Origin of the sequence: Hymenobacter sp. PAMC 26628, from assembly GCF_001562275.1 — a bacterium.
Taxonomy (GTDB): domain Bacteria; phylum Bacteroidota; class Bacteroidia; order Cytophagales; family Hymenobacteraceae; genus Hymenobacter.
This window is the reverse complement of sequence record NZ_CP014304.1, coordinates 3582580-3640250: the sequence shown is the minus strand read 5'-3', so window position 1 is coordinate 3640250 and position 57671 is coordinate 3582580. Positions and strand designations below refer to the sequence as shown.

45 protein-coding genes (2 of these 45 only partly in view) are annotated in these 57671 nt (G+C 63.8%); 10 read left to right on the top strand and 35 right to left on the bottom strand.

Translation table 11 applies throughout. The features are described 5' to 3' along the window. From AXW84_RS15845 to AXW84_RS15825, 5 genes are all read left to right on the top strand, one after another. On the top strand, nucleotides 1-337 hold the 3' end of the coding sequence (locus AXW84_RS15845; protein ID WP_157887070.1) for a sensor histidine kinase. 3488 nt of this gene lie to the left of the window's left edge; only the last 337 of its 3825 coding nucleotides appear in the window; its start codon lies beyond the left edge, outside the window; the stop codon is at nucleotides 335-337. A gap of 120 nt (nucleotides 338-457) precedes the next feature. Next, nucleotides 458-841 (top strand): hypothetical protein, encoded by a 384-nt coding sequence (locus AXW84_RS15840; protein ID WP_068235297.1) that lies wholly within the window; start codon nucleotides 458-460, stop codon nucleotides 839-841. Nucleotides 842-1363: 522 nt separating this feature from the next. Continuing rightward, entirely contained in the window at nucleotides 1364-5248 is a 3885-nt protein-coding gene (locus AXW84_RS15835; RefSeq protein ID WP_068235294.1) for a hypothetical protein, read from the top strand. A 216-nt stretch (nucleotides 5249-5464) separates the two neighbouring features. Beyond that, entirely contained in the window at nucleotides 5465-7141 is a 1677-nt protein-coding gene (locus AXW84_RS15830) for a sodium/sugar symporter (RefSeq protein ID WP_068239535.1), read from the top strand. A 94-nt stretch (nucleotides 7142-7235) separates the two neighbouring features. Then, complete coding sequence (locus AXW84_RS15825; RefSeq protein ID WP_068235292.1) at nucleotides 7236-7742, top strand: phosphoheptose isomerase; 507 nt, start codon at nucleotides 7236-7238, stop codon at nucleotides 7740-7742. A gap of 79 nt (nucleotides 7743-7821) precedes the next feature. On the opposite strand, the gene AXW84_RS15820 is transcribed toward AXW84_RS15825, so the two are convergent. From AXW84_RS15820 to AXW84_RS15805, 4 genes are read right to left on the bottom strand one after another with little or no spacing between them, the layout of a single operon-like run. After that, the gene (locus AXW84_RS15820; RefSeq protein WP_068235289.1) at nucleotides 7822-8280 is read right to left on the bottom strand and encodes a VOC family protein; all 459 of its coding nucleotides are present in this window, start codon (nucleotides 8278-8280) and stop codon (nucleotides 7822-7824) included. Nucleotides 8281-8325: 45 nt separating this feature from the next. Next, entirely contained in the window at nucleotides 8326-9390 is a 1065-nt protein-coding gene (locus tag AXW84_RS15815; protein WP_068235284.1) for a PmoA family protein, read from the bottom strand. A gap of 15 nt (nucleotides 9391-9405) precedes the next feature. Continuing rightward, nucleotides 9406-10773: a Gfo/Idh/MocA family protein gene (locus AXW84_RS15810; protein ID WP_068235280.1), complete on the bottom strand. Its 1368-nt coding sequence runs from the start codon at nucleotides 10771-10773 to the stop codon at nucleotides 9406-9408. Between the two features lie 32 nt (nucleotides 10774-10805). Continuing rightward, complete coding sequence (locus AXW84_RS15805) at nucleotides 10806-12185, bottom strand: 3-keto-disaccharide hydrolase (RefSeq protein ID WP_068235277.1); 1380 nt, start codon at nucleotides 12183-12185, stop codon at nucleotides 10806-10808. 242 nt (nucleotides 12186-12427) lie between these two features. Here AXW84_RS15805 and AXW84_RS15800 point away from each other — a divergent pair, with 242 nt between their 5' ends. The 3 genes from AXW84_RS15800 to AXW84_RS15790 all read left to right on the top strand — a co-directional run bounded on the left by AXW84_RS15800 (nucleotide 12428) and on the right by AXW84_RS15790 (nucleotide 15899). After that, complete coding sequence (locus AXW84_RS15800; protein ID WP_071891425.1) at nucleotides 12428-13492, top strand: IS701 family transposase; 1065 nt, start codon at nucleotides 12428-12430, stop codon at nucleotides 13490-13492. A 182-nt stretch (nucleotides 13493-13674) separates the two neighbouring features. After that, entirely contained in the window at nucleotides 13675-14679 is a 1005-nt protein-coding gene (locus AXW84_RS15795) for an FAD:protein FMN transferase (protein WP_068235274.1), read from the top strand. Further along, nucleotides 14676-15899, top strand: a complete 1224-nt coding sequence (locus AXW84_RS15790; RefSeq protein ID WP_236943145.1) for a Gfo/Idh/MocA family protein — start codon at nucleotides 14676-14678, stop codon at nucleotides 15897-15899. Before AXW84_RS15795 ends, AXW84_RS15790 begins: the two co-directional genes overlap by 4 nt. A 100-nt stretch (nucleotides 15900-15999) precedes the next feature. On the opposite strand, the gene AXW84_RS15785 is transcribed toward AXW84_RS15790, so the two are convergent. The 8 genes from AXW84_RS15785 to AXW84_RS15755 form a co-directional block, all read right to left on the bottom strand. Beyond that, complete coding sequence (locus AXW84_RS15785) at nucleotides 16000-18015, bottom strand: beta-N-acetylhexosaminidase (RefSeq protein WP_068235265.1); 2016 nt, start codon at nucleotides 18013-18015, stop codon at nucleotides 16000-16002. A gap of 119 nt (nucleotides 18016-18134) precedes the next feature. After that, nucleotides 18135-19484, bottom strand: coding sequence for a DUF58 domain-containing protein (locus AXW84_RS15780; RefSeq protein ID WP_068235261.1), 1350 nt, complete (start codon nucleotides 19482-19484; stop codon nucleotides 18135-18137). A gap of 37 nt (nucleotides 19485-19521) precedes the next feature. Further along, complete coding sequence (locus AXW84_RS23460; protein WP_071891422.1) at nucleotides 19522-19911, bottom strand: four helix bundle protein; 390 nt, start codon at nucleotides 19909-19911, stop codon at nucleotides 19522-19524. Between the two features lie 22 nt (nucleotides 19912-19933). Then, nucleotides 19934-20848 carry an AAA family ATPase gene (locus AXW84_RS15775; protein ID WP_068239532.1) on the bottom strand — a complete coding sequence of 305 codons (915 nt, stop codon included), beginning with the start codon at nucleotides 20846-20848 and terminating at the stop codon, nucleotides 19934-19936. A 284-nt stretch (nucleotides 20849-21132) separates the two neighbouring features. Next, a complete protein-coding gene (locus AXW84_RS15770) occupies nucleotides 21133-22455 on the bottom strand; it encodes a DUF4350 domain-containing protein (protein ID WP_068235258.1) in 1323 nt (440 codons plus the stop codon). Between the two features lie 17 nt (nucleotides 22456-22472). Beyond that, nucleotides 22473-23288, bottom strand: a complete 816-nt coding sequence (locus AXW84_RS15765; protein WP_068235255.1) for a DUF4129 domain-containing protein — start codon at nucleotides 23286-23288, stop codon at nucleotides 22473-22475. A 45-nt stretch (nucleotides 23289-23333) separates the two neighbouring features. After that, nucleotides 23334-24275, bottom strand: a complete 942-nt coding sequence (locus tag AXW84_RS15760; RefSeq protein WP_068235250.1) for a hypothetical protein — start codon at nucleotides 24273-24275, stop codon at nucleotides 23334-23336. Between the two features lie 60 nt (nucleotides 24276-24335). Then, nucleotides 24336-25298, bottom strand: a complete 963-nt coding sequence (locus AXW84_RS15755) for a stage II sporulation protein M (RefSeq protein WP_068235247.1) — start codon at nucleotides 25296-25298, stop codon at nucleotides 24336-24338. Nucleotides 25299-25427: 129 nt separating this feature from the next. Between AXW84_RS15755 and AXW84_RS15750 the strand changes: the two genes are divergently transcribed. Next, the gene (locus AXW84_RS15750) at nucleotides 25428-26141 is read left to right on the top strand and encodes an RDD family protein (protein WP_068235245.1); all 714 of its coding nucleotides are present in this window, start codon (nucleotides 25428-25430) and stop codon (nucleotides 26139-26141) included. A gap of 100 nt (nucleotides 26142-26241) precedes the next feature. Here AXW84_RS15750 and AXW84_RS15745 read toward each other — a convergent pair whose 3' ends face one another. The 23 genes from AXW84_RS15745 to AXW84_RS15635 all read right to left on the bottom strand — a co-directional run bounded on the left by AXW84_RS15745 (nucleotide 26242) and on the right by AXW84_RS15635 (nucleotide 57103). Continuing rightward, nucleotides 26242-27768 carry a RagB/SusD family nutrient uptake outer membrane protein gene (locus tag AXW84_RS15745; RefSeq protein ID WP_068235242.1) on the bottom strand — a complete coding sequence of 509 codons (1527 nt, stop codon included), beginning with the start codon at nucleotides 27766-27768 and terminating at the stop codon, nucleotides 26242-26244. A gap of 12 nt (nucleotides 27769-27780) precedes the next feature. Next, a complete protein-coding gene (locus AXW84_RS25985) occupies nucleotides 27781-29697 on the bottom strand; it encodes a TonB-dependent receptor domain-containing protein (RefSeq protein WP_236943351.1) in 1917 nt (638 codons plus the stop codon). After that, nucleotides 29660-30961: a SusC/RagA family TonB-linked outer membrane protein gene (locus AXW84_RS25980; protein ID WP_236943144.1), complete on the bottom strand. Its 1302-nt coding sequence runs from the start codon at nucleotides 30959-30961 to the stop codon at nucleotides 29660-29662. Before AXW84_RS25980 ends, AXW84_RS25985 begins: the two co-directional genes overlap by 38 nt. 521 nt (nucleotides 30962-31482) lie before the next feature. Continuing rightward, the gene (locus AXW84_RS15730; RefSeq protein WP_068235232.1) at nucleotides 31483-32190 is read right to left on the bottom strand and encodes an SDR family oxidoreductase; all 708 of its coding nucleotides are present in this window, start codon (nucleotides 32188-32190) and stop codon (nucleotides 31483-31485) included. A 130-nt stretch (nucleotides 32191-32320) separates the two neighbouring features. Next, nucleotides 32321-33664, bottom strand: a complete 1344-nt coding sequence (locus AXW84_RS15725) for a gluconate:H+ symporter (protein ID WP_068235227.1) — start codon at nucleotides 33662-33664, stop codon at nucleotides 32321-32323. A gap of 281 nt (nucleotides 33665-33945) precedes the next feature. Further along, on the bottom strand, nucleotides 33946-35487 hold the full coding sequence (locus tag AXW84_RS15720) for a GNAT family N-acetyltransferase (RefSeq protein WP_442905613.1): 1542 nt from the start codon (nucleotides 35485-35487) through the stop codon (nucleotides 33946-33948). A gap of 346 nt (nucleotides 35488-35833) precedes the next feature. Continuing rightward, nucleotides 35834-36775: a phosphatase PAP2 family protein gene (locus AXW84_RS15715; RefSeq protein WP_068235224.1), complete on the bottom strand. Its 942-nt coding sequence runs from the start codon at nucleotides 36773-36775 to the stop codon at nucleotides 35834-35836. A gap of 81 nt (nucleotides 36776-36856) precedes the next feature. After that, a complete protein-coding gene (locus AXW84_RS15710) occupies nucleotides 36857-38149 on the bottom strand; it encodes a DUF4833 domain-containing protein (protein WP_068235222.1) in 1293 nt (430 codons plus the stop codon). Between the two features lie 12 nt (nucleotides 38150-38161). Further along, on the bottom strand, nucleotides 38162-40726 hold the full coding sequence (locus AXW84_RS15705; RefSeq protein WP_068235220.1) for a DUF5686 and carboxypeptidase-like regulatory domain-containing protein: 2565 nt from the start codon (nucleotides 40724-40726) through the stop codon (nucleotides 38162-38164). After that, complete coding sequence (locus AXW84_RS15700) at nucleotides 40723-41106, bottom strand: GtrA family protein (RefSeq protein ID WP_071891419.1); 384 nt, start codon at nucleotides 41104-41106, stop codon at nucleotides 40723-40725. Before AXW84_RS15700 ends, AXW84_RS15705 begins: the two co-directional genes overlap by 4 nt. A 5-nt stretch (nucleotides 41107-41111) precedes the next feature. After that, nucleotides 41112-41561 carry a phosphatidylglycerophosphatase A family protein gene (locus tag AXW84_RS15695; RefSeq protein WP_068235212.1) on the bottom strand — a complete coding sequence of 150 codons (450 nt, stop codon included), beginning with the start codon at nucleotides 41559-41561 and terminating at the stop codon, nucleotides 41112-41114. Nucleotides 41562-41761: 200 nt separating this feature from the next. Then, nucleotides 41762-43081 carry an inositol-3-phosphate synthase gene (locus tag AXW84_RS15690; RefSeq protein ID WP_068235208.1) on the bottom strand — a complete coding sequence of 440 codons (1320 nt, stop codon included), beginning with the start codon at nucleotides 43079-43081 and terminating at the stop codon, nucleotides 41762-41764. 90 nt (nucleotides 43082-43171) lie between these two features. Continuing rightward, entirely contained in the window at nucleotides 43172-43681 is a 510-nt protein-coding gene (locus AXW84_RS15685; protein WP_068235205.1) for a hypothetical protein, read from the bottom strand. Nucleotides 43682-43997: 316 nt separating this feature from the next. After that, the gene (locus AXW84_RS15680; protein WP_068235203.1) at nucleotides 43998-44666 is read right to left on the bottom strand and encodes a CoA transferase subunit B; all 669 of its coding nucleotides are present in this window, start codon (nucleotides 44664-44666) and stop codon (nucleotides 43998-44000) included. 128 nt (nucleotides 44667-44794) lie between these two features. Then, nucleotides 44795-46090 (bottom strand): serine hydrolase domain-containing protein, encoded by a 1296-nt coding sequence (locus tag AXW84_RS15675; protein WP_068235201.1) that lies wholly within the window; start codon nucleotides 46088-46090, stop codon nucleotides 44795-44797. Between the two features lie 192 nt (nucleotides 46091-46282). Next, complete coding sequence (locus AXW84_RS15670) at nucleotides 46283-46984, bottom strand: CoA transferase subunit A (RefSeq protein ID WP_068235199.1); 702 nt, start codon at nucleotides 46982-46984, stop codon at nucleotides 46283-46285. Further along, on the bottom strand, nucleotides 46981-48285 hold the full coding sequence (locus tag AXW84_RS15665; protein WP_068235198.1) for a carboxypeptidase-like regulatory domain-containing protein: 1305 nt from the start codon (nucleotides 48283-48285) through the stop codon (nucleotides 46981-46983). The genes AXW84_RS15670 and AXW84_RS15665 overlap by 4 nt, the downstream gene beginning before the upstream one ends. Nucleotides 48286-48322: 37 nt before the next feature. Next, nucleotides 48323-49270, bottom strand: coding sequence for a bifunctional riboflavin kinase/FAD synthetase (locus tag AXW84_RS15660; protein WP_068235196.1), 948 nt, complete (start codon nucleotides 49268-49270; stop codon nucleotides 48323-48325). A 77-nt stretch (nucleotides 49271-49347) separates the two neighbouring features. Next, entirely contained in the window at nucleotides 49348-50154 is an 807-nt protein-coding gene (truB, locus tag AXW84_RS15655) for a tRNA pseudouridine(55) synthase TruB (protein ID WP_071891416.1), read from the bottom strand. Then, a complete protein-coding gene (locus tag AXW84_RS15650; protein WP_068235195.1) occupies nucleotides 50151-50981 on the bottom strand; it encodes an undecaprenyl-diphosphate phosphatase in 831 nt (276 codons plus the stop codon). Before AXW84_RS15650 ends, truB begins: the two co-directional genes overlap by 4 nt. Before the next feature lie 102 nt (nucleotides 50982-51083). Beyond that, on the bottom strand, nucleotides 51084-51419 hold the full coding sequence (locus AXW84_RS23450; protein WP_082773929.1) for a DUF3098 domain-containing protein: 336 nt from the start codon (nucleotides 51417-51419) through the stop codon (nucleotides 51084-51086). 9 nt (nucleotides 51420-51428) lie between these two features. Continuing rightward, on the bottom strand, nucleotides 51429-52313 hold the full coding sequence (locus AXW84_RS15640) for a cell division protein FtsX (protein WP_068235193.1): 885 nt from the start codon (nucleotides 52311-52313) through the stop codon (nucleotides 51429-51431). Nucleotides 52314-52510: 197 nt separating this feature from the next. Beyond that, entirely contained in the window at nucleotides 52511-57103 is a 4593-nt protein-coding gene (locus tag AXW84_RS15635) for a translocation/assembly module TamB domain-containing protein (RefSeq protein ID WP_157887069.1), read from the bottom strand. Between the two features lie 198 nt (nucleotides 57104-57301). On the opposite strand from AXW84_RS15635, the gene tsaD reads away from it, so the two are divergent. Beyond that, nucleotides 57302-57671, top strand: partial view of a tRNA (adenosine(37)-N6)-threonylcarbamoyltransferase complex transferase subunit TsaD gene (tsaD, locus tag AXW84_RS15630; protein WP_068235190.1) — the beginning only. 644 nt of this gene lie beyond the right edge of the window; 370 of the gene's 1014 nt are visible here — the first part of the coding sequence; it begins with the start codon at nucleotides 57302-57304; the stop codon falls past the right edge of the window.

Sequence of the window (57671 nt, the reverse complement as noted above, 5' to 3'; positions counted from 1 at the left end):
GTTTGCCGACGAGAGCCTGCTGGTGCGCACCTTCAATAACTTGCTGCTGAACGCCAAGCAGGCCGTGCCGCCCGGCCGGCCGCCCCGCCAAACCGTGGCCCTGCGCGCCGAGGGCCCCCACAAGGTGCTCATCACCATCGCCGACAACGGCACGGGCATCGCCGACGACGTGCGCGCCAAGGTGTTCGTGCCCAACTTCACCACCAAGGAAAGCGGCTCGGGCATCGGGCTGGCCGTGGCCAAGCGCGGCATCGAGAGCGCCGGGGGCCGCATCTGGTTCGAGACGGTGGTGGGGGAGGGCACGCAGTTTTTCATCGAGCTGCCGCTGGCGGGCTGAAGCCGCGGCGCGGATTAGGCGAAAAAAAGACATCTTTGGGGGCCCGGCCGGCTGGCCGGGCCGGGGGCCCGGCAGCCGGGGCCCCCGGCACGTTATTCCTTCCTTTATTTTTAGTATCCGATGTCCAACCGCGTTACCGCCGCCATCCCGCCCGCCGATTTGGCGCAGGCCCTCGACCTGCTCAAGCAGGCCCGGGCCCTGCTCGAACCCTACCTGCACCCACTCACGCCCGACGAGCGCAAGAACATGGTGAAAATGGGCGACAAGTCCGTGGGCTTCATGACGAAGCTGCTCGACTACGCCGCCAACTCGCCGGCTTTTGTGCCGGCCTTCGTCGATTTTGACGAGCTGAAGCAGGACGTGGGCACCGCCACCGACCTGGCCCCCGTGGAGCAGTTTGCCGCCCAGCTGGCCCTCGACCTGGGCAGCACCGTGATGCTGGCCGGCTCGGAAGGCATGACCCAGGCCTCGCCCGTGTACCAGAACATCCGCTTCCTGGCCTAGCAGAAGCAGCCCGGGGCCCAGCTCGCCTACGACGATTTGAGCCAGCGCTTCCCCGGCCGGCCGCCCAAAAAGGCCGTCCCCGCCGCCTAAGCCGTTTTTCTCTGCCAAAACGCAGCGCTGCCCTGCCTTTTACTGGCTCCGAACGGCTTATTGCCCGTTCGGAGCCATTTTTTGTGCCCGCCCGGGGCCCCGTAAGTCGTTCGGCAGGAGTTATTGCGCCTGCGGAACGAGCTTTTGCCCCCCCGGAACGACTTACGGGCCCCTCCGAAGGGGCAATAACTCCCTCCGAGCGACTTACGGGGGCCTCCGAAGGGGCAATAACTCCCTCCGAGCGACTTACGGGCCCCTCCGAAGGGGAAATAACTCCCTCCGAGCGACTTATTGCCCCTGCGGAAGGCGCCCTAACCCGTGCCGCAGGGGAAACCCCGCGGGGCGGGCCGGCGCGGGGCCCCTAACCCCGCGGCGCCGGATGACACGAAACGGGGCCCCGCGGCGTTACGGCCGCGTTCCGACCTTTACTGCATGGCCCACCTGTACCGCTTGCGCTTTCCCTGGCTGGGCCTGCTCGTGGCGGCGTGGGCGGTGCTGAGCGCCCTGGGGGCCCGGGCCCAGGAAAAACCGGCCGTGCCCGGGGCCCCGGTGGCGCCCGCGGCCGCGCCGGCCCTGGGCGCACCAGCCACCGCCGTGCCCGCCGTGGGGGCCCCGCGGCCGGCCACCACGGCGCTGCCGCCGCCCAACACCCGCCGCTGCCGCTACCTGCGCCTGGCCCCGGGCCGCGACACCACCGACTTTGCCCTGGCCGACACATTGACCGTGGTGCCCGCCTCGGTGACGGCCGCCGACGGCCGCGCCGTGCCCTACGACGCCCGCACTGGCCGCTACCGCTGGGTGCGCCCCGCCCCGCGCGACAGCGCCGGGGCCCCCCGGCCCGATTCGGTGCTGCTCTGCTACCGGGTGCTGCCGCTGCGGCTGGAGGCAGCCCGCTACCGCCGGCCCCTGCGGCTGATGGACAGCCTGGACTTCCGCCGGGCCCCCATTGGCTACGAGGACTTTTCGGTGAAGGAGCAGATCCTCAACACGCCGGGCATCAGCAAAACCGGCAACCTGGCGCGGGGCATCAGCTTCGGCAACACCCAGAACGTGTTCGTGAACTCGGCCCTGAACCTGCAATTGGAAGGCCAGCTCACGGATGGCATCCACCTCACGGCGGCCATTTCGGACCAGAACGTGCCGTTCCAGCCCGAGGGCAACACCCAGCAGCTCCAGCAGTTCGACAAGATTTACATCACCCTTACCAGCCAGCAGGGCAGCCTCACGGCCGGCGACGTGGTGCTGCGCAACAAGCCCGACTACTTCCTGCGCTACTACAAAAACATCCAGGGCGCAGCGCTGGAGGCCAATTTTGGGCCCCCGCTGCCGGGCCTCGTGAGCGGCCCCGCGGCCCAGGGCGTGGCCAACACGGTGTTCTTGAACGGCCAGGCCGGGCAGCTGCCGGTGGCCCCGGGGGGCGCGGTGCCCACCCTCAACCCCGCCGCCATCGCCCAGCCCCAGCTGGCCGACCCCAACCGCCAGGTGCCGCTGGCGGGGGCCACCGCCACGGCAAGCGGGCGCACGGCCAAGGGCCGGGCCTGGCAGTCGTCGACGGCCGTGGCGGGCGGGGTGGCCAAGGGCAAGTTTGCCAGCCTCACCGTGGCGCCGCTCGAAAACGTGCAGGGGCCCTACCGCCTCACGGGGCCCAACGGCGAGCAGTACATCATCGTGCTGGCCAACTCGGAGCGCGTGTACCTCGACGGCCGCTTGCAGGTGCGGGGCTACGACGCTGACTACACCATCGACTACAACCTGGCCGAGGTAACCTTCACACCGCGCCACCTCATCACCCGCAACTCGCGGATTAAGATTGACTTCGAGTACTCCGACCTCAACTATTCCCGCTCGCTCTACGCCCTGAGCCACTACCAGCAAGTGGGCCGGCTGAGCCTGCACGCCAACTACTACCAGGAGGCCGACAACCCCGACAACGCCGCCAACCTGGAGCTGAGCCCCACCGACCGCCTGCGCCTGCGCGCCGCCGGCAACGTGGCCGCCGTGGACGCGCCCGGCGCCGACTCCGCGGCCTTCAACCGCACCATCGTGCAGTACCACCGCGACGTGGTGCGGCCGCCCGGGGCCCTGGCGCCGGTGGCCGTGTTCACCTACGTGGGGGCCACCTCGCCGATTGATTCGGTGCGCGGCGTGTACACGGTGCGCTTCACCGACCTCGGCCCGGGCAACGGCGACTACGTGGCCAGCACCCGGTTTGTGGCCGCCAACGGGCGCGTGTACGAGTACGTGGCGCCCGTGGGCGGCGTGCGCCAGGGGCGCTACCAGCCCGTGCGCCGCCTGCCCACGCCCCAGCTCAAGCAGCTGGTGAGCGCCGGGGCCAGCTACGAGGTGGCGCGCGGGGCCACCGTGTTCGTGGACGCGGCCACCTCGCGGCTCGACCGCAACCGCTTCTCGCCCGAGAGCGACCGCGGCGGGGCCGTGCACGTGGGCTACGTGGTGCAGGACCGCCGCCTGAACCTGCCCGGCCTGCGCGACTACCGCGTGCGCTCGGCCCTCGACTACGAGTACACGGCCCCCCGCTTCGCGCCGATTGACCGCTACCGCGACATCGAGTTCGACCGCAACTGGAGCACGGCCAGCACCGTGCAGGGCAACGCCGTGGGCGGCGTGCCGCGCGAGGACAATATCCTGAACTTTAGCGTGGGGCTGGCCAAAAACGTGAACAACAATTTCAGCTACCGCCTCAGCAAGCGCTACCGGCCGGGCGAGGTGAATGGCATCCAGCACTGGCTGGATGGGGCCCAAAAGTTTGGGGGCCTGGAGCTGCGCGGCTCGCTGTTTTTGCTGAGCTCCGATGCCGGGCGCTTCCACTCCAGCTGGGCACGGGGCGAGGGCACGGCCCGCTACGTGGGCGGGGCCCTGGTGCCGGGCTACGCCTATCGCTTCGATAAAAACCGGGTGGCCCTGCCCGGCGGCGACAGCACCAGCACGGTCAATTACTTCGACGAACACAACGTGTTCCTGCAAAGCCGCGACTCGGCCCGCACCAAGTTCCGGCTCGACTACAGCTACCGCCGCGACCAGGGCCCCACCGCCGACCGCCGGGCCCTGGCCGAGCGCAGCGCCGCCCAAACCTGGCAGGGCAGCCTGGCCGCCCGCCCCGGCAAAACGCAAGACCTGCGCATTGTGGCCACCTACCGCAGCCTGGCCCAGCGCGACAGCGCCCTGAGCCGCACGGCGCTGGGCAAAATCGACTACAACGTGGGCCTGTTCCAGAACCAGGTGCGCTCGGAGCTGAGCTACAGCGTGGCCACCGGCCGCGAGCTGCGCCGCGACTACTCCTACCTGGCCGTGCCCGCCGGCCAGGGCACCCACTACTACGTGGACGTGAACAAGGACGGTATCCAGCAGAAAAACGAGTTCTTTGAGGCCCAAACGGCCGATGCTCAGTACCGCACCTACATCAAGGTGTACCTGCCCACCGCCGACTACCTCACCGCCTTCACCAACCGCCTCAGCTACCGCCTCACCACCGGGGCCCCGCGGGGCTGGCGCGAGGCCGGCGGCTGGCGGGCCGTGGCCTCGCGCTTCGCCACCCTCAGCAGCGTAACCGTGGACCGCCGCACCGCCAACCCCAACCTGGGCCAGCGCCTGAGCCCCTTCGGCTACGGGCCCCAGGACGACCAGCTGCTGGCTTTCAATCAGTTGCTGCGCAACACGGTGTACTTCAACCGCTCCAATCCCATTTTTGGGGCCGAGTTCACGGTGCAGCAAACGCAGCAGAAAACGCTGCTCACCCAGGGGTTTGACCTGCGCAACCTGGCCACCCAGAGCCTGCTGGTGCGCCGCACGCTGGCCCAGTTCATCACCGGGCGCCTCACCCTCACGCGCGACATCCGCGAGGCCCAGAGCGACTACCTCACCACGGCCACCACCAGCCGCAACTTCCGCCTGCTGAACTACGCCGTGCAGCCCGAAATCAGCTACCAGCCCTCGCCCGCCCTGCGCCTCACCGCCACCTACCTGCGCACCAGCCGCCGCAACGTGCGCGACGACATGTACTTCGGCACGGCCGGCGTATTCGACGAGCTGGGCCTCGAAACCCGCGTCAGCCAGGTCAGCAAGCGCACCCTCACGGCGGCCACCCGCTTCACCCGCGTGGCCTTCGACGGCGACCCCACCTCGGCCGTGGGCATCGAAATTCTCAACGCCCTGCGCGCCGGCGCCAACTTCACCTGGAACCTGAACGTGGAGCAGCGCCTGAGCAACGGCCTGAACCTGACGCTGGCCTACGACGGCCGCAAAGCCAACGGCCTCAACGCGGTGCACACCGGGCGCATGCAGGTGGCGGTGCTGTTTTAGGGCCCCGGGGGCCCTGAAGAATGAGCAAGCTATCAAAAACGTTTGCCGCGTAAAGTGCGAGAAAAATACCGGTTTTTGGGAGGATTCTTACAAAATTTGAGCACCTTCGCCTTTTAGATGGCGGGCGAAGTAGCCAAAACGGGCTGCACTTGCGCGTCTTTGGTTTTCGTTTCGTCCCACCCCACCGCCCGCGCGGGCCGCCCCACCCACTTTTATATGCAGCAACACCAACTCTCCACGGCGGATTACGTCGTCTTTCTCATCTACTTCGCCGTCGTTTCGGGCTACGGACTGTGGATTTACCAGCGCAAAAAGTCCGAATCCAGCGGTTCGAAAGACTACTTCCTGGCCGAAGGCTCGCTCACGTGGTGGGCCATTGGCTCGTCGCTGATTGCCAGCAACATTTCGGCCGAGCAGTTCGTGGCCATGTCGGGCTCGGGCTTCAAGATGGGCCTGGCCATCGCGGCCTACGAGTGGATGGCGGCCATCACGCTCGTGGTGGTGGCGGTGTTCTTTATTCCGGTGTACCTCAAAAACCGGATTTTCACCATGCCGCAGTTTCTGCACCAGCGCTACAACGGCACCGTGGCCATGATCATGGCCGTTTTCTGGCTGCTGCTCTACGTGATTGTCAACCTGACCTCCATCCTCTACCTCGGGGCCATTGCGGCCAGCACCATATCGGGCATCAACCTCAACGTGTGCATGTACGCCATGGCGTTTTTCGCCGTCATCATCACGCTGGGCGGCATGAAAGTGATTGGCTACACCGACGTTATCCAGGTGTTCTTCCTCATTCTGGGCGGTCTGGCCACCACCTACCTGGCCGTCAACCTAGTATCGAAGCACTACGGCACCACGGGCGTCTTCAACGGCCTGCACCTGATGTATACCCACGCCAACGACCACTTCCACATGATTCTGAAGCGCGACAACCCGAGCTACATTGACCTGCCGGGCATGACCGTGCTGCTCGGGGGCCTCTGGATCGTGAACCTCAACTACTGGGGCTGCAACCAGTACATCACGCAGCGGGCGCTGGGCGCCGACCTGCCCACGGCCCGCGGCGGCATCTTGTTCGCGGCCTTTCTCAAGCTCATGATGCCCATCATCGTGGTGCTGCCGGGCATCGCGGCCTACATCCTGTACAAGCAAAACGTGTTCGGCTCCGGCGAATTCATGCAGGGGGGCGAAATCAACCCCGACCGCGCGTACCCGGTGCTGCTCAACATCTTGCCGTCGGGCCTCAAGGGCCTCTCGTTTGCGGCCCTCACGGCGGCCGTGGTAGCCTCGCTGGCCGGCAAGGCCAACTCCATTGCCACCATCTTCACGCTCGATATCTACAAGAAAGCCATCAACCCCAATGCCTCGGAGAAGACGCTGGTGAATACCGGCAAAATCGCCGTTGTGGTGGCCATGATCCTGGGGGCCCTCATTGCCCCGCACCTGGGCATCGACAAGAAAGGCGGCTTTACCTACATCCAGGAGTACACGGGCTTTGTGTCGCCGGGCATTTTTGCCATGTTCATCCTGGGCTTCTTCTGGAAAAAGGCCACTTCCACGGCGGCCATGTTTGCCACCATCGGGGGCTTTTTGCTGTCGGTGATCTTTAAATTCCTGCCGGATTACGTCAACTTGTCGTTCCTGGCACCGTTTGGCTTCGCCGTGCCGGTGAACGGGGTGTACGAGATTCCCTTCCTCGACCGCATGGGGTTCGTGTTCATCTTCTGCATCGTGGGCATGGTCACCATCAGCCTGATTGAGAGCCGCCGCACCACCCGCACCGGCGGCCTGGAGGTTGATACGTCGATGTTCCGGCCCAACGCCACCTTCACGGCGGGGGCCCTGCTGGTGCTGGGCATCGTAGTAGCCCTGTACTCGGTGTTCTGGTAAGAATTCCTCCCATCTTTACGGGCCGCTTGCCCGCGCATGGCGCGGGCAAGCGGCCCGTTTTTTTGCGTCTTCTTTCACCCTTTTTCTTTCCTTCATGAGTACCCCCGACCCCCAAAAGCACCTCGTGTTCGAGGAAGTAGCCCAGCGCCTGCGCGGCGAAGGCTTCGGCATCGACAAACAGGACGAAACGCGCCCCTGGGGCGGCTTCTTCGTGATCGACGAAACCCAGGCCCAGCAGTTTGCCGACACGTACTTCGACGGCCTTTCCATCGAAGGCCTGAAGATTTCGGGCAAGCTCAGCCCCAAAATTCTCATCGTGGCGCCCTTGCAGCGCCTCTCGTGGCAGTACCACCACCGCCGCGCCGAAATATGGCGCGTGGTGCAGGGCCCCATCGCCGTGGCCACCAGCGAAACCGACGAGCAAAACGAGCCGAACCACTACGGCCCCGGCGAGCAAATCACCCTAAAACAGGGCGAGCGCCACCGCCTCATCGGCCTCGACGGCTGGGGCATCGTGGCCGAGATTTGGCAGCACACCGATGCCGATCAGCCCTCCGACGAGGACGACATCATCCGCGTGCAGGACGACTTTGGCCGCTAAGCCAGGGCCCCCGGGCACAAAAAAACCGGCCGCACACGCGGCCGGTTTTTTTGTGCCCGGGGGCCCTGGCAATGCTGCGCTACTTGGCGTCGTTAATTTCAATCCAATAGCCGTCAGGATCTTGCAGGTAAACCTGCCGCACGCCATCGATGCGCAAAGTGGGCTCCTTGCCGTCGCCCTTTAGGTTGGTGTACGCCGTACCCAGCGCGTCGAGGTGGCGCGTGAACGCCGCCAGCGACCCCACGCTGAAGCAGGTGTGCACATTCTTGTCGGACCCGGCGGTGCAGCCGCGCTGGATGACGTGCAGCTGCAACCCCGGCCCCACCCGGAACCAGGCGTGCACGCCGTCGTTGAACGGGTTGGGCAGCTCCTCCAGCCCCAGCACGTTGTGGTAAAATGCCACACTCTTGCCCAGGTCGCGCACGCACACGGCGGTGTGGTTGAAGGTGAGCCGGGCGTTGGCCGGCTGCTGCGCGCACGCCCCGCGTGGGGCCCCCAGCCCAACCAGAAGCCCAAATAAAATCGCGAGCTGTCGCACGTTTACTATTCTGAATAAGGATTGACTGCCCGTGGGGCCCCACGGTTATTTGCTGGCAACGCTGCGCTTGGCAAAGTCCGCCGCGGCGGCGTTCAGCTGCTTGGTCGACAGCGTTTGGGGGCCCTCGTCGATGAGGATGCGGTAGCGGAACGTGACGGACTCGCCCTTTTTGAGCGTCAGGTTTTTAGCGGCTTTACCTTCCGTGAATACCTTTTCACCCAGTGGGTTGGCGGCAAACAGGCCGTAGCCGCGGGCGTGCCAGAAGGTCGGGTAGTTCGGGTTTTTGGGGTGGTCGAGGATGGCGATGCTGACCGAGTCGGCGCCCATTTTGCCGTACACTTTGCACCACACGCCGCGCGTACTCCACGCGTCGTTGCCGCGCTTGCCGGCGCTGGTCAGGTAGTTGCCGTTGGCGGTGTGGTCGGTACCGGCCTTCACCACGGTCACGATGCCTTTGCTGTCGGTGAATTTTTCATCCTTATCCGACGGCATTTGCAACTCGTGGGCTAGGCGCAGGCCGAGAAGCCCATCCTTGGCGTCGGTAAAGGTCACGTCCATGTCCGATTTCAGCGTGGTGACCCGGTCAATGGTGCGCGCCCGGCCCGTGCCGCTGAACTCGAAGCGCGTGGTTTCTTCCAGCAGCACCTCGTTTTTCTGGTTGGTCCAGTTGGCGTGGTAGGCCAGCACGCCGGTGGGGCCGCTGGTGGTGGTCAGAATTCGGTCGGTCTTGATCCAGCCGTAGCTGCCCTTTTTCTCCTTCGGAATGGCGTAGGAGTTGTTCCAGAAATCCAGCCCGTTGACGTTCTCAAAGTTGAACCACGTGCCGATGTGGTGCGGGTGGTCGGTGGGGTCGCCGGGCCTCGGGTCGAGCGGAAAGCCCCGGGTGACGACCGTGCCGTTGGCGGCGCGCAGCGGGTACAGCACCGGCTTTTCCAGCGAGTCGGGGTACAGCAGGCTGGTGAACAGCTTGCCGCCCACGAACACGTCGACTTTCTTGGCCTTGGCGTCTTTGATGACGCGCACGGGCTCGGCCTTTTGGGCCCTGGCTTCGGCCAGGGCCCCCAGTACCAGCAGCGCGGCGCCTGCGCCGGATAACGTGAATCGGTTCATTGTATGCGCGGCGGGCTAGTATTTGAACACTTTGCCGCCCACCATCACTTCCTGCGTCTTTTCGTCAAACGTGGCTTTGAGCCCGGTGTGGGCGGCGGCCGTGGTCATGATGTTGGCGATGGAGTGGCTGTAGCCGGCCTCCACGGGGGCGTGGGGCTGCTGGCGGCTGCGCACGCACTCCATCCAGTTGCGCACGTGGTTGGAGGTCAGCACGTCGCCGCCGGTGTTGGCCGAGGCGACCGCCGCGGCGGTGTTGGCCAGGCTAAACTCAGTCAGCAGGTTGGGGGCCAAGTGCATAGCGTCGGCGTGCTGCTTGGTGAGGCCGCCCTTGGGCGAAACCTTGTTGGTAATCAGGTTTAGCTCCCCGCCGTTGGCGTAGTAAATTTCGGCCGGATTCTCGTCGCCGTTGTCCATCCGCGAGCCAAACGTGACCTGGAAGCCCTCGGCCGGGTTGTCCAGGGGCCCATAGTCGAACACCGCCGTCAGGGTGTCCCAGTTGCGGCGGCCGTCCTTCCACATGTAAATGCCGCCGTTGGCCACCACGCTGCGCGGGTGGGGCAGGCCCGTGAACCAGTGCACGGTGTCAATCTGGTGGCTCATCCACTGGCCCGGCAGGCCCGACGAATAGGGCCAGAATAGACGATATTCCAGGTACTTGCGCGGGTCGTAGGCCTCGGCGGGGCGGTTCATCAGGTAGCGCTTCCAGTCCACGTCGGCCTCGCGCAGCTGGGCCACCAGCTCGGGCCGCCGCCAGCGGCCGGGCTGGTTCACGTTCCAAGTCAGCTCTACCATTTTGATGGGGCCAAACTTGCCGGACTTGATGAACTGCTCGGCGGCGATGTAGTTGTCGCCGCTGCGGCGCTGCGAACCGATTTGCACAATCTGCTTCGCGCCCTTGATGGCTTTGAGGGCGGCCCGGTTGTCGGCCATCGTTTCGGCAAAGGGCTTCTCAACGTAGGCATCGCAGCCGGCCTGCACGGCCTCAATGGCGTGCAGCGCGTGCTGGAAATCGGCGGTGCCGATGAACACCGCGTCCACGCTCTTACTGGCGTATAGCTCGTCGTTGTTGCGGTAGGCGGCCACGTCGTGGCCCAGCTTTTCCTTCCACAGGGCCGCGCCTTCCAGGCGGCGCTTGCTCCAAATGTCGGACACGCCCACCACGTCGAAGTTGAGCTCCTTGTAGTGGTTGAGAAAGCTGGGCATGTGCGAGTTGCGGTGGCGGTCGGAAAAGCCCACCACGCCAACCCGCACCCGGTCGTTGGCGCCCATGATGCGTTTGTAGCTGCTGGCCGACCAGGCCAACTTGGGCGCTACCAGGGCCCCGGCGCTTACCAGGGCGGCTTGCTTGAGAAATAGCCGGCGGGGATTGGGTTCGTTCAGCATGTAGAAAGTGGGTGGGAAGGAGGAAGAAGGAATTATAACTGCTTGATTTTGATGCTCCGGAACGACACGAGGTTGCCGTGGTCTTGCAGCAAAATATGGCCCTGGGGCGCCATGCCGAAGTTGGGCCAGATGTGGTACTTGCTCTGCGCCACTAGGTCTAAGAACTCCTTCGAGCCGCGGGTGTATTCGAGTACTTTCAAGCCGTTCAGGTAGTGCTCCACCCGGTTGTCGGGGTACACCACCACGCGGCCCACGTTCCATTCGCCAATGGGGTGGATAAAGCGCGGGTTCTTGATGGACGTTTTCAGGTCGTAGAGCGAGGCAATCGTCCGGTCGCCGTCGCGCCCAAGCTTGGCGTCGGGGTGCAGCGCATCGTCCAGCACCTGGTATTCCAGGCCAATGGCCGAGCCCTCGGTTTTTTCGTCCAGCGTCACGAAGTACTTCACGCCGCTGTTGGCGCCGGGCGTGAGCTTGAATTCAAACGACAAGTCAAAGGCTTTGTACTGGGCATCCGTCACGATGTCGCCGCCGTTGGCCGCCTCCTTGCCCGCCGAGGGCTGCACGGTCATGGTGCCTTCGTTCACCTGCCAGCCCTTGGCCGGGAAAGTGGGCCCCTTGGCACCGCGCCAGCCCTGCGACGATTTGCCGTCGAACAGCAGCTTCCAGCCGTGCTGCTTTTCGTAGGCGTTCAGGTAGTTGGGCACGAAGTTGACCACGTAAACGTCCGCCGGGAACGCGCTGGGCTTCAGGTTGGTGGTCTTGATTTTGATGTTCTTGAAGTACACCTTCTTGCCTTCCTGCTCCTTGGTGGTGATGCCGTGCACCTGCAAGCCGATGAAGCCCTTGGGGTCCACGGGGTCCACCACGTAGGCGATGGGCACGTTATTGATCCACGTCTTCATCTCGTTGCCGATGCACTCCACCCGGATGTGGTTGTACTGGCCCACTTTAAAGGCCGTTTTGGCTTGTGGGTGCAAGTCGAGCGGGTACAGCCATTGGCGGCGGGCCTCGTCGTATACCCCGCCCGACCAGCTGCGCTCGGAAGGATCAATTTCCAGCTGCCGCCCGAACACCACGCCCTTGTGCTCCGGCGTGTCGAAGTGGCTGCGGGTCTGCACGCCCGAGTTGCTCACCGGGCTCTCAATCATCAGGTCCAACTCCAGCGCAAAGTCGCCGTATTCCTTCTCCGTCACCAAAAAGGTGTTGCCGGAGTTCATCACGGTGGTGCCCACAATGGCGCCGTTTTCTACTTTATAGTCGGCCGTGCCCGCCAGGCGTTTCCAGCCCGTCAGGGTTTTGCCGTCGAACAGGTTTTGCCACGAATCGGTGGTTTGGGCAAAGCCCGCCCGGGGCCCGGCAAGCGCCAGCGCGGTGGCCACTACACTGGCGGCAATTGTTTTGAATGGTTTCAAGGAAATGGGGGTAGGGTGGGGTGGTAGGGGCCCTAAAGTAAGGCACGGGGGCCAAAACGGCCCGGCGGCGCAGGTTAGTAGCCAAGGTTTTGCGGGAAAGAATTGACGTTGTCTGCCCCTGGTCTAACTCGTTTTCTTACCAGGCAGAACGACTAGCCAGCGGAGTAGGTGGTGGCTTTGGTTATGAACTAATTAACTGATGTTACGCAGTCATTGGGCGTGGTTGCCCGTTTAGGAGGCTTATGCAGAGTTGCACGCTGGACTTGTACACGGATTATTTGCTGAGCTCGACGGGTCCAACGACGGCTACGGGCTTGTCGCGCCTGCTGGGGGGGGCACTCAGCCACGACCACATCACGCGTTGGCTGAGCCACGCCACCCTGGGTTCGGCCGAGGTGTGGCGGCACGCCAAGCCGCTGATTCGCCAAGCTGAAGCCCGTCGGCCTGCCGAGGAATTTGCCGTCCTCATCGTGGACGATTCGGTGCTGGAAAAGGCGCATACGGATGCCAACGAGCTGATTTGCACCCACTGGGGCCACAGTCAGCAGCGTTATATCAAGGGCCTCAACTTCGTCACCCTGCTCTATCAGGCCGGGGCGCTGGCCCTGCCCCTCGCCGTCGAGTTGGTGCGGAAAACCGTGCCGGTCTTTCACCCCAAAACGCAGCAAACCAGCTACCAAAGCCCCTTCACCAAAAACGAATACGTGCAGCAAATGCTGCGCGTGGCCCAGCAGCAAGTGGCTTACCGCTACTTGCTGGCCGACAGTTGGTATGCCTCGGCCGAAAACATGCAGCTGGTGCGGGCGCTGGGCCACCACTTCATTTTTGCCCTCGAAAGCAGCCGCACGGTGGCCTTGAGTGAAGCGGCGCGCGCCCAGGGCCAGTTCCAGGCCGTGCAGACGCTGGCCTTTCCCGATACGCAGCCCCTGCGCGTCTATTTGCGGGCGGTCCAAGAGGCCGTACTCGTAACCAGACAAGTCTTTACAAACCAAGACGGTAGCCAGGGCATGCTGTATCTGGTCAGCAGTGACACCGACCTGGACCAAGCCCGTCTGACCACGATTTACCAAAGACGGTGGAAAGTGGAAGAATATCATAAGTCGCTTAAACAGAATGCCTCCATGGGCAAAGCGCCCACTAAAACCCTGGCCACGCAAGCCACCCACTTCCTGGCCGCTGTGCTGGCCTACACCAAGCTGGAAGTGCTCAAACTCAAATGCGGCCTCGGGCATTTTCGCCTCAAAGCCCAACTCTACACCGTCGGCCTGAAAGCCATGTATCAGCAACTCCGCCAACTCAGTGCGTAACATCAGTAATTAAATCGATTGCGCTAACTTTCTGGCGTTCGACGGCTACCGGGCAGCCGAGTAACCGCTGCGCTGGCCAGTGCAAGCGGGTGGGCCCCACAGGCTTGCAAACTTGCCAGCGGCCCGCAGCAGCGCTGTTGTCCCGGCCCGCGCTGCCACGCCAACCTTTTACCCTCAGTCGCTTGGTACACTGCATTCTGCTGGCTGTTGGGTTAGGGCTCGCGGCCTTATCGCCGGCTCCGCGGCGGGTCCACCGCTTCAGCGGCTACGCCCAGGGTACCACGTACGCGGTGACCTACTACGCGGCCGACAGCGCCGTGGCGGCGGTGGATGTGGCGCGCGCGCTGGCCGAAATTGATGCCTCGCTCTCGCTCTACGCGCCCGGCTCGCTCATCAACCGGTTCAACCAATCGGCCCGGGGCGTGGTGGCCGACCGGCACCTGCGGCTGGTGGTGCGCAAGGCGCTGGCGGTGTACCGCGACACGGGCGGCCGCTTCGACGCCACGGTGGAGCCGCTGGTGCAGGCCTGGGGCTTCGGGCCCCGGCCGGTGGCGGGGCCCCCGTCGGCGGCGGCCATTGCGGCGCTGCTGCCGCTGGTGGGCTCCGACAAGGTGCACCTGCGCGGCGATTCGTTGGTGAAAGACATGCCCGGCGTGCACCTCGACCTGAACGGCATCGCCCAGGGCTACACCGTGGACGTGCTGGCCGCGCTGCTGGAACGCCACCGCATCCGCGACTACCTGGTGGAAGTGGGCGGCGAAATCCGGGTGCGGGGCCACAAGTGGCCCGGCGGCGCGCGGATGCGGGTGGGCATCGAGCGGCCCGACACCAGCGCCGTGCCGCCGCCCGGCATGCAGCAGGTGGTGCAGCTGCGCGCGGGCGGCATCACCACGTCGGGCAACTACCGCAAGTTCAAGCGCTGGGGCCCCGTAAAAAGCGCCCACCTGATTGACCCCAAAACCGGCTACGCTTTCCGCAACGAACTGGTGAGTGCAACGGTGGTGGCGCGCGACGCACTAACCGCCGACGCCTACGACAACGCCTTGATGGGCATGGGCTTGGCCGACGCCCTGGTGTTTCTGCGCCACCACCGAAACCTCCAAGCTTACTTGCTGTACCAACGGCCCAACGGCACCGTGGCCGACACGGCCACGCGCGGCTTTCAAAAACTAATTGTACACCCATGATGGACCTTCCAAGACGCAATTTTATTAAACAAACGGGCCTGCTGACCGGCGGCCTGTGGCTGCCCGGGGCCCTGGCCGACGTCCTGGGGGCCCCCGCGCCGGCCCGCCGCATCAAAATCGGCGTCATCGGCTGCGGCGACCGCGGCACGGGGCTGCTCAAGATTTTGCAGGACCTGCCCGACCGGTTCGAGGTGGTGGCCTTGTGCGACGAGCTGCCGTTTCGGCTGCAAAACGCGCAAAAAACCGGCGCCGCCGGCCACGCCAAGTCCTACGCCGACTACCACGCCCTGCTGGACGCGCGGGCGGTGGAGGCCGTCATCATCGCCGTGCCCCTGAACCTGCACTTCCAGGTGGCCAAGGACGCGCTGGCCGCCGGCAAGCAGGTGTACCTCGAAAAAACCATGACCTACGACATTCCGCAAGCCCTGGAGCTGGTGCGGCTGGCGCAGCAGCGCCCCGCCCAAACGCTGCAAGTGGGCCACCAGTACCGCTACTCGCCGCTGTACTACCGGGTGAAGGAGATGATCAAGCAGGGCTACCTGGGCAAGGTGACGCAGATTGACTGCCGCTGGGACCGCAACGGCAGCTGGCGCCGCCCGGTGCCGGAGCCGGGCCTGGAGCGCAAAATCAACTGGCGCATGTACCGCGAGTACTCGGGCGGGCTGGCCGCCGAGTTGCTTTCGCACCAGATGGACTTCATCAACTGGGCCTTCGAAACGCACGCCGACGAGGTGTTCGGCACCGGCGGCATCGACTTCTACAAGGACGGCCGCGAAACCTACGACAACGTGCAGGTGATGGTGCGCTACGCCAAGGAAGGCATGGTGGGCAACTTCGGGGCCACCTGCGGCAACGCCCGCGACGGCTACCTGTTCAAGCTGAAGGGGACCAAGGGCACCATTTCGCTGCTCGTCGACCAGGGCATGTACTACCCGGAACAAGAAACAATAAAGCAATACGGCACCGTGGACGGCGTGACCGGGGCCACCAAAATCACCTGGAACAAGGACGGCGGCATCGCCATCACCACCGGCGCCGAGCCGCTAAAGGACGGCTCGTGGTACTCGCTGCGCGATTTCCACCAGGCCATTGTCGAGCGCAAAATGCCCGACTCGAACGTGGTAACCGGCGCGCGCGCGGCCTGCACCGTGCACATGGCCAACCAGGCCATCTACAACCACACCATCGAAAAGTGGCGCGCCGAGTACAACCTCGCGTAGGGCCCCGGGCTAGGGCCAGGGTATGATTATTAAGCAAAAAAGGCGGTCATGCTGAGCCTGTCGAAGCATGACCGCCTTTTTTGCTCATTGGCCTCCCGGCCTACAACCCTGCCAGCCGCCGGGCGGCCTTCACGAGGGCCAGCTCGGCCTGGCCGGCGGGCAGCTGGGCATCGTCGAGGATGGCGCGGGCCGTCATTTGCCACACCGGCATGGCGGGCTGGTTGGCTTCGAGTTGCGTAAGGCGCTCAAGCAGCACCGTGGCCAGGGCCCCCAGCCGCGTTGAGAGCGGGGCGTACTCGGCCAAGGCCGGCGTGGCCAGCAGCAGCGGTTGCAAGGCCGCGTCGTTGGCCTGCCAGCGCAGCAAGTGGGCGCGCAGCTGCACCAGCTGCCGGGCCAGGGCAGGTGGGCGCACGGGCGCGGCCAAGCCGGCCAGCACGCTGTCCACGGCCGCGCCAAACTGCCGGGCCACCTCCGATTCGGCCGGGGCAGCGTCCACGAGGCGGGTCAGGGGCGTTTGGGTGGTGTATTTGAAGCCCTGGAAATGTCGTTTGTACTCTTTCACCGGCTCTAGCACGTCGGCCAGCGTGGTGAGGGGCCCCAGGACCCCGGGCGGTGCCATTTGCCGCAGCAGCAGCGCCGGGGCCCGGCGGTGTTGCAGGCCCAGCCCTTCCAACTGAGTAGACACCAGGGCCAGGCGGCGGTACAGGTCGGGCACGTCCTGGGTGGTGGCTTGCGGCGACCACAGCCGCTCGGCCACCGCCGCGGCTCGGGGCCATACGCGTGAATCGTAGATGACCGAATCAGCGAATTCGCTCCACATGGTGGCCTCGCCGCCCAGCACCAGCTTTTGCTGGGTGGCGTCGAGGGGCGTGGCGGCGGGCAGCGGGTCGGCGACGTAGTGGGCGGCGGCGGAATAATTTAGGTCGATGTAGTAGCCGTTCGACAGCAGGGCGCGGTGGCCCAGGCGCACGGCTTCGTTCAGGCCTTTGGCCCCGCGCCAGCTCTGGATGACGACCTCCTGGGGCAGGTCGGGGCCCAAAATCTCGTCCCAGCCCACCATGGTTTTGCTGCGGGTCGTCAACAGGGCCAGCATTTTGCGGTTGAAGTAGGTTTGGAGCTGGTGCTTGTCCACGACGTCGGCCGTGCCGGCCTTCAGCATCTTGTTGTCGCGCATGAACGCTACAATGCGCGGGTTGTGCCGCCACTGCCGCCCGTCGTTTTCGTCGCCCCCGATGTGAAAATACGGGTCCGGGAACAGCCCGCTCATCTCCGTCAGCAGCGAGTCGAGGAAGGCGTAGGTGGTAGGCCGGGTGGGGTCGATGGCGATGTTGAGCACGCCCCAGCGCACGGGCACGGCCTTGATGGAGTCGTTCGAAGCCACCCGCGGGTAGGCCGCCGCCAGGGCCCCGGTGTGGCCCGGCAGGTCGAACTCGGGTACCACCCGGATGCCACGCGCCGCCGCGTAGGCCACCACCTCGCGCACCTGCGCCTGGGTGTAGTAGCCGTCGGCGCCGGCTACCTGCTGCAAGCGCGGCAGCAGCTTGCTCTCCACGCGGAAGCCTTGGTCATCAGATAAATGCCAGTGCATCACGTTCAGCTTCACGGCGGCCATGCCGTCGAGGTTGCGCTTGACGACGCCCACTGGTAGGAAGTGCCGGGCAGGGTCAACCAGCAGCCCGCGCCAGGCAAAGCGCGGCTGGTCCAGCACGTCGGCCTCGGGCAGGTAGCGGCCCGTTTTTTCGAAGCGCGGCAGCTGCTCCAGCGTGGCCAGGGCCCGCAGCACGCCCAGGCCGGTGGGCGCGTCAATGAGCACGCCGCCGGGCGTCACGCGCAGGCTGTAGCGCTCCTCGCCCGATTGAGCCAGCTGGCCCGCGCGCCCGTAGCGGATTTGCAGCACCGGGCCCAGGGTTTTGGCCGGGCGGGCGGGGGCCCCGCGGTGCAGGCGGGCCAGGGTGCGCAGCGCGGCGGGCCGCACGGCCGGATCGGGCGCGGTGGGCGCGGTGATTTGCAGCCGCAGCGCGGTTTTTAGGGCCAGGCGGCCGGCGCCCCAGTGCAGCTCGGTGGGCTGGGGCAGTAGGGGCGAGGGGGCCCCCGGCGCCTGGGCCCGGGCGGCCATACCGCCAAAAATTACCAGCAGCGAAGCAACGAAAACGTGCGCCCAGGGCCGAAAAATTTGCGGGGCGCCGCCTTGGTTCGCAGCGCTTGGTTTCTCGGTGCGTGGTGCCGTGGGTTGCTTCATAGTAGTCCGCGTGCCTTGAATTCCAGGTACTTGTTGATGGTATTGACGTTCAAATCCTTCGGGGCCGTCAGCAGTGCGTGGATGCCGTAGCGCTGCAATTCGAGCACAATTTGGCGCTTTTCCTGGGCAAATTTCTCGGCGATGGTCTGGTTGTACACGTCCTCGGTGGTTTCGGCCGGGGCCCCCAGGTAGGCGCGCAGCTCGGTGTTTTCGAAGAAGACGACCAGCAACAGGTGGTCCTGGGCGAGGCGGCGCAGGTAGGGCAGCTGGCGCTGCATGCCGTGCAGGGTTTCGAAGTTGGTGAACAGCACCAGCAGGCTGCGCTGCCGCACGCGGGCCCGCACCGTGGCGTAGAGCAGCGCAAAATCCGACTCCAAATACTGCGTTTTCTGGCGGTACAGCACCTCCAGAATCTTCAGTAGGTGGCCGGGCCGGCGGTCGGCCAGCAGGGCGGCCCCGGGCTTGTTGGAAAACGTGATGAGCCCCGCTTTGTCGTGCTTGAGCAGGGCGATGTTGCTGAGCACCAGCGTGGCGTTGATGGCGTAGTCGAGCAGGCTCAGGCCGTCGAAGGGCATGCGCATCACGCGGCCCTTGTCGATAAGGCAGTACACGGGCTGGGCGCGCTCGTCCTGGAAGTGGTTCACCACCAGGGCGTCGGCCGCGCCGGTGCCGGTGCGGCGGGCGGTGGCCTTCCAGTTGAGGGTGCGCGGGTCGTCGCCGGCCGCGTAGGGCCGGATTTGCTCGAACTCCTGGCTCTGGCCCACCCGCCGGATGCGCTTCACGCCCACTTCCGTGAGGCGGTTGTGGATGGCCAGCAGCTCGTACTGCCGCATCTGCAAAAACGACGGGTACACCGGTACCATCCGCTGGGCGTCGTAGCGAAACCGGCGGCGCACCAGCCCCAGCGGCGAGGCGGCGTAGATGTTCAGGGCCCCAAACTCGTACTCGCCGCGCTTGGTGGGCCGCAGCTGGTAGCGAATCACCTGCGTCTCGCCCGGCTTAATGGCGGCTTTAAATAGCACGTCGCGCCGCTGAAACTGGTGCGGAATCTCGTCAATCGTTTCCGTCTGAATAGGAAAGCGGTAGCGGTTTTCGATGAACAGCTGAATGTCGTTGTCCGAGCCGTTGGCCAGCTTGTCGCCCAGCACCCGCCGCCCAAACACCGGGGCCCCCGGGCCCTTGGCTGGCGCGTACAGCAGCGCCGCATCTAGCCCCACCAGGGCCCCCAGCAGCAGCCCCACCACGCGCACCGGCCCCAGCAGCCACGGCAGAAAAAACGCCACCGCGAAGCCCGTGATGAGGGCCACGAGGAGCAGGAAGAAGCGGCGCGTTAGGAAAAAAGTCAATTAAAAATTATGAATTAAAAATTAAAAATGATTCAAACTATTTTTCGCTTTTTAGCTCGCGTGATGAGATGATAATTGCGGCAAGAATTCGTTTTAGCTCATCGGCATCATTAATCAACGACTCCGCCAGTCTTGGTTCGAGGCATTCTGTGTCGCGCAATAAACGCAGCCAGTAATGAGATTCACGAGCTTCTTCGTAAGCAATGCCACATTTTGCCGTAAAATCTCGTCGTGAGAATCCGCCTATTGCTTCTTCCACATTCGCTCCAACTGAGGTGCCGCAGCGCAAAATTTGATCAGCTAAAGAACGAGGGTGTTTGTTTTTAATTAGCAATTTGTAAAGCAAAACAGTGCGCTTCGAAAACGCATAGCTCTTGATTAATATCGTATTTTCTCTTTCATAAATGTTAGATAATTCATAATTCATAATTCATAATTTTTAATTCCATTTACCGCGGTACTTCCACCGACTGCACAATCTGCTGCACTACTTCATCCGGCGTGCCGCCTTCCATTTCGCGCTCGGGCGTGAGCAGGATGCGGTGGCGCAGCACGCTGGGGGCCAGAAACTGCACGTCTTCGGGCGTCACGAAGTCGCGGCCGCGCAGGGCGGCCAGGGCCTTGGCGCCGTTGAGCAGGGCTAGCGAGGCGCGGGGCGAGGCTCCGAGGTACAGGGCTTTGTGGGCGCGCGTCTGGCCCACGAGCTTGGCGATGTACTCCAGAATGTTGGGCTCGGCGCGCTGCTGGCGCACTTGCGCGCGCAGGGCCCCCAGGTCGGCGGCCGACAGGATGGGCTGCACTGAATCGAGCGAGGTGCCGCCGAAACCGGCGTGGTGGCCCTGCAAAATCTGCACTTCTTCGGCCAGGGTGGGGTAGCCCACGCGCAGCTTGAACAGGAAGCGGTCGAGCTGGGCCTCGGGCAGGCGGTAGGTGCCTTCCTGCTCCACGGGGTTTTGGGTGGCCAGCACCAAAAAGGGCTCCTGCATGGCGTAGGTGGTGCCGTCCTGCGTCACGGTGCGCTCCTCCATCACCTCAAACAGGGCCGATTGCGTCTTGGCCGGGGCCCGGTTTATCTCGTCAATCAGCACCACGCTGGCGAAAATGGGGCCCCGGCGAAACTCAAACTCGCCGGTGTTTTGCCGGAAAATAGACGTACCGAGCACGTCGGCCGGCATCAGGTCGGGCGTGAACTGGATGCGGCTGAACGGCACGGCCAGCGTGCGGGCCAGCAGCTTGGCCATGAGGGTCTTGGCCACGCCCGGCACGCCTTCCAGCAGCACGTGGCCGTCGGCCAGCACGGCCGTGAGCAGCAACTCCAACAAATCGGTTTGGCCGACGATGATTTTGCCAATCTCGGCGCGCATGGCCTCGGCGCGGGCCGCGAGCTGGGCAAAGTCGGTGCGGGGCGCAAAGCCGGCGGCCGCTTCGGGGGCGGGCGCGGATTCGGCCGCCGGCGTATCATTGCCAGCGGCAACGTTCAGCGGGGCGGCGTCGGGGGCGAGGTCAGTGGGTTCCATGCGGTAAAAAAGAGGCCCCCGGGAGGCGAAACGAGCGGCAAAAAGCCCGTTTCCAAGCCGTTAGGGCATTATAGCGGAATAGTGCAATTAGGTAAAAACGGCGTTTCTAGGTTCAGTGCAAAAAGTCTAAATCACCCAGCTTCGCGCCGGAAATCAGTAATGGCCCGGCTGAGCTGGAGCAGCGCCCGGTCGTCGATTTGGGGCGCGGTGCGGGCGAAATTTACGAGCCGCAGCAGCTCGTCCACGCGGGCGCGGGGCAGGCCGGCCTTCTGGCTCAGCCGCTCGCGGAAGTCGTTGTCGCCCAGGTCGGGGCTGGTTTCGTGGAAGCGCACCCGCAGGTAATCCAGGAACAGGGCCACCCGCTTTTCGGCAATCAGGGCGTGGTTGCGGCCCTGGCGGTACAGCCCCGCCACGGTGCGGATAAAAAGCAGCGTGGTGTTGGGCAACGGCTTGAGGATGGGGATGATGCGCTGGCGGCGGCGCGCCTCCACCAGCACAAACAGCAGGGCCCCCAGCAGCGTGAGGTAGTAGGCCGCGCGCAGGGCCGGGTGGGCTAGCAGCACCCGCAGCAGCGACTGGTCGCCCAGGGGCCCCTGCTTCTGGTACTCGTCCCACCAGGCGGCGCGGGCGGGCAGGTAGGCCAGGGCCCCGGCGGCAAAGCCCGCGGTGCGGGGCCGCAGTAAGTAGTAGTTGGTAAAGGCTAGCGGCACCGAGCAGAGGAAGAAATGGCCCGCGCCGTGGTCGAGGCGGATGAACACGGCGCGGCCTTGGGCGTCGGTGGCCAGCGTGCGGCCGGCCCGTCCGGCCTTCACCACCAGGCGGGCCCGGGCCAGCAGGGCCGGCAGCCGGTAGCGCGCGCCGGCCAGCGCCGGGTTGGTGAAGCGCACCGCCACCGAGTCGGCGGCGAGCAGGCCGCGGGGCCCGGGGCGGGAAGTCACGGCCACGTCGTCGGTGTAAAAGCCCAGCGAATCGCCCAGCACGGGGCCCCGAAAGTCGTCAGCTGTGATGAACACGTCGTTGCCCAGGGCCACGAAGTGCAGCAAGGCGCGCGCGTCGGCCGCCGAAGCCCCAAAACCATCGTTGATGAACAAGTAATTGGCCCGGGCCGCCCGCACCACGGGCCCGGTGGCCGCGGCGCGCGGCGGTTCCGCCTCGGTAGAATCGTTGGCCTTGGCATTAGTCTGGCCGACGCTATCCACCTCCGCCTCCGCGGCGGCATCCGGCTCCGGGGCCCCGGTGAGTTGGGTGTAGGCCGAGCGGCGCACGGTGGCCACCGAATCGGTGCCGAGCAGGCGCGGCAGCTGGTCGAACAGCACGAAGGTGCCGTAGGGAATCTTGTCCTTGTTAATATAGGTCGGCGACCAGTCCAGGGGCTTGGGGCGGTAGTATTCCAGGGCCACGTAGGCCCCGAACAAGGCCAGCAACCCGAGCACATACCAGCGAAACGTCGTCATGGGCACAGCGAAAATAATTAGGCGGGGCGGTGGGCCGGGCCCCCCGCCAGCTGGCCGGCCAGGGCCCGGTGCCCGGTGCGCACGTGCGCGTACTGCCCGGCCGTCAGCCCCAGCTCGCCGTACCACACGTACTCGAATTGCCGGGTTATTTCGCGGAAATCGGCGCGCAGGGGGCCCTGGGCGGGCAGCTCGGCCAGGTAGGCGTGGTTGGTTTTGTTGGGCTGCCAGTCGATGAAGCCGCCGTCGGCCAGCTGCTTGAGCAGCTGCAAGTAGCCCAGGCGCACGCCCAGCCGGAAGTTGCCGGTGGCCTCGGCCTCGGCCAGGCGGGCGGTGAAGTCGACCGCGTGAATATCCTCGGCGGCCGCGTCGTAGGCCAGGGGGCCCCGGCGCGGCCCGCGGCCAAACACGCCGGTCAGGTCCACCTGCAACAGCTTCAGCACCACAAATACGCCCGCCGCCACGAACAGGGCGTAGAAAACCCAGCGCCAAAAGTGCGTGTAGCTCCGCTGCTGCAACCAGTTTTGCACCCGCTGCCACAGCCGCGCCCAAAACAAATCCCAGGCGCTGAGGTGCGGCACCGCCTCGGCGTAGTCAAAGTCGCGCTGGCCGCGCAGCTCGCGCAGCCGCGCCGCGTCGGGCCGGCGGGCGGGCAGCGGCGTGGCCTGGTCGGCGGGCAGCGGGCGGGTGGCCGTGTCGGCCGGCGCCAGGGCCCGCGCTGGCTCTTGCGCCGGTGGGGCCCCGGCGACGCCCGTAGTGGCAAGCAAGCCCACGGCCAGCACCGCAGGTCGCAGCCAGGAGAACGGAAGCAGGGCGAGCGGGCGAGGCGTTTTCAAAAGGAAAGAATGGGGCACGGGCAGGCGCGGCGACGGCGCAATGGCTTAGTATTCACCGTCGTCGTCGGGGCGGTAGGCGTGGGGCCCGGCGGCCACCGGCGCCTGGCCCAGCTGGTCTACCAGGGCGTGCAGGCTGCGGCTTTCCTTGCGCTCCACCAAGTTGAAGTATTGAAACGCCAGCACCAGCAAAATGGGCGGGTACACCAGCAGCGTGAACAGGGTGGTGATGGACGTGACGGTAACGGCGAACAGCGGCGATTTGACGGCGTGCACCATCGACGTGAGGCCGCCGGCCAGCAGCGCGGCCACGCTGCCCGCGGCCCCCAGCAGCACGTAAAGCAACAGCACCATGATGAAAAGCACGCCAAACGTGGACCACCACTTGCCCCGCGTCAGAAACAGGCAGCGGCTGATGGTGTCCCTAAAGCCTGTGCCTTCGACCAGCCGCACCACGAAGAACAAGCTCAGGGCCACCATCAGGTAAAAGCCCGGCAGCACAAACACGACGAAGCCCAGTACCAAAACGAAGCCCAGACCCCAAAGCGAAAGAAACGTGCTCAAAAATTCACGCTTCACCACCGCCCATACGTCGGCCACGCTGATGGTGCGGCCCGGGCCGGCGGCGCCCGCCAGGCAGTGCAGCAGGTAGCCATATACGCTCAGGACGATGAGGGTTGTGAAAACCTGGCTCGTTAACGTGTTGAGGTAATATGTGGGCGTGGTGAACATGGTGCCGTACAGGGCCTGCTGCTGCTGCCAGGCCCCGCCGCCAGCCGCGCCCGAGGCCGTTTGCAGGGTGGTCAGGAATCGGGTTTGCAGCAGGCCGGCCAGCACGGCCCGCACCAGGGCGGCGGGCAGGGCAATGTAGAGCAGCACCCGGCCCAGGGGCCGGAAATGCACGCCGATGAACTCGAACGTGGCGCTGATTTTTTGCCCAAAGTCGCGCTCTTGGCGGAAATCGGATTCTTGCGAGTAAGTGTTGGCCATAGCGTTGGGAAAGAGATAAATGGGTAAAGAATAAAGCAAGCGGGATAAAGTTAGCTGCCCTTACGCGGCCGCCGGTGGGGCCCCCAGCTGCCGCCGCAGCCGGATGGGGTACCACACGAAGTACCACCCCAGGAACGCCGCCGACCCGCCGATGATGGCCAGGCTGGCCGCCAGCGGCATCTCGGTGTGGCGTGTCACGAAGCTTTCCAGAAAGCCCGCCACGAAGAACAGCGGCACCAGGCTCAGGGCCAGCTTTAGGCCCTCGCGGGCCGAACGCCGGAACGCCTCGGCCCGGCTGTAGGTGCCCGGAAACAGCAAGCCCCGGGCCATGACGAAGCCCGCGCCGCCGGCCAGCACGATGGACGAGATTTCGAGCGTGCCGTGGATCCAGATGGTGAGCAGCGACTGCCGCAGCACGTGCTGCTGGTAAAAAAAGTACTGGAACGAGCCCAGCATCACCCCGTTTTTGAAGAGCATGTACGCCGTGCCCACGCCCCCGGTAACGCCCGCCGCGAAGGTGAGCAGCGCCACCCGCACGTTGTTGGCGGTGATTTGCAGGAACATCGAGGCCTGGCCATCGCTCTTGTAGATGGCCATCGGGTCGCCGCGGCGGATGTTTTCCAGGGTCTGGTCCACGTAGCCGTCGCCGAGCACGGCCCGCACAAACGTGTCGTCGTAGGCCGCCGACAGGGCCCCCAGCGCCGTGAAGAGCAGGAACAGGGCCAACGCCCAGGCTAGCGTGCGGTGGTGGCGGCCCACCACCAGCGGCACCTCCCGGGCCCAAAACCGCCCGAAGCGCCCGCCCGCCTCCCGCTTGTTGCGGTACAGGGCCTGGTGCTGCTGGGCGGCCAGGGCATTGAGGTAGGCCGTGGTGGGCGAGGCGGGGTAGAACGTTTGGGCAAAAGCCAGGTCGTCGGTCAGGGCCACGAAGCGGGCGGCCAGCTCGTTGGGGTCGGCGGCGGGGCCGGCCGCATACTGCTGCCAGCGGGCCTGGTTTTGGCGGAGAAAAAGGGCTTCGCGCATGACGGAATAGTGGGCCTTAAAGGTAGTAGCCAGCGCCGAAGCATGATTGTTTATTCATCAACCGCCCGCCGCGCAAACATCTTAGCGGCGGGCCGTATTTTCGGCGTGCCCTTTGCCCCATCCCCGCCCATGAGCACCCTCCGCATCCACACCACCCAAAACGTCAGCCTGGAGTATGAGGTCGCCAGCGTGGGCGAGCGCCTGCTGGCCACGCTCATTGACTACGCCCTGTACCTGGTGTGGTTTGCCCTGTGCGGCGTGCTGCTCTACAAGCTGGGCGCCAACCAAGACCGCGTGGCGCTGACGCTCATGCTGCTGCCCACCACGTTCTACTTCCTGGCTTGCGAAGTGTTTTTCAACGGCCAAACGCTGGGCAAAAAGGCGCGCCACCTGCGCGTGGTGCGCCTCGACGGCACGGCCCCCGGCCTCGGGGACTACTGCCTGCGCTGGCTGCTGCGCCCTTTCGAGGTGCTGCTCTTTTTTGGGGCCCCGGCGCTGCTCACCGTCCTCATCAACGGCAAGGGCCAGCGCCTGGGCGACCTGGCCGCCGGCACCGCCGTCATCAGCCTGCGCCCGGGCGCGGCGCGCGCCGAGGGCCTGGGCCTGCCCGCGGTGCCGGCCGACTACCAGCCCGTTTTTGCGCAAGCTGCCCACCTCGCCGACCACGACGTGGCCTTGCTCCGCCAGCTGGTGCACCAGGCCAACGCCCGCGGCAACTTCTTGCTACTGCACGAAACCGCCAACAAAGTGAAGGCCCTCACCGGCATTGCCACCGACCTACCCGACCTGCCCTTCCTGCAAACCGTGCTGCGCGACCACGCCCATTTGGCGGCCCAGGCGTAGGGCCCCAGGGCCCCGGAGCCCTACGCCTGGGCCGCCCAAACGAAAAAAGGCTTGCCCGGTGGGGCAAGCCTTTTTTGCGGTTAACCAATTTGCTGGGGCCCTAGTTGCGGGTCATCAGGGTGTTGGTGGCCAGCTCGGTGGACGGGATGGGCCACACGTAACGCACATCGGTGGGCACAATGGCCGGGGCAGAGCCCTTGGCCGGAATGGTAGCCCCGAGCCGCAGCAAGTCGGTGTTGCGCAGGCCCTCCCCCAAAAACTCGATGCGGCGCTCGAGCAGCAGCGCGTCGGTGGTGGCGGCCACCGTGCCCAGCCCAGCGGCGGTATAGGGCGTGGCGTTGGAGCGGCTGCGCACGGCGTTGAGCAGGGCCAGCGCCTGCGCGTTGATGGTGTTGGTCGAGCGAACCCGGGCCTCGGCTAGGTTGAGCAGTACTTCCGAGTAGCGAATGACAGGCGCTTTGTCAATGAAAACGGGGCCCGTGAGGTACTTCGTCAAAAAGTAGTTGGTGCCTACCTGGGCCACAAAGTTGGTGCGGCGGGCGTCGGTAGCCGCCCAGCCGGTGTTGGCGTAGATGCTGCCCGCAGCCGTATTCAGCACGTACTCGGCGCCGTTGCCATTGTAAATCGGCGCAGTAGCAAGCAGCTGCGACGGCAGGTAGTAAGAAGCCAGCGAGTTTTGGCCGCCGGGCGTGTTTGCCGCCGTGAAGGGGAATGACAGAATGCTTTCGGTCGTTTCCTGGGAGCCTGTAAAGACGGCGGCTATGGAGGAGTTCAAGGCATTGGGCACACCGCTGGAGGCCGTGAACGGGGCAGTGGTGGCGGTGGCGGGGATAATTTTTTCCGCCTCCCGAATCACGTCGGTGTAGAGGCCCATCGTCAGGTACACCCGCGTTTTCAGGGCAATGGCCGTGTTGCGGTGCGCCCGCGTCACGTTGTCGAAGGAAGTGCTGTAGGTGAGCGGCAGGTTTTGCTCGGCAAAGGTCAGGTCGGCCAATATCTGGGTGTACACTTCGCCCACCGTGCTGCGGGCCAGGTCGTTGCTGCCCAGGCCGGTATCACTCAATAACCGCAGCGGCAAGCCGGGGCGGGTGCCCCCGCCATCGGTATACGGCCGGGCGTAAAATTGCAGCAAGGTGTAGTAGCACAGCGCGCGCAGCAGCCGGGCCTCGCCCTGGTAGCTGAGGGAAGTAGTAGCAAAAGTGCTCGGAAACGTGGGGGCCACAAACGAGGCGGCGTTGGCATCCAGGCCCCCCAGAAACACGTTTATCTGGTTGATGGCGGCGTAAGCCGCGCCCCACATATTCACGACGTCGTTCGTCGAGGTTTCAGTTTCGGTGTGGTTCCACACCGTCAGGCCCGTTACGGCGTTGTTGGTGCGGTTCAAAAAGTCGTTGGCGCGAATGTCGCCGTACACCTGGGCGCGGCCGCCGAGCAGGTTGCCGGCCTTCACGTAGCTGTAGAGCCCCTGCACCTGCAAGCCGATCCGGGCGGGGTTGCTGAACACTACCTGGTCGGAAAGGGTAATCTGGGAGGTGGGGTTCAGCAGGTCGTTGTTGCAGGAGAAAGTGCCCAGGCCCAGCAGCACAGTGCACGCGGCGACGGTCGTCTTTTTTAAAATTGATTTCATAGGGTAGTACAATTAAAAACCAATGTTGAGGCCGGCCGTGTACGTCCGGGCTTGCCCTACCGAGTTGCGGTCGACGCCCGCCGCGCCATTGCTGGCCCCATTCGACGAGATTTCGGGGTCGATGCCGGTGTAACCGGTCACCAGCGCCGCGTTTTGCACCTGCACGTACACGCGGAGCGAGGCTACTTTGAGGGCGCTCAGCTGCGTCTGGCTGAGGGTGTAGCCCAACTGCACGTTGCGCAGGCGGGCAAAGTCGCCCTTCTCCACGTTGGACGACATAACGAGGGCCGAGCCGTTCGAAACGTTGTCGCCGTACACCACGCGCGGGTACTTGGCGTTCTGGCCCGGGGTGGTCCAGCGCTCCAAAATGTCTACGTCGTTGTTCCAGAAACGCTGGTCGTGCAAGCCGGCTTTCGTGCCGTTGTAGATGTAGTTGCCGCCCGAAAACTGGATAAATACGCCCAGGTCGAGGTTCTTAAAGCGGAACGTGTTGTCGAAGCCGCCGTACCAGGTGGGCAGCACGGGACCGTAGTACACGCCATCAACGAGTTGGTTGGGGGCCGTGGTGCTGGCGCCGTTCGTGCCATCGGCGTTCACGGTTGTCCAGCCCGCCGTCAGGTCGAACTGCGCCACGGTGCCGTCGGCTTTCTGAATCAAGCGCCGGCCATTGGCCGGGTTTACCCCCAGCGTCGGCACGGCCAGGATGCTGCCAATCGAGCGGCCGACCTCCGTGTAGTTGACCGTTTCCAGGCCCGAGGTAGCCGTGCCGATGCGCTGGCCTTGGGTGGCCAAGGCTTCCACGCGGTTTTTGAGGGTGGAGACGTTGCCGCTCACCGTCCAGCTAAAGTTTTTGCCCTGGATGGCATTGAACCGCAAGTCAAATTCGAGCCCGCTGTTCAGCATCGAGCCCACGTTGGCCTGCAGGATGTTGCCCAGCGTGCCTGGCCCGGGCGTGAGGCCCGCGGCAACGTTCGGAATGCCGCGGGAGGGCGCCGTGGGTACGTTCAAAATCAGCCCGTCCACCAAGTTGCGGTAATAGGCGAAGTTGCCCGACAAGCGGTCTTGCAGGAAGCCGAACGATAGGCCGATGTCCGTTTTCTTGCTGGTTTCCCACGTCAGGTTCTGGTTGCCGGCGTTGGTAAAAAAGAGCGTAGAGTTGGCCGCGTTCAGGCCCGAGGTATAAGTGGACTGCGAGACGAAGTCACCAATGCCTTGGTTGTTGCCCACTTTGCCGTAGCTGCCGGTCACCTTCAGAAAAGAAAAGACCTGGGCAAAAGCGGCGTCCTTCCAAAAGTTTTCCTCCGAAATGGCGTAGCCCAGCGAGGCCCCGTAAAAGTTGCCCCACTTCTTAGCAAAAGCCGAGCACCCGTCGCGGCGCGCGTTAAAAGTCAGCAGGTACTTGCGGTCGTAGTTGTAGTTGACCCGCCCAAAGAAGGACACCAAGTAGTTGTTGCCGTAGTCATTGCCCGTCGCAACAATGTTGGTGAAGTTGCCCTGGAAGGTGGTGAAGAACGGGTCGGCCACCAGCGAGCGGGTAGCGCCCCAGCGCAGCACATTGGTTTGCTGCTGCTCGGTGCCAACCAGCACCGACAGGTTGTGCTTTTCGCTAAACGTGCGGTCGTACTGGGCCGTGCTCTGCCAGTCCCACCGCTTGTTGGTGCGGAACACGTTGGTGGCCGAGCCGCCGGGGAAACCATCGCCGGCAAGGGGAGTGCTGAACGACTTGTCTTCGAAAGAGGTATTGTCGAGGCCGAGTTGCGTGCGCAGGTTCAGGCCTTTCAGAATTTCCCACCCCAAGTAGGCGCTGCCCTGAATCTGGTTGCTTTCGGACGTGTAGTAGTTGTTGTCGAGGTCTACCACGGGGTTGAAGTAGCCGGTCACCAAGCCGCCGCTAGCCCCGGTGGGGTTGAGGTTGGCCCCCGGGCCAATGTTGGCCCCGCTCGTGTTGTAGGTGCCGTCTGTAAGGGCTGATGTTGGGCGGCAGTACCAGCGGCACCCGGCCGAGGCCCGAAATGCCAAACGCCCCGTCTGCGCCGCCCACCGAGCCCGAGTTGGGGGAGGAGTTGAGGTTATTGGAATAATTGAAGCGCAGGCCTACTTTCACCTTGTTGAAGAGCGTGTGCTCCACATTCAGGCGGGCCGCGTAGCGCCGGAACTCGTTGTTTACCAGCATGCCCTTCTGCTTAGTGTAGTTCACCGACGTGTAATAAGTCGTTTTGTCGGTGCCGCCCGAGAAGTTCACGTTGTGGCTGTTCGAAAAGCCCGTGCGGTAGATGTAGTCGTACCAGCGCGTGTCAACCGTGCTGCCGTCGGGGTTAATAGTGGGCAGGAAAGGGCCCCGGGCATTCACCGGGCGGCCCTGGTTGATGTTGAGGTTGTTGACCGCCTCGTTTTTAATGGTCATGTAGTCCGTGGCGCCCAGGACATCGTAGAGGCGCACGGCTTGCGTGAGGCCGGCCCAGCCGTCGTACGACAGCCGGCCCTGGCCTTTCTTGCCCTGCTTGGTCGTGACCAGAATGACGCCGCCCGCCGCCCGCGAGCCGTAGATGGCCGTGGCCGAGGCGTCTTTGAGCACGTCCACGCTCTCAATGTCGGCCGGGTTGATGTTGCCCAGTGGGTTGTTGGGCACGGCGCCGATGGCCGAATTATTACCCGTGAAGGTTGGCACGCCGTCAATTACCACCAGGGGCTGCGTGCTGAGGGCAATTGAGTTCACCCCACGAATCCGGATAACGGGCGGGTTGTTCAGTACCCCGTTCGGGGTCGTGATGTTGACGCCCGCGGCCCGGCCCTGCAGGCCTTGGTCGAAGCTCTGCACCGGCAAGTTGGCAATTTCTTTGCCCGCTACGGTGGCTACGCTGCCTGTTAGGTCGCGGCGCGACTGCGTGCCGTAGCCTACCACCACCACTTCGTCCAGCCCGGTAGGATTGGCAACGAGCGTGATGTTAATGGCCCCTTGGCCGTCAATTTTGGCCTCCTTGCTGTCGTAGCCGACAAAGGAGTAGGTCAGCGCCGTGGCCGTGGGCGGTACGGCCAGCGAATACTTGCCGTCGGCATCGGTGGAAGTGCCTTGCGTTCCGCCCTTCACTACCACGGTCACGCCCGGAATGGCCGTGCCGTCAGATCCAATAACCCGGCCCGAAACAGTGCGCCCTTGGGCCCGAAGATCCTGCGCCGCGAAGACCAGGATCAAGGAAAAAAACAACAGTAGTATTCTTCTCATGAGTTTAATTATGTGGAAAATGGTGACTATGCTTGCGAATATAGTTGCGCAATCCAAATCACTACATGTATTCTTTACAATTAAATCATAAAATATTCATAATTATGATTTAAAATTCTGATAAACAGTAAACTGCATGAGAATATTTATCAAATATTACCGATGAATTATCCCAAATGGTGAGGGCCCTGCTCACCAGATTCCGTAGCTACCGGAATTTGGTGAGCAGGGCCCCTGCTTCGAATAATGCACAATGTTGTGGTTATACCCCTGTGACCAAGTAGGGCATTAGCTAAAAATTGAGGTTTTAGCAGTTACTGTGCCTTTTGCTAAAGGGTTAATCAAGAAGAAATCTTGATTTGCTTCATCATCTTTGAGGCGCAACAAACAGCGCAATATTTAGCCAGTACATCGGCACTAACGTCTTTTTGTTGCGTTAAGCCAGCCAAGGGGTTTCGCCCCGGGAAGCAGTGCTGCCCAGGTGCGACTGCCTACCACGGCACGGGCTGGTTTTGCCAGGTCACGAAGCCGCCGTTTTCTTCGGCGTGGAGCTGTTCGGCCAGGCGGATGATGCCGCGGGCCGAGTCGCCGGGCTCCTGGGTGGCGTGGTCGCCGCCCATGCCGGTGCGCATCCAGCCGGGGTCCACCACCACGGAAAGGATGCCCTGGTGGCCCACTTCGGCGGCCAGGCTGCGCATGTACATGTTCAGGGCCGCTTTGCTAGCGCTGTAGTGGTAGGGGTCGCCGGAGGCTTTCCAGGTGAGCGAGCCCAGGCCCGACGAGATGCTGACGATGCGCGCCTTGCCGCCGGCCCGCAGCAGCGGCAGCAGCGCCTGCGCCACCAGCAGGGGCCCCACGGCGTTGATGCGGAAGGTTTCGACGGCGGCCGCGGCCGAGAGTTGGCCCAGAGGCTGGCCCTTGCCGCCGGGCTGGTACACGCCGGCGTTGTTGATGAGCACGTCCAGGCCGTCCACGGCCTGGGCGGCGGCTTGCGCGGCGGCGGCGATGGAGGCGTCGTCGGTCACGTCGAGCGTGAGCAGCGTCAGGCGTTCGGCGTACTGCCGGCGCAGGGCTTGCAGCTCGCGGGCGGCGTCGGGCTGGCGGCTGGCGGCGAGCACGTGGGCGCCGCGCTCAAGGTACTGGCGGGTGAGCTCGAGGCCCAGGCCCCGGTTGGCCCCGGTGATGAAAATGCGTTGCATGGAAGGTAAGAAGGGTGAAACCGCCCGCCCGAAACCCCGGCCGGGGCCCTGGAACCGCCAGGACTTCGGAAAGTTGAGCAAGAAATGTCCTTCCCTCCAAAGGCCGCCGGGGCCCCCAGCTGGCCGCTGGCTAGTGGTGGGCCAGCCCGGGCGCCACCAGCGGCAGGGCCCAGTTCAGGAGCAGCACGCCGGCCAGGCCCACCACCGACACGATGGTTTCCATGGCCGTCCACGAGCGCAGCGTGTCTTTCACCGAGAGGTTGAAGTACTCCTTGAACAGCCAGAAACCGCCGTCGTTGAAGTGCGAGAGCAGCAGGCTGCCCGCCCCGATGGCCAGCACCATCAGGTTGGGGTCGGCGTGCGACTGGGCCATGGTGGGCAGCATCATGCCCGCGGCGGTGAGGCCGGCGATGGTGGCCGAGCCCAGGCTGACGCGGATGACGGCCGCAATGAGCCAGCCCAGCAGCAGCGGCGGCAGGCCGGTGCCCTGCAGGCCGGCGGCAATTTCGGTGCTCGCGCCACTCGCCACCAGCACTTGCTTCAGGGCCCCGGCCCCGCCGATGATGAGCAAAATCATGGCAATGTCCTTCACCGCGCTGCCGTAGGCGTCCATGATGGTGGGCATGGTTTTGCCCCGGGCCAGGCCCAGCGTGCACGTGGCCACGCACACCGACAGCAGCAAAATGATGGTGGGCTCGGAGAGGAAGGCCAGCGCGGGGCCCCACGCGCTGCCCACCGGCAGCACCAGCCGCAGCCCGGCCGCGCCCAGTAGCAGCAGCACCGGCAGCAGCGACGACACGAAGCTGTTGACGCGGCCCGGCAAAGCGCTTTCGGGCAGGCTCTCGGCCACGAAGCCCGCTAGTGGCCGCGACACGATGCCCCGGAGCGTGCGCGAATATAGGGGCCCCGCCAGGACGATGGCCGGCACCGCCACCAGCAGCCCGTACACGAAGGTGAGGCCCATGTTGGCGTGGAACTGCGCCACCAGCGCCGTGGGCGCGGGGTGCGGCGGCAGGAAGCCGTGCATCACCGAGAGCGAGGCCAGCATGGGCAGGCCCACGTACACGGCGGGCAGCTTGTACTTGTACACCACCGAAAAAATCAGCGGCACCATCAGCACGAACCCGACATTATAAAAGAGCGGGATGCCGATGATGAAGCCCGCCACCATCAGCGTCCACTGGACATTGTTGGTGCCAAAGGCCCGGATCATCACGGCCGCAATTTGCTGGGCGGCGCCGCTGTCGGCCACCAGTTTGCCCAGCATGGCTCCCAGCACAATGATGACCACCACCGAGCCCAGCGTTTCGCCCAGCCCCTGGTACATGGCGGCCAGCAGCCGGTCGGCCGGCAGGCCCAGGGCAAAGCCCACGGGCAGCGTCACGAGCAAAAACGCCAGGAATGCATTCACTTTGCCCCAGTTGATGAGGACCACCAGGCCCAGCACGGCCAGCAAAATCACGAGCAAGGTCATACGGGCAGAAGGGGCGAGAGCGGGAAAAACCGCTGGGGCCCCGGGGCCCCCAGCAGCGGCGGGGGGTGAAGGTAGGAGCCGGCGGGCTTGTTGCGCAGATTCTGCCCACTGCGCACATTGGGGCCCCATTGCATACCAAGGCCGTCATGCTGAGCGCAGCCGAAGCATCTCTCCCGCAGCAGTAAATGATTACTTACGCAGTAGAGATGCTTCGACAAGCTCAGCATGACGGCCTTAAATGGGGCTGCCTTTAACTTACCGTGGGCTGGGGCCCCGGGGGCCTAGCCCGCGGATACGGCCCGGCGGCGGCTGGTTTTGGGGGCCCGCTCCTCGCCCTGGGCCAGCAGCTCTTCGTCGCGCTCAGCCGTTTTTTTGGCCCAGCTCACCGAGAACAGGTCCTTGCGGCGGTCGCGCAGGTTGCGCACGGCGCCGCTGGTGTTCAGGTCCTTGAGCAGGTCCAGGTCGAGGTCGGCGATGAGGGTCATCTCCGTGTTCGGAGTAGCCTCGGCCACGATGGCGTCGTGCGGAAAGGCGAAGTCGGAGGGGCTGAACACGGCCGACTGCGAGTACTGGATGTCCATGTTCTCGACGCGCGGCAGGTTGCCCACCGAGCCAGTGATGGCCACGTAGCACTCGTTTTCGATGGCCCGGGCCTGGGCGCAGATGCGTACGCGCTGGTAGGCGTTCTTGGTGTCGGTCCAGAAGGGCACGAACAGGATTTTCATCCCTTCCTCGGCCAGCAGGCGGCTCAGCTCAGGGAACTCCACGTCGTAGCAGACAAGGATGCCGATTTTGCCAAAATCCGTGTCGAAGCACTTGAGCTTGTCGCCGCCGCGCATGCCCCAGTAGCTGGCCTCGTCGGGCGTCACGTGCAGCTTGTACTGCTCGTCCACGGTGCCGTCGCGGCGGCACAAGTAGCTCACGTTGTAGAGCTTGCCGTCTTCGTACACCGGCATCGAGCCGGCAATCACGTTGATGTTGTGGCTCACGGCCAGCTCCATCATCCGCACCTTGATGGGCTCGGTGAAGGCCGCCATGCCGCGGATGGCCGCCGCCGCCGATTCCTCGTTGGTCAGGGCCATCATCGGGGCGTTGAAAAACTCCGGAAACAGCACACAGTCGGCCTTGTAGCCGCTCACCGTGTCCACAAAAAACTCAATTTGCTGGTAAAAATCCTCCAAGCTCTTGGTGGCGCGCATCTGCCATTGCACGATGCCGATGCGCACGTTGGACTTCGTGTTGCCGATGAGCTTGTCGAAATCCTCGTCGTAGTACACGTTGATCCACTCCAGCAGCGTGGCGTAGGCCTTGCTTTCGGAGTCGTAGGGTAAGTAGCCTCGGATGATTTTGCGGACGTAGAAGTCGTTGCTCAGCTGGAAGGTGAGGATGGGGTCCTTGATTTCCATGTTGCGCACCATCTCCACGTACTTGGCGGGCGTCATCTCGTTGGCGTAGGCGGCGTAGCCGGGAATGCGGCCCCCTGCTACCATGGCGCGCAGGTTCAGGTTCTCGCACAGCTCCTTGCGGGCGTCGTAGAGGCGGCGGCCCAGGCGCAGGTTGCGGTACTCAGGGTCCACAAACACGTCTACGCCGTAGAGCGTGTCGCCCTCCTCGTCGTGGGTGTCGAACTTGCCGTTGCCGGTAATTTGGGCGTAGGTGTGCTTGTCGCCGAACTTGCTGTAGTCCACGATGATGGCCAGCGCGGCCGCAATCAGCGTGCCGTTGTCCTCGATGCCAATCTGGCCCTCCGGAAACTTGCGCAGCAGCGCGGCGAACTCATCCGCCGCCCAGGCGCCCTCCATGCCGGAATATACCTTGTCCATGATGACCTTGATGGCCTTGAAGTCGGAGCGGCGGAGCTGGCGGAGCACCAGCTTGTGGGCCGGGATGGCGGTAGGCGTCAGGCGCTCGTCGAGCACGGGCTTGCCAATTTTCTTGTGGTGGGTGCCGCCGGGCGTGGCTTTGCCGTTGGAAATAACAGCCATAAAAATCAACTAGAAAGGTGCGTGAGCGGGCCCCGAAAACCGGGTGGCCGGGGCCCTCAAAAAGATTCGTAAATAAAAGCCGGAACGAAGCCAGCCGCCTGCTTTAACGCAGACCGGCGCCGCAAGGTGCAATGCCTGGGGGGCATTTGCGGGCCACGCGCCGGCCGGTGGGGCCCCAGCGGCCCTACGCCGCCGGCGCCGTAGCCCGCATAAACGCGGCCAAAAAGCGGTTGAACACCGCACTTTTGGCCAGCAGCAGCCGCAGCAGGCCAATGCCCACCAGAGCCGTGGAAATACCGGCCAGCACGTCCAGCACGTAGTGGTGGCTGGTGTAAACCGCGGCAAACCAGATGCCCAGCATGATGGTGAGGAAAACCAGGTTGAAAGCGCCCGACCGGTTCTTTACCGCATAAAACAGCACGATGACCGGGTAGGCGGAGTGCAGCGAGGGCATGGCCGCGAAAACGTTGGCGTTCTTGGCGTAGATGGACTTGAAAATGCTCACCCCAAAAAAGCTGTCGAACCGGGCTAGGCCGGCCGTGCTGCCCATCGCCAGCGGCTGAAACGACAGGCCGTGCTGCTGCACGTACCAAGGCGGCGCGGCCGGGTGCAAGTAGTAGAGCACGAAGCCCAAGAGGTTGACCAGTAGGAAGGTCAGAGAAAATTCAAAGAACAGCCGGCGGTTGCGGAAGAACAGGTAGGCGGCAAAGCTCAGCGGAATGGGTACCCAACACAGGTAAAAAATGCCGCACAGCACATCCAAAAACGCGGTGTGGTGGAGCAGCCAGAACTCGTTGGGCGTGAGCAACTGGCCATGGTAGCCGATGCCGAAAAGCGCCTTTTCGGTGTGGTAGAGGTGCGCCACGTCCACGGCCCGGAAGGTGTAGTTGGGGAAGGCCCGCAGGTAATCGTAGAGCACCCAGAACACGACGAAGATGGAAAACCCGGTGATGAACCGGCGCGTGGTGGCCGAGAGGAAGTAGCAGGCGTTGCACAGCCCCACCAGCACCAGCTGCTCGGGCCGGAAGCCAATCAAAAAGTACGAAAGCAGCAGGTACGCCAGCGACAGCGCCGGCACGAGTAGGGCCCCCGGGCGGCGCGCCGGCCCTGGTGAAAATTGGAGCATAAAGGTAAAAAGTGCGAACTGCTGGGTGCCCCACAGGTCCCTCAGCGGGACGGGAGGCGGCGCTAATAACCCAAATGGCTTCTAAACGTCGACGCGGGCCACGGTGGCCTCGCGGGTGGCCGCGTTCCAACCCTTGAATTCGATGTATTTGACGTTGGGCACCCAGAAAGTGCCGCCCTCGATGTGCAGGTACACGCGCGTCAGGGCAATTTGCTTGTTGGCCACAACTGTAAACACGTGGTAGGCGTTGTCCACGCTGGACTTCATCAGGTAAAATGGCACTTTGTCGTAGGCGGCAAACTTCAGCTCGAACTTATTGGGCCCCATGCGCTTGGCGCTGAGGCCGTAGGCAAATCTGCGCTGGATGAAGTTCAGGTCTTTGCGCTTGCCGTCCTCGGTGTAGCGAATCCAAAAGACGTTAATGGGCTCGTCCTCGTCGAGCTGGCCCGCATTGTTCACATTGAGCTGGTAGATGACGGTGTTGGTGTTGGGCTCGCGCTGCAAGTAGAACAGCTGGTTGGCCACGCCGCTGGGCGTCGGAAACGCCATGCGCGGCTCCTGGGGCCCCGCCAGCGACGGGTTGCCAAGGAACAGCCCCACGACCAGTATTGCGGCCGCGGCTGGCGCGGCCACCTTTTTGGCGGGCGCGGCCTGGGGCCCAGCCGGGGCAGCCCGCAGCTCAAACGCTCTTTTGGCTTGCAGCAGCCGCGACACGGCGGTGATGTTGGACAGCACCGCCAGCACGGCAAGCGGGAAGGTGAGGATGGACATGGTTTCGAAGACGTGGAACGGCACACCGGGCACGAACAGCTTGTAGTCGCCGCCCAAGAACGCCGAGGCCAGGCCGCAGGCCAACGCGCTGACGCCCATAAGCACGACCCGCTCGGGCCGCTGCATCAGGCCGCCCTTGCACTCCACGCCCAGGCCCTCGGCCCGGGCCCGCGTGTAGCTCACCATCATGGAGCCGATGAGGGCGATGAAGGTGAAGAGCGACCCCAGCAGGTAGTGGTGCGCCACCAAATAGTAACAAATGCCGAGGAAGGTAAACAGCTCGCTGTAGCGGTCCAGCACCGAGTCGAACATGGCGCCGTACTCGCTTTTCATGTTGCCCAGCCGCGCCACTTGGCCATCAAGCATGTCGAACAGGCCGGCGAACAGAATCAGGGCCCCGCCCCAGCCCACGTAGCGCAGGTCGCCCCGGTTGCCCTCCTCGGCGCCAATGATGAACACCACGGCCACGCCCACGTTCAAGATTAAGCCCGTTAGGGTCACGCCGTTGGGCGTAAAGCCGATTTTGATGAGCAGGCGTACAAATGGGTTGATGACAGTATAAATTCCGGTTTGCAGGGCGGTGCGGAGGGCATCGAAGGTCATGCGGTCGGGGGGTTAAAAGTCGAGCTTGAAGCGGCCCCGCAGGCCCCACTCCGATACGTTCGGGTTGGTGAGGTAGGTGAGGCGCTTCACGATGTCGAGCCGGAACAGCTTAAAAATATTGGCCACCCCCACGCTGGCCTCCACGTAGGGCTGCCGGCCGAGGGCGAAGGCGGTGGGCTGCCCCTGCGCATCGCGCAAAAACTGGTAGAGCGCGGGGTGCAGCGACGGGTTGTTTTCCTCGCGGATGCCGCCGTACAGCAGCTTCAACGAAGCAGTTTCGCGCAGCTTAAGGGTCTTGATGAGGGGTAATTTATTGAAAAAGAACCCGTTGAAATTGTGGTCGATGAACAAGCTGGCGTAGTGGTCACTCGAAAACTCCAGAAAATTCATCAAATTATACGAATTCAACTGGTACGAGTACGTCTGGTTGGCCCGGTGCACGTCGAGCAGCGGAAACGGCACCTGCCCAAACACGTAGCCGCCCTCCAGCGTCACGTCGGAGTGGCCCAGCTGCGAGAGGTAAAAGCGCTTGGTGGCGTTAACGGCCAGGTTTTGGTAGGTGTATTCGCCCCCAAAAAAGCCCTTGATGCCCGTGGCCAGCCGCACCGTGAACACGGGGTAGGGCCCAATGATGGAAAAGCGGTAGAGCTTGCCCTGGTAAAAAGTTTCCTTGGGGGCCCAGCGCAGGAGCACCGACAGCTCCGTGGTGGACAGGGTGGTGACGGAGTTGGCCTGGTCGCCCACGACGTTGCGGAAGTAGAGGCTGCCGGCCGGCGACTGCTGCAATTTCCTAAACCCCAGGGCGTAAGAAAAATGGTTGCGGAACTCATGGACGTAATCGAGCCGGTACACGTCGTTGTAGAGGTACCGGTCGTTGATGCCGCGCTTGAAGGAGAGCAAGAAGTTGTCTTCCTGCACAAACTCCAGCTCCTGCCCCGGAATGCGGGTGTCGCGCTGGAAGCTGGCCCGGACGAAATTCTGCGGGAAAGTGTAGATGGACTTGCCGTTGAGCGCGTACGTGGAGCTTAAAAAGTACTTCCACTTCTCGTCCTTGAAGCCGTAGGCCGAGTAGGTTTCAAAGTAGATGCGCTTGCTGAATTCGGGGGTGCTGCGGCCGCCCACCCGCAGCCGGAAGCCCTCCACGGGGTTGAAGCTGTAGAACGTGTTGGAGGGCCCCACCTCGAACGGCCCGAACGATTTGTAGCCCGAAAACAGGAAGGTGAACAGCGTGAGCGTGCGCTGGAACGACTTGATGGTCTGAAGGGTATCGACGTTTGTGTAAATGGCCTTTTCTATTTGCGTCAAGCTGTCGGGCCGGTTCAGCTGCCAGAAGTTGGGGTTGCGCTGGGCGAGGCTGTCCAGGGCCCCGCGCGCGGGGCCCTCGTACACGCCCGCGGGGCCCGGCTGGTTCACCCGGTACTTGTCGAACGACACGGTGCGCTCGCCGTAAAAGCCGGAGCCTTTATCCGACAGGCCGAAATCGATGCCCAAAAAACTCTTGCTCAAGTGGTAGCGCTTGTCGGGGTTTTCGGCAAACTGGAGGTTGGCGTTCAGACTTTTGACGAAGTTCAGGTTGATGCGCTTGTCCACCGACAGGTTGGCCTGCTGCACGGCGTAGTTGCCATCGAGCGTCACGTAGAGCTTGCCCGCAAAGAGCATGTCGCCCTTGTTGCGCGGGAAAAAGCTCAGCTCCACCAGCTGCGGCACGTGCTGCCGCAGCGTGTCGGAAATGTAGAACTGGTAGAACGTGGGCGCGTTGTTGGCGATGGGACTCAGGAGCTGGTTGCCGAGCAGCGCCACGTTGTTGGCGTAGATGTCGATGTCCTGGTACATCCGATTGAAATAGGTGCTGAGGCCCTCATTGTCAATAAAATGCTTGTCAAACTCCACCTGCTTGTTGCCCAGCGCGATGGACTTCCGCGCCTCGGGGTCCTTGCGGTAATACTCCCGGGCGAGCTTTTCCTCGATGTAAATGGGCAGGATGTTGACCCCGCCCGCCGCCAGCGAGTCCTGCTTTTTGAACAGGAATTGGTAATTGCGGAAAATCTTCCGGTCTTTGAATTTATCGGATAAGTTGCTGAACGAGAAGGTCATCTTCTCGTATTTCTCGTACTCGACGTAGTTGTAGCTTTCGGGGCGGTTCTGCTCCTTGTGCTCGATAACCTGGCGGATGAGCGCCACGGCCGGGTTGTCCTTGTTCTTGTAGCGGGGCCCCTTCGAGCCCGTCACCACCACCTCGTTGAGCAATGCCGCGTTGGTGGCCAGCTGCACGTTGATGTCCTGCGCCTGGCCGGCCACGAAGGTCTTGACCACCGTACGGTAGCCCAAATACGTGAAGGCCACCGACGTGTACTGGGCCGGTACTTGTAGTGTGAAGCGCCCGTCCGCGTCGGTGTTGGTGCCAATGGCGGCCTGCGGCACCGACACGCTGACGAAGGGAAGCTTTTCCTTGGTTTTGGCGTCGGTCACCACGCCCCGTAGCATGGTCTGGGCCCGGGCCCCGGCCGGGGCCCCCAGCAACAGCACCAGCCAGCAGAGCACGGCCAAGCCGCAGGGCTGGCTAAACAAACGTTTCATGGTTTTTTAAAGACGAAATGCAGCTGCAAAAAGTAGTTGAAGCCCACGCCGACGAGCAGGGACACCACCACTTTACTATACACATAGTTGACGTGCAGCAGCTGGGTAAACAGATAAACCCCCGCGGCGTTCAACAGCATACTGCCCAGCCACACCACAAAATACCGCACGCCCTGGGCGGGCACCCCCTGCTGCGGGGCCCTAAAAACGTAGTGCCGGCCCAGGTAGAAGTTGGTGGCGCCCCCGGCCGCGTTGCCCAGCACGGTGGCCAGCAGGTACCAGCTGTGCAGCCCCTCCACCAGGCCGATGGTTACCAAAAAGTCGACGGCCGTACTGGCCGCCGATGCCGCCTGTGCCTTGAGTAGTGTCGGGTAGCGCACGGCCTCTATACGTAGCCGAGTTGCACGGCGGTTTGCAGCAGCAAGCTGGTGTAGAGGCCCGCCAGTACATCGTCCATCATCACGCCCACGCCGCCCGGTAGCTGCTCCATCTTTCTGATAAACAACGGTTTAACGATGTCAAAAAACCGAAACAACACCAGCCCCAGCAGTAGCCGGGGCCCCGTGATGGGCACCAGCAACATGCTCATCCACATGCCCGCTACCTCGTCGATAACGACGCGGTAACTGTCTTTGCCCCAGTGGGCTTCGACGCAGTGAGCGGCCAGCGTGCCCACGGCCAGCAGGCCCGCCGTAAGCAGGCCCGCCGGCCAAAGCCGCACTGTGGGGCCCCCAGCGCGGGCCAGGTACAGCACGAGGCAGGTGGCGGCGGCGGCCACCGTGCCCCCGCCTTTCACGTACCCAATGCCCAGGACGGAGGCAACTAATTTAAGCACGTACGCAGTAATTGTTCAAGGGTAAACGGGCGGTTGCCGGTTGCTTGGTTATTGGGTTTTTTGTAGAGGTGTTGGGCCGTCATGCTGAGCGTAGCCGAAGCATCTCTACCGCACACTAAATCAATCGTTCAACTAAACGATAGAGATGCTTCGGCTACGCTCAGCATGACGTTCTGATTTCAATAACTAGCAACCGACAACTAAGCCTGGGGGCCGTCCTGGTACGCCTCCTCGCTGGCAGCGGCTACGGGCTCTTCGCCCATCAGCAGGCGCAGGGTGTTGTGAAGCATCACGAGCTGCTTGAAAATGTCATGTTCGGGCCGGATGTTGGGCTCAGCTTGCGGCGACTTCAGGTAGAACGAAAGCCACTCCTGAATGCCCGACCAGCCGGCGCGCTTAGCCAAATCCATGAACAGGGCCAAGTCAAGCACCAGCGGCGCAGCCAAAATGGAGTCGCGGCAGAGGAAGTTGATTTTGATCTGCATCGGGTAGCCCATCCACCCGAAGATGTCGATGTTGTCCCAGCTTTCCTTGTTGTCGCCGGCCGGCGGGTAGTAGTTGATGCGCACCTTGTGGTACATATCGCCGTACAGCTCGGGGTTTTCCTCGGGGTGAAACACGCTGTCGAGCACGCTTAGCTTTGAAACTTCCTTGGTGCGGAAGTTGTCCGGGTCGTCGAGCACCAGGCCGTCGCGGTTGCCCAGGATGTTGGTCGAGAACCAGCCCTTCACGCCCAGCGAGCGGGCGCTGAGGCCGGGGGCCACGATGGTCTTCATCAGGGTTTGCCCCGTTTTGAAGTCTTTGCCGGCCACGGGCGTGCCGGTGGTGGCGGCCAGCTCCAGCAGGGCGGGCACGTCCACGGTCAGGTTGGGGGCCCCGTTCACGAACGGCACGCCTTCCTTGAGGGCGGCGTAGGCGTAAATCATGCTCGGGGCAATGTTGGACGCGTTGGTACGCAGGCCTTCTTCGAAGGCGTCCAGGGTGCGGTGCGTTTCGGTGGGCTCGTGGTAAATCTCCGTCGAGCCGCACCACACCATCACCAGCCGGCTGCACCCGCGCTCGGCCTTGAAGTTGCGGATGTCAGCAATCACCTGCTCGGCCAGGTCGAGCTTGGTGGTGTAGGTTTTGATGTGCGTGCCATCGAGATTCTTGACATAATGAAGGTCGAAGGCTGCCTTCATCGGCTTGATGGCCTCCATCTCGGCCCGTACGCCCTTCAGGGTTTTATAATCCAGCACGCCGGCGTTCAAGGCCGCTTCGTACACGTTGTCCTCGTACACGTCCCAGCCGCCAAACTCGATGTCGTCGAGGGCGGTAAGGGGGGCAAAGTCTTTGATTTTGGGGTTGCCGGTCGACGTGCGGATTTTGCCCATCTGCGTGAGCGAGCCGATGGGCTGCGCGGCGCCTTTGCGCACGGCCAGCACGCCGGCGATGAGGGTAGTGGCCACGGCGCCCATGCCGGGCAGTAGGATGCCTAATTTGCCTTCGGCGGGGGCCGGCAGCCCTTGCTGGTTGTTCATTGGAAAAAGGTATGCGATGGGGATCGGGGATAAGAAGCGGCGGAGGGGCCCAGTTGAGTGCAGCTAGATTTGGGTAAATTCAGGAGCCCTTCATTCGTACGGGAAAGGTATAACAAGGAGCGGGCAGAAAGTTATGGCCCGAGGGCAGCGCCCCGGCCGCTCGCCCAAAGGGCCGGCAAAGGTCGGTGACGAACGGGGAAGTGATATGTTTTGAATGCAGGCCGCGTACGGGTGCGAAGCCGATACCTGGTCCTGCAAAATGTCTTTGGCGATGGTGGGCCGCAGCGCGGGCGGCAGGCCCCGCTCGGGGTACTTCTGGAGGGTGCGCACCACCCACTGCTGCCCGGTGGCGTCCTGCAGGCGCAGCGACTTGGTTTGCAAACCGCCGCCGCGCTCCAGGATTTTCAGGCCGCCTTTTTCGGTGGACAGGTGAAACACCCGCATCTTCACTGGGGCCGCCCACTGCCGCCGGTAGCTCTCGCCCAGCAGCCAGCGGTGGACGGCCGTTACATCGTTGTAAGTAGGCTCGATGGCCACCGTAATGCTGTCGGGCCGTGCGGGCGCTTGCGCAAAAGCCCTGCTGGAAAGCCCAACAAGCATCGCGGCTAATATAGATTTCCTGAAAAATAAACGATTGTTAATCAATGGAATAAACGCAGGATGTTAGCCATATTGGGTGTTGATAAATAAAAGTTGACCACTCGGAATGCAATGTCTGTCCCTAGTGCCCCTTCAATTTATGGCCAGCTACCTAGCCAACCAAGAAAAAGTGATGCGGTTAAAGTGGAAAGGCTATAAACAATATAGATATTATATTTTATATATAAACTTCCTCGACAAACCCACCGTTTGGACACGTTGCGTGCTGCGCCGCGGTGCGAGAAACAACCTGTGCTGAGGCCCTGCGCTCCGTTCTTTAGGGCAGCATCATTTCCGGTACGTCCTCGTCGGAGCCGGGCACCACCAGCTTGCCGGCAGTAGCCGCCCGAATCTGGGCCACGCTTACGCCCGGGGCCCGCTCGCGCAACACGAAGCCGTCGGGCGTCACGTCGAGTACGGCTAACTCGGTCACGATTTTCTTCACGCAGCGCAGGCCGGTGAGGGGCAACGTGCAGGCCGACAGCAGCTTGCTGGAGCCGTCGCGGGCCACGTGCTGCATGGCCACGATGATGTTTTTGGCCGAGGCCACCAGGTCCATGGCGCCGCCCATGCCCTTCACCATTTTGCCGGGTATTTTCCAGTTGGCAATGTCGCCGCTTTCGCTCACCTCCATGGCCCCCAGAATGGTCAGGTCCACGTGCTCGCCGCGGATCATGCCGAACGAGTCGGCCGACGAAAACAGGCTGGAGCCCGGCAGCGTGGTCACCGTCTGCTTGCCGGCGTTGATGAGGTCAGGGTCCACTTCGGCCTCGGTGGGGAAGGGCCCCATGCCGAGGAGCCCGTTCTCGGATTGCAGCTCGACGCTGATGCCAGCCGGGATGTAGTTGGCCACCAGCGTCGGAATGCCGATGCCAAGGTTGACGTAGGAGCCGTCTTTTACTTCCTGCGCAATGCGCCGGGCGATGCCGTGTTTGTCGAGTGCCATTGGAATCAAATCGTTGGTGTGTAGTTCTGCTGAGCGCAGCCGAAGCAACTCTCCCGCTGCCTATATCATTAATTACTGCCGTAGGAGAAATACTTCGGCTGCGCTCAACAGGACGGTCTTTCGGGGCCCTACTGCGGGGCGTGGCGCTTGAGAATGGCCTCGTACACCAGTCGTTTGAACTTGGCCGAGAAGTCGGCGGCCGTGGTGTTGGGCCACTTTTGGGTGTAGAGCAGGGCCACGATTTTTTCCTTGGGGTCGACCCAGTACGTAGTGCCGAAAATGCCGCCCCACTCGTACGACCCCTCGGTGAGGCCGCTTTGGGCCGCGCCCGCGGCCGTGACGATGCTAAAGCCGAGGCCGAATTTGTTGCCGCCCTGGCTCACGGCACCCATCTGGTTCTGGGTCATCAGGGCCACGGTTTCGGGCTTGAGGAGCCGGCGGCCGCGGTACTCACCGCCGTTCAGCAGCATTTGGAGGAATACGGCATAGTCGTCGACGGTGCTCGATAGGCCCCCACCGCCCGAAAAGTACGTGCCCGCGGCCTTGGGGTAATCGGCCCGCAGGCCCCCAAGCTTCACCAATGGCACGGTGTTTTTAGCCTCATCCTCGGTGTAAAGTGTGACCAAGCGCGGCTGCAATGCGGCGGGCAGGTAGAAGTAGGTGTCGCGCATGCCCAGGGGCTCAAAAATGCGGGCGCGCAGGTACTGGTCGAGCGGCTGGCCCGAAAGCACTTCAATTAGCCGGCCCAGCACGTCGATACTCAGGCCGTAGGTGAATTTTTCGCCCGGCTGGTGCATCAGCGGCAGGGGCCCCAGCGCGTCGATGGCCGCGGCCAGCGTGCCGGTCGGCGTGCCCACCCCGCTGGGAATGTGCGCCTTGGCGTAAATAGCCCGCGCTTCCTTGTTGCCGATGACCGGGTAGCCGATGCCCGAGGTGTGCGTGAACAGCTGGCGAATGGTGATTTCGCTGCGCGCCGGCACGGTGGTGTAGGTCGAATCCTTTTCGTTGAACGTCGCCAGTACCTTGGGGTGGGCGAAAGCCGGCAGGTACTTCGAAATCGGGTCGTCGAGCTTAAACCGGCCCTGGTCAAACAGCAGCAGGGCCCCCGCGCTGGTAATGGCCTTGGTTTGCGAGGCGATGCGCACGATGGCTTCGGACGAGAGCGGCGTGCGCGCGGCTACGTCGTTCAAGCCAAACGCCTGGCGGTAAATGATTTTGCCGTCGCGGGCAATGAAGCCGATGGCCCCCGGCTCGCGCCCCGCAGCCGTGTACTCCCGCAGCAGCTGGTCGATGCGCTCCAGGCCAGCGGCGCTCATGCCCACGGTGGCGGGCGCGGCGACTTGCAGCACGGGCGTGCGGCTGGGTTGGGCCAGGGCCCCCAGGCTACCCAGGGCCAGTAGCAGCGGGAGAAGCAGTTTTTTCATAGTGACGGGGGGAGGGGTGAGCTTAATTATGAACCTATTAAAGAAGCAACAAGGCCGTCATGCTGAGCGGAACGAAGTGGAATCGAAGCATCTCTTCAGTGTAACTATTCATTGATTACTGCCGCGGTAGAGGTGCTTCGACAAGCTCAGCATGACGGCCTTATTGCTTTCCAAACCATCTCGCGGCCTACCTTACCCTGCCGCCCGCACGGTGCGCTGCTCGATGCGCTTTTCGTAGTGCTGGCCCTGGAAAATGCGCTGCACGAAGATGCCCGGCGTGTGAATCTGGTTGGGGTCGAGGGCCCCGGCGGGCACTAGCTCTTCTACTTCGGCCACCGTGATTTTGCCGGCCGTGGCCATCATCGGGTTGAAGTTGCGGGCCGTGCCTTTGTAGATGAGGTTGCCGGCGGTGTCGCCTTTCCAGGCTTTCACGAAGGCAAAATCGGCCGTCAGGCCGGTTTCGAGCAGGTACATTTTGGTGCCAAATTCCCGGCTTTCCTTGCCCTCGCCCACCTCCGTACCGTAGCCCGCCGGCGTGTAGAAGGCCGGGATGCCCGCCCCGCCGGCGCGGATGCGCTCGGCCAGGGTGCCCTGCGGCACCAGGTCCACTGCCAGCTCGCCGCTCAGTAGCTGGCGCTCAAACTCAGCGTTTTCGCCCACGTAGCTGGCAATCATCTTGCGCACCTGCCGCGTTTGCAGCAGCCGTCCAATGCCAAAATCGTCGACGCCGGCGTTGTTGCTGATGCAGGTCAAGTCCTTCACGCCCAGGCGTAAAATCTCCTGGATGGAATTCTCGGGGATGCCGCACAGGCCGAAGCCGCCCAGCATCAGGGTCATGCCGTCGGCCAGGCCCTGGAGGGCGGACTGGGGGCCCGCAACTACTTTATTAATCATGGGCGGGCGGAAGCGGAAGAACGGGTAGGAGTGGCAGAACGGGTGGGGGTAGCGGAACGAACGGGCGCCGGCGCGGGCGCTACCGCAACGGGCGGCACGTAATTAAGTGGCAAAAATTCACCTATTTTCTCGAATCCCCAGTACTCGCCGGCCGACACGTCGAACGGGTTCATCAGCGAGCCGTTGGACTGGATTTCCGCCTCCTGCCCTTGCAGCCGCAGCCGCGACACCTGCCGCAGGGCGGGGTAGGGCTTGCTGGTGGCCCCCAGTGGCGACATGGGCCGGCCGTATTTGGGGTCGGGGGCCTCGCCGAAGTGGGCCACTTGCAGCTCGCCCGTGAAGCGCAAATACACGTGCTGGCGGTCAGCCGATACCCGGCGGATGCTGTCGATGGGCCGCGCCTCGGGGTATACCGTGGCCGTGACCGGGGCCGCCCGGTTCCACTTGGTCAGCGAGTCCTTTTCGGCCTTGCTGAACGGGCCGTTGGGCCGCTGGGTGAGCATGGTGCGGCGCAGGCTATCCGTCAGATCGAAGCGGTTGTTCACCACCACGCGCACTTGCTGGGTGAGGAAGCCTTCGGCCGCCACGCGGTTGTCGTACACGCTTTTCAGGAAGTGGTTGAATGAGCCGTTGTAGGCCGCGGCGCGGTTGGCGGCCCACTGGCGCTGCTGGCGCTCGTCGCGCGGCGTCATTTCCTCAAACACGGGCTCGCCGTAGAAGCTCAGCGAACCGTCCTCGTCGTTGCTGCTGAAGCGCAGGCCGTAGTACTTCACGTGGTAACCCAGGGCGTCGTTGTCAATCTGCACAAACTTGCGCGAGCGGGCCGTCAGGTCCTTGGTCGAGTCGTCGTAGCTCACGATGACGTCCTTGGGATTCACAATGTGGGACTGGTCCGAAAACGCGGTGCGGCCCAGGAACTGGTCCGTAAATTTCTGGTAATCCTTCGGGTCGTTGGGCGTCGACTCCACCACCACTTCGGCCAACTGGTTGCCGGTTGCGGCCAGCGCCAGCGTAATCTGCTGCGGGGCGCTGGTAACGGTTATCACCTGCTTGGCCAAGCGGTAGCCCACGTACGAGCCCACCACGCTGTAGGTACCCGTCGGCACTTTGGCAAACTCGAACCGGCCCAGTTCATTGGTGGTGACGCCCAGCGTGGTGTTGGCGAGAAACACGCTCGAAAACGCCAGCGGCTCGTGCGTCACCGAGTCCTGCACCACGCCGCTGAGCTTGCCCTGGGCCTGGGCCGCGCCCAGGGTCCCCAGGCAAAAGCAGCTAAGTAGTAATAACCGCAAAATATTCATCGTCAAAAAATAGGGGATAGATAAAGGAAGGTAACAACTACGCCAGCGCCGCCCGCGTGGCCTCGGCATCCAGCGCTAGCTGGGCCTTGAGGGCGTCGAGGCCGTTGTACTTCTCCTCGCCGCGCAGCCAGGCAACGAATTCCAGCGTCAGTAATTGCCCGTAGAGGTCGCCGCCGAAATCCAGTAAGTTCACCTCGATGGTTTGGGCCAGCCCCGCCCCGATGGTGGGCCGCACCCCGATGCTGAGCATGCCCCGATGCCGGGTGCCGGCCGCCGTGGTGGCCCACACCGCATAAATGCCCTGGGCCGGCACCAGCTTCAAGGGTTCCTCCACGTGCAGGTTGGCCGTGGGGTAGCCGATGGTGCGGCCCAGCTGCTGGCCCGTCACCACGCGGCCGGTCACGGGGTAGTCGTAGCCCAGGTAGCGGGTGGCGGTGGCCACGTCGTGCCCACGCAGCGCCGCCCGGATGCGGGTGCTGCTCACGCCCACCGCGTCGATGTCGGCCCGCGGAATTTCCTCCACGTCGAAGCCGTAGCGGGCCGCGTGCTGGCTGAGGTAGTCGAAGCCGCCCTCACGGTTTTTGCCAAACCGGTGGTCGTAGCCAATTACCAGGTGCCGGGCCCCCACGGTGTCCAGCAGCAGGCGCTGGATGTACTCCTCCGATGTCCACTGCGCGAACTCACGAGTGAAGGGTACAATCAGCAGGTAATCGACGCCGAACGCCGCCAGCCGCGCAATGCGCTCCTCTAAGGTGTTGAGCAGCTGCAACTCCAGCAGCTCGGGGTGCGAGGGCGGGGGCCCCAGCACCAGGCGCGGGTGCGGCCAGTAAGTGATGACCACCGCCGGCCCGCCCGCCGCGTCGGCCGCTTCGCGCAGCCGCGCCAGAATGCGCTGGTGCCCGCGGTGCACCCCGTCGAAGGTGCCGCTCGTGACGACGGCATTTTGCAAGCGGGGAAAGTCGGCAGGGTCGCGGATAACGAGCATAGGAACCAGGCGGCGTGGTAGCGAAGCTGCAAAATTCGCCCGCAATCGGCAATGCGCCGCGTTTTTTTACGAAGGCGCTACTCGGTCCCTTCGGCCGGGGCCCCGGCGGCTTGCTGGGCGGCGTAAAAATCGAGGCCGGCGCGGGCCGGGCGGGGGCCCCCGCGGCGGGGGCGCGCCTCGCCAGTGGGGCCCTCGGGGCGGGGCGGGGCCAGGGCCTGCACATCGGCCAGCGTCAGGGCGTCCTCCACCCGAAACGCGCCGATGCGGGTGCGCCGCAGCGCCGTGAGGTGGGCCCCCGCGCTTAGGGCCGCGCCTAAGTCGCGGGCCAGGCTGCGGATGTAGGTGCCTTTGGAGCACACCACCCGGAAATCGACCTCGGGCAACGCGATGCGCGTCAGCTCAAACGCCTTGACAGTGACGGTTTTGGCCTTTATTTCGGCTTCCTGGCCCTTGCGGGCCAGCTCGTAGGCGCGCTTGCCGTCAAGTTTCACGGCTGAGTACAGCGGCGGCGTCTGCTGGATTTCGCCCACGAACTGCGCGGCGGCGGCCCGGATGTCTGCCTCGGTGAGGTGGGCGTAGGGCCCCTCGGCGTCCACGGCGGTTTCGAGGTCGAAGCTGGGCGTGGTTTGGCCGAGGCGGAAGGTGCCGGTGTACTCCTTTTCCTGGGCCTGAATCTGGTCGATTTCCTTGGTTTTCTTGCCCGTGCAAAGGATGAGCAGGCCAGTGGCCAGGGGGTCGAGGGTGCCGGCGTGGCCGACTTTGCGGATCCGCAGCGCGTTTTTCAGCTTGCGCACGCCATCGAACGACGACCAGGTGAGGGGTTTGTCGAAAAGCAGGATTTCGCCCGCGTCGAAGTCAAAATCAGCCAACTTTTTCACGATCAAACCAGTTGCAAGTTCACGCCCAGGCCGATGAGCAGCAGCAGCAGCCCGCCCACGATGATGCGGTAGATGCCAAAGGCGCGGAAGCCGTACTTCGCCACGAAGCCCACAAACAGCCGGATGGCCAGCAGCGCCACCACGAAGGCCACCACGTTGCCCAGCACCAACAGCTTGATTTCCTGGCCCGAAAAGAGGTGGTTGAGGCTGACGCCGTGGGTTTTGGCTTCCTTATAAAAGTCATACAAATCCTTGGCCGCCGCCGCCGCCATGGTGGGCATGGCCAGGAAAAAGGCAAACTCGGCCGCCGCCCGGCGCGTCAGCTTCTGGGTGAGGCCCCCGATGATGGTGGCTGCCGAGCGGCTCACGCCCGGCACCACGGCCAGGCACTGAAACAGGCCAATGACGAAGGCCTCCTTCCAGCTCGGGTTGGTGACGGGGTGGCCGCCCTTCTGCGAATCTTCCTGCGGAAACCACTTGTCCACGAACAGCAGCACCACGCCGCCGAGCAGCAGCATGGCCCCCACCGTGGTCACGGATTCGAGCAGCGCGTCGATGTGTTTTTTCAGCAGCAGCCCCACGACCACGATGGGCAAAAAGGCCACCAACAGCTTGAGGTAGAAGTCGATGCTCTGGAAAAACCGCTTCCAGTACACCACCAGCACCGACAGGATGGCCCCCAGCTGAATGACCACCAGGTAGAGCTTGGCAAACGGCGTCATCTGAATGCCCAGCAGGGCCGAGGCGATGATCATGTGCCCGGTGCTGGACACGGGCAGAAACTCGGTGATGCCCTCCACGATGGCGAGGAGCAGGGCGTGCCAGTAAGTCATTGTGCAGTAATCAATTGGCAAATATCGGAACGTAATAACCCAGCGAGTAGGGCCCCGGAACGACTGCCGTTGCCGGGCAACCCAGGGCCTACCGAACCAGGATTAGAGGCGCTTGTAGGTGGGCCTGGCGGTAGGGGCGGGGCTAGGCGCGGGAGCTACCGGGGCCCCAGCCGGAGCCGTGGGGCTGAGGGTGAAAGCCGTGGGCGCGGGCGGGGCATCGCCGCGGCTCACCACGGCCGAGTCGTCGCGCACCAAAATAGCGGCAAACTCCACCAAAAAGCCGGCGATGAGCAGCAGGGGCCCCAGGGTGATGCCCAGGAAGTCTTCGCCGTAGTTTTCCTTGTCGCCGAACATCATCGTGACAAAGCCTACGGCGAGGATAACCAGGCCGATGCCCATGAGGCGGTAGTTGCGGGGGCCGAAAGCAAATCGTTGCATAAGAGCGGGTTAGTACAGGTCGTCGAGCGACCCTTTGAGGTATTTATTAACGGCCCAGTAGGCGCTGAAAAAGCCGATGACCACCCCCAGCGCCACCACGGCCAGCAGCAGGGCCCCGACGAGTACGTCGTCGCGCAGCTGGCGCAGCGGCACCACTTCGAGGTAGGCGTATTGCAGCAGCGCCACCAGCGCCAGCGCCGCCAGCCCGCCGCTGGCAAAGCCTTGCCAGGTGGCGCGCCGCAGGAAGGGGCCCCGGATAAAGAACCGCGTGGCGCCCACCAGTTGCATGGAACGGATGAGAAAGCGCTGCGAAAAAATGGCCAACTTGATGGTGTTGTTGATCAGCACCACCACGGCCCCCACCAGCACCGCCGCAAAGCCTAAAAGCACCAGACTGATGCGCGTGAGGTTGGCGTTGATGCTGGCGAACAAGTCGCGTGGGTACTGCACCTCGAACACGCCGCGCTGGCCCCGTAGGCCGCGCTGGAGCTGCCCTAGGTGCAGCGTATCGGTGTAGTCGGGCTGGATTTTGAGGGCGTAGGCGTCGCGCAGCGGGTTGTCGTCGAGGAACTGGCGGAAGTCTTCGCCCGTGCTTTGCAGCAGTTGCCGGGCCCCATCTTCCTTGCTGATGAAGCGGATGGCGGGGCGGCCGCTCTGCTCAGCCACGCCGGGCTGGTGGCCCAGGTCCTGCTGCAAGCGCAGCAGCTCAGTTTCGGGCAGGTTGCGCTCCAGGTACACCTGCACCTCCAGGTTTTCGCGCACGGCCTCGCTCAGTTTGTGGGCGTGCAGCAGCAGCAGGCCAAACAGGCCCACTACCACCAGGGCCAGCGTGATGCTGAACACCACTAGAAACGTAGGGTAGGAGCCGAGCTTTTTCTTCTGAACGGGGGGCATGGGCCGCAAAGGTAGCCCTGCGGTCAGTTATCAGTTAGCAGTTAATATTAACAAGATGGCCGGCGCGCAATCATTGGGCCGTCATGCTGAGCGCAGCCGAAGCATCTCTCCCACGTTCTAACCATGATTTATTGCCGCGGGAGAGATGCTTCGGCTGCGCTCAACATAACGGCCCGGGAATTCACTGTTAATTGCCCTTACAGCGTGGTGCGGGGGTCGTTTTCCACGCTCAGCACTTGCTTGCTTTCGCGGGCACGCTGGGTGTTGCGTTCGCTGGCCCGCGGGTTTTTGCGACTGAACAGCTCCCCGAACGAGTCGAACTGCTCGGTGTGGAGCAGCGAGAGGCCGGCGCGGGGCTGGTTGATGGTTTCCAGGTCGCGGGGCGTGGTTTCGTACCGCAGCTTGGCCCGGAACTTCCCGTCGGGCCGCAGGTAGTATTCCAGGCTGAGGTCGCCGAGCAGCGAGGCCTGGCCCGACGAGTTGGCTAGCGTGCTGCCGGTGTTGCCCGGCGTGGCCAGGCCGGCGTTGCTCGTGAAGCCGCCCTCGCGCGTCACGCGCAAGCGGCCCCCCAGCAGCGAGTAGCTCAGGCGCACTTGCAGGGCCTGAAGCTGATCGGCGGTGAGGCCGTTGATGTTGAAGTCGATTTCCAGGTTCTGGTCAATCTGCGAGGTCAGCAGCCCGAGCTGGGTGCTCAAAATCTGGCCCAGCGAGTTCTGCACCGTATTGTCCTGCCCCCGGATGGAAAGCTGCGTAAACGCGCCCACCGGCGCCAGCTGCTTGAATACCAACAGGCTGAATACCTGCCGGTTCAACTCCTGCTCGTCGTTGCGCAGCGACGTGGTGAAGGAGGCCAGGTCGCCCTGCAAGGTGCCCGGCGCGTCGTTGAACTCCAGCCCCAGCTTGATGGCCGGCAGCAGCAGGGGCCCCGTCAGGTTCATCACGGCTGTGACGGGCACCACGGCGGCGGCGTTCGAGCCCGCGCCCAGCACGGGGGCCAGCGAGGTGCGCTGGGTGTAGGTGGCCGTCACGTTCATTTCGCCGGCCAGCGGGTCGCCGTTCCAGGAAATGACGCCGCCCGGCCGCACTACAAACTCCTTGTTTACCAGGCCCTGCAAGGTGAAGTTGTAGGCCCCGCGTACAATCTCTACCTGGCCGTACATATTAAAGTCGCCGCGCGTGTCGATGTTCAGGCGCAGCTGACCGGCCGCCGAGCCGCGAATCACGTCGCCGGTGCTCTCGTCGAGCAAAATCTCCAGGTAGGCGTCCGGCGTCACGGTCAGGTTGAAGTCGAGCTTGATGCCCGACAGGTCAACTTTATCGGTGGCTGCAATCGGTATTTTCTTGGTTCGCACCGTGTCTGCTACGTTGTGGTTGACGAACTTGATGTAGCTGGCTTTCTGGGCCTTGGCGGCGTTGTCGAGGGGCAGCGAGAGGCGGGTGCCGGACTCGCTCGTGGCCCGCACCACCACTGAGAGGTCGTCGACGGGCCCCGTCACGCGGGCCGTGCCGGTGGCGTAGGCCGTGCCGAAATACAGGTCGTTGTCCTTGCGGATGGTATTCAGCACCTGCATCTTGCGGAAGTTAGCCGCAATGTTCAAGCGCATGTCCTGGAACTGGTGGTGGGTAATCACGCCGTCCACCACGCCCTGGTTGCCCAGCGGGTCGCGCAGCTTAATGTTGTGGAACGAGATGTCGCTCAGCGTGAAGCTGATGCGGTCGGCAAAGGTGTACGTAGTGCCCAGGTAGCCGAAGGTGAAGCGGCCGTTGCTCACGTCCACGGCGCCCACCAGGTTGGGGGCCGCAAACTTGCCCGTGAGCCAGAGCGTGCCGCGCCCGGTGCCGCCTAAGTCGCGCATCAGCGAGCCCAGGAAGGGCTGGGCCAGCACCACTGGTGCGTCGTTCAGCGTGCCGGTGAGGTTGAGCTGCTGCTCGGCGCTGCCCGGGGCTAAGTAGCCGCCCACCGTCAGCACCGACTGCCCGGCGCGGGCCACGTCCAGGTCCACGCCCAGGCGGCTGAGGCGGTCGTCCCAGGCCCCCGTGCCCTTTACCTGCCCAATCAGTGTGCCCTGGTAGGTAAGCGTGTCCACAGTTAGGCTGGTGCTCAGGGCCAGGGGCCCGTACACGCTGCGCACCGTACCCGTGGCGTTGAGTCGGCCCCCCAGCTTTTGCCCGGTAGCCAAGCCGTTGAGGGTGGCCAGCTGGAAGTCGCGGATGGTGAGCTGCAAAGGCGGCTTGCTGGCATCGGATGAGATGAAGCCTTGGGCCCCAATGAATTGAGCGCCGTTGCTTAGCGTCAGGTTCTTAACATCGAAGGCCCGGCCGTAGTCCGAAATCCGCACCGAGTTATCGGCCGCAATGGTCCACTCCTTGTCTAGGATGTGCACGCCCGACTGCCGGAATACCACTTCCACCGCCCGCGGCAAAAAGGCCAGTGAGCCATTGATGGCCGCCCGGTTGGTGGTATTGGTCTGGGCTAATGAGGTCGAAAAGTTGATTTTCTGCTGGTCCCACACGCCTTCCAGCACGAAGCCGTTGGTGGGCCCCAGCGTGGGCAGCTCCTGCCGGGCCGACGTGACGCTGGCCTGGGCCAATACCTCGGGCCGGTACGGCAGCTTGGAAGTAGTGAAATCCAGGTTGTTGTCCACCGTGAACACGGGACCGTAGCGCAGGCTGTCGAGGTGGCCCCCAAACTGGAAAATCGACGTCTCGCCACTGCGGAACGAGCCGTCGAACCGGCTGCCGTTGGCCACTGCCAACTCGGGCACGAACAGCTGAATTAGCGGGTTGGCGCGCTTGAGCTGTAGTAGAAAGTCGACCTCGTAGGTGGCCAGCGGGCGCTGGCGCTTGCGCTGGTAGTAGGCCGCCGTGGCCGCGGGATTGCTCTCAAAATTAAAGCGGTATTCGGTCACCAGCGTTTGAATGTCCTGCACCACGGCCGCGGTGCTGAACGTGCCAGACGCGCTGGCGTTCAGCGCCTCCGAGCGAATGTTCACGCGCCGCTCGTTGCGGCGGGTGCGGGTGCTCACCACGTCCAGCGTGTCCAGGGCTAGGCGGCGGCCGTTGAGAGTGAAGCGTGAGTGGCGCAGGTAGGCGTGGCCCAGCAGCGAGTCGAGCTGCACGCCCCGGAACTGCACGTCGGCGGTGGTGGCCACCACCAGCGGCGTGCCCAGCAAGCCCAGGGCCCCCAGGTTGGCGCGCGCAATTTTGGCCCGCAGGCTGACGTCCTGGTGGGCGCGGTCGAGGTCAATGCGTCCGTCGGCCGTCAGGCGCAGGTTGGGGTCGTTGGCGGCGAGGTGGCCGGCAAAAGCGCGCTCGTGGAAGTCGCCGTTCAGCGCCAGGTTGCGGTAGCGGTAGCCGTTCAGCCACACGCGGGCCACCGTGGCCTGGGCGTGGCCCCGGGCAATGGGCGGCGCAAAGCCCACGCCGGTCACCTGCCCGTCCACGGTCACGTCCCGAATCACGTCCTGGTTGCCGATGAACTTGCCCAACTGGAAATCCGTCGAGCGCACGTGGCCCGAGTAGGCAGCGTGCGAAAAGTCGGTTTTGGTCTTCAGGTTCAAGTCGGTAGCCACCCGGCCCAGGGCCGTGTTAAAGGAAGCATCAGCCACAAAGTCGTTGTAAAAGCCCAAAAACTGCCCGTTGAGCTGCACCCGGCCCAGGCGCTGCACCAGCGTGTTGGCGTCCTTGGGCAGCCATTTGGCCAGGTCGCTGGCCAGCACCTGCGAGGGCAGCAGGCGCAAATCGAGGAAGCTTTCCTTATAGCGGGGGAGGTTGGTGGCGGCAGCGCGGCGGGCCACCAAGTGGGTGCCGCGGCCGTAGCGCACGTCGAGGTTGGCAATTTTGAAGTCGCGCACGTAGCCCGTGGCGTCGCCCGACATGATGATGGACTCGTTGAGCGTGGCCAGGGCGGGGGCAAACTTGGCGATGTCGCTCGAAAAAACCTGGGCCCCGTGCAGCCGCGTGGTCACCTTCATCGAGTCGTTGAAGTCCGCAAAATTGCCAAACACCCGGTAGTCAAACCGCAAATAATCCGAGAGTTGGCTGCGGCCCACGGCCAGCCTTAGCCCGTCGAACTGCCAAAAATGGGGCCCGTAGCGCATCAGCGCGGTCAGCTCGCGCAAGTGGGTTTGGGACGGGGTTTCCACGGCGCGCAAGCCCCTGATTTGCATGGCCAGCGTGTCGCCCAGCCGTACCTGCGAGATGTCGGCGTAAATGCTGTCGACCTGCATGTGGGCGTAGTCCACGCTGCGGCCGTAGTGGGGCTGGCGGGGCTCGTCGGCCTTATCGAGGATGAACTGGCCGTTGTGCAGGCCGATGGCGGCAATCTGAAAATCAAATGGCGCCGACTTGGTGCTGTCGCTGGGCCCCGTGAGCCGGCGCACGGCGGAGATAAATTGACTGAGCGTGGTGGTGTCGGGCTGGCCGGGCAGGTTGCGCAATGCAAAGCGCGGCTCGTTGAGCACCAGCTGGCCCACGTGCAGGTGGCGCGGGTTGAAGACCGAAAACAGGGCAATGTCGGCATCGGCCTCGCCGATGCTGAACAGCTCCGAGCCGCGGCGGTCCAGCACCCGCACGCCCTCCAGCACCACCCGCGAAAACGGCCTGATGTCGACCCGCCCGATTTCCACCCGCTGGCCCAGCCGCTCGCTGAGGACGGCCGTGACCCGCCGCGCCACCCGCGTTTGCACCGAGGGCACGCGCAGCGCCAGCAGGGCCCCCAGCAGCAGCAGCACGGCCAGGCCCACGAGGCCCAGCAGCAGCTTCAAAACGAGGGAAAGGACGCGACGCACCGGAGAATTAAGCGAATGAATGGGGCCTGAGGAACGGACAAAGTTGTAGCTTTTTGGCGGCTTGCCCACCGGCCTTGGCCGGCAAACGGCGGCCGGGGGCCCTGGGTTCGGCCGCTGGGCCCGAACTTTGTGGGCGCGGTGGTGCCGAGCCCGGGCCCAAACAAAAACCGTGCAACCCGCCCGCGCCGCCTTTTGCCTATGTCCGATTTTCCCCGCATCCTGGCCCTCGAATCTTCTTGCGACGACACCGGCGCGGCCGTGCTGGCCGGCGGCCGCCTGCTGAGCAACGTGGTGGCCACCCAAAAAGTACACGAGCAGTACGGCGGCGTGGTGCCCGAGCTGGCCTCGCGCGCCCACCAGCAACACCTGCTGCCCGTCGTCACGGCTGCTCTGCGCGAGGCGGGCCTCACCAAAAATGACCTCGACGCCGTGGCCGTGACGCAGGGCCCCGGGCTGCTGGGCTCGCTGCTGGTGGGCGGCATGTTTGCCAAAACCCTGGCCCTGGCCCTGGGCAAGCCGCTCATCATGGTGAACCACATGCGGGCCCACATCCTGGCGCATTTCCTGG

Excerpts from the sequence above, each read along its gene's own strand:
- AXW84_RS15840 (WP_068235297.1), top strand. The coding sequence starts at position 458 with ATGTCCAACCGCGTTACCGCCGCCATCCCGCCCGCCGATTTGGCGCAG.
- AXW84_RS15835 (WP_068235294.1), top strand. The coding sequence starts at position 1,364 with ATGGCCCACCTGTACCGCTTGCGCTTTCCCTGGCTGGGCCTGCTCGTG.
- AXW84_RS15830 (WP_068239535.1), top strand. The coding sequence starts at position 5,465 with ATGCAGCAACACCAACTCTCCACGGCGGATTACGTCGTCTTTCTCATC.
- AXW84_RS15825 (WP_068235292.1), top strand. The coding sequence starts at position 7,236 with ATGAGTACCCCCGACCCCCAAAAGCACCTCGTGTTCGAGGAAGTAGCC.
- AXW84_RS15815 (WP_068235284.1), bottom strand. The coding sequence starts at position 9,390 with ATGAACCGATTCACGTTATCCGGCGCAGGCGCCGCGCTGCTGGTACTG.
- AXW84_RS15810 (WP_068235280.1), bottom strand. The coding sequence starts at position 10,773 with ATGCTGAACGAACCCAATCCCCGCCGGCTATTTCTCAAGCAAGCCGCC.
- AXW84_RS15800 (WP_071891425.1), top strand. The coding sequence starts at position 12,428 with ATGCAGAGTTGCACGCTGGACTTGTACACGGATTATTTGCTGAGCTCG.
- AXW84_RS15790 (WP_236943145.1), top strand. The coding sequence starts at position 14,676 with ATGATGGACCTTCCAAGACGCAATTTTATTAAACAAACGGGCCTGCTG.
- AXW84_RS15785 (WP_068235265.1), bottom strand. The coding sequence starts at position 18,015 with ATGGCCGCCCGGGCCCAGGCGCCGGGGGCCCCCTCGCCCCTACTGCCC.
- AXW84_RS23460 (WP_071891422.1), bottom strand. The coding sequence starts at position 19,911 with ATGAATTATGAATTATCTAACATTTATGAAAGAGAAAATACGATATTA.
- AXW84_RS15775 (WP_068239532.1), bottom strand. The coding sequence starts at position 20,848 with ATGCGCGCCGAGATTGGCAAAATCATCGTCGGCCAAACCGATTTGTTG.
- AXW84_RS15770 (WP_068235258.1), bottom strand. The coding sequence starts at position 22,455 with ATGACGACGTTTCGCTGGTATGTGCTCGGGTTGCTGGCCTTGTTCGGG.
- AXW84_RS15760 (WP_068235250.1), bottom strand. The coding sequence starts at position 24,275 with ATGGCCAACACTTACTCGCAAGAATCCGATTTCCGCCAAGAGCGCGAC.
- AXW84_RS15755 (WP_068235247.1), bottom strand. The coding sequence starts at position 25,298 with ATGCGCGAAGCCCTTTTTCTCCGCCAAAACCAGGCCCGCTGGCAGCAG.
- AXW84_RS15750 (WP_068235245.1), top strand. The coding sequence starts at position 25,428 with ATGAGCACCCTCCGCATCCACACCACCCAAAACGTCAGCCTGGAGTAT.
- AXW84_RS15745 (WP_068235242.1), bottom strand. The coding sequence starts at position 27,768 with ATGAAATCAATTTTAAAAAAGACGACCGTCGCCGCGTGCACTGTGCTG.
- AXW84_RS15730 (WP_068235232.1), bottom strand. The coding sequence starts at position 32,190 with ATGCAACGCATTTTCATCACCGGGGCCAACCGGGGCCTGGGCCTCGAG.
- AXW84_RS15725 (WP_068235227.1), bottom strand. The coding sequence starts at position 33,664 with ATGACCTTGCTCGTGATTTTGCTGGCCGTGCTGGGCCTGGTGGTCCTC.
- AXW84_RS15720 (WP_442905613.1), bottom strand. The coding sequence starts at position 35,487 with ATGGACAAGGTATATTCCGGCATGGAGGGCGCCTGGGCGGCGGATGAG.
- AXW84_RS15715 (WP_068235224.1), bottom strand. The coding sequence starts at position 36,775 with ATGCTCCAATTTTCACCAGGGCCGGCGCGCCGCCCGGGGGCCCTACTC.
- AXW84_RS15710 (WP_068235222.1), bottom strand. The coding sequence starts at position 38,149 with ATGACCTTCGATGCCCTCCGCACCGCCCTGCAAACCGGAATTTATACT.
- AXW84_RS15705 (WP_068235220.1), bottom strand. The coding sequence starts at position 40,726 with ATGAAACGTTTGTTTAGCCAGCCCTGCGGCTTGGCCGTGCTCTGCTGG.
- AXW84_RS15690 (WP_068235208.1), bottom strand. The coding sequence starts at position 43,081 with ATGAACAACCAGCAAGGGCTGCCGGCCCCCGCCGAAGGCAAATTAGGC.
- AXW84_RS15685 (WP_068235205.1), bottom strand. The coding sequence starts at position 43,681 with ATGCTTGTTGGGCTTTCCAGCAGGGCTTTTGCGCAAGCGCCCGCACGG.
- AXW84_RS15680 (WP_068235203.1), bottom strand. The coding sequence starts at position 44,666 with ATGGCACTCGACAAACACGGCATCGCCCGGCGCATTGCGCAGGAAGTA.
- AXW84_RS15675 (WP_068235201.1), bottom strand. The coding sequence starts at position 46,090 with ATGAAAAAACTGCTTCTCCCGCTGCTACTGGCCCTGGGTAGCCTGGGG.
- AXW84_RS15670 (WP_068235199.1), bottom strand. The coding sequence starts at position 46,984 with ATGATTAATAAAGTAGTTGCGGGCCCCCAGTCCGCCCTCCAGGGCCTG.
- AXW84_RS15665 (WP_068235198.1), bottom strand. The coding sequence starts at position 48,285 with ATGAATATTTTGCGGTTATTACTACTTAGCTGCTTTTGCCTGGGGACC.
- AXW84_RS15660 (WP_068235196.1), bottom strand. The coding sequence starts at position 49,270 with ATGCTCGTTATCCGCGACCCTGCCGACTTTCCCCGCTTGCAAAATGCC.
- AXW84_RS15650 (WP_068235195.1), bottom strand. The coding sequence starts at position 50,981 with ATGACTTACTGGCACGCCCTGCTCCTCGCCATCGTGGAGGGCATCACC.
- AXW84_RS23450 (WP_082773929.1), bottom strand. The coding sequence starts at position 51,419 with ATGCAACGATTTGCTTTCGGCCCCCGCAACTACCGCCTCATGGGCATC.
- AXW84_RS15640 (WP_068235193.1), bottom strand. The coding sequence starts at position 52,313 with ATGCCCCCCGTTCAGAAGAAAAAGCTCGGCTCCTACCCTACGTTTCTA.